At 49.5% G+C, this 40,520-nt stretch carries 47 protein-coding genes and 2 riboswitches; of the genes, 40 read left to right on the plus strand and 7 right to left on the minus strand.

Annotated elements, in window-relative coordinates; translation table 11 throughout:
* The 9 genes from QZV31_RS10495 to QZV31_RS10535 all read left to right on the plus strand — a co-directional run.
* The coding region (locus QZV31_RS10495) for an ATP-binding protein (RefSeq protein WP_295360374.1) at positions 1-456 on the plus strand (456 nt) is incomplete at its 5' end.
* Positions 457-694: 238 nt separating this feature from the next.
* Positions 695-2,335, plus strand: coding sequence for a carboxylesterase family protein (locus QZV31_RS10500; RefSeq protein WP_295360377.1), 1,641 nt, complete (start codon positions 695-697; stop codon positions 2,333-2,335).
* 79 nt (positions 2,336-2,414) lie between these two features.
* Positions 2,415-3,671 (plus strand): STAS domain-containing protein, encoded by a 1,257-nt coding sequence (locus QZV31_RS10505; protein ID WP_295360380.1) that lies wholly within the window; start codon positions 2,415-2,417, stop codon positions 3,669-3,671.
* Between the two features lie 136 nt (positions 3,672-3,807).
* The gene (locus QZV31_RS10510) at positions 3,808-4,080 is read left to right on the plus strand and encodes a hypothetical protein (RefSeq protein ID WP_093730340.1); all 273 of its coding nucleotides are present in this window, start codon (positions 3,808-3,810) and stop codon (positions 4,078-4,080) included.
* 91 nt (positions 4,081-4,171) lie between these two features.
* On the plus strand, positions 4,172-4,297 hold the full coding sequence (locus QZV31_RS10515; RefSeq protein WP_295360383.1) for a hypothetical protein: 126 nt from the start codon (positions 4,172-4,174) through the stop codon (positions 4,295-4,297).
* Complete coding sequence (locus QZV31_RS10520) at positions 4,294-4,752, plus strand: hypothetical protein (protein ID WP_295360386.1); 459 nt, start codon at positions 4,294-4,296, stop codon at positions 4,750-4,752. Before QZV31_RS10515 ends, QZV31_RS10520 begins: the two co-directional genes overlap by 4 nt.
* A 15-nt stretch (positions 4,753-4,767) precedes the next feature.
* Positions 4,768-5,160: a hypothetical protein gene (locus QZV31_RS10525; RefSeq protein ID WP_093730342.1), complete on the plus strand. Its 393-nt coding sequence runs from the start codon at positions 4,768-4,770 to the stop codon at positions 5,158-5,160.
* 189 nt (positions 5,161-5,349) lie between these two features.
* Positions 5,350-6,054: a L,D-transpeptidase family protein gene (locus QZV31_RS10530; RefSeq protein ID WP_295360466.1), complete on the plus strand. Its 705-nt coding sequence runs from the start codon at positions 5,350-5,352 to the stop codon at positions 6,052-6,054.
* Between the two features lie 26 nt (positions 6,055-6,080).
* Positions 6,081-6,302: an RNA-binding S4 domain-containing protein gene (locus QZV31_RS10535; protein WP_295360389.1), complete on the plus strand. Its 222-nt coding sequence runs from the start codon at positions 6,081-6,083 to the stop codon at positions 6,300-6,302.
* Between the two features lie 289 nt (positions 6,303-6,591).
* Here the strand turns inward: QZV31_RS10535 and QZV31_RS10540 are convergent, their stop codons facing one another.
* A complete protein-coding gene (locus QZV31_RS10540) occupies positions 6,592-7,113 on the minus strand; it encodes a methylated-DNA--[protein]-cysteine S-methyltransferase (protein WP_295360391.1) in 522 nt (173 codons plus the stop codon).
* Between the two features lie 110 nt (positions 7,114-7,223).
* Between QZV31_RS10540 and QZV31_RS10545 the strand changes: the two genes are divergently transcribed.
* Positions 7,224-7,712 (plus strand): hypothetical protein, encoded by a 489-nt coding sequence (locus QZV31_RS10545; protein ID WP_295360393.1) that lies wholly within the window; start codon positions 7,224-7,226, stop codon positions 7,710-7,712.
* 100 nt (positions 7,713-7,812) lie between these two features.
* On the opposite strand, the gene QZV31_RS13005 is transcribed toward QZV31_RS10545, so the two are convergent.
* Positions 7,813-7,965, minus strand: a complete 153-nt coding sequence (locus QZV31_RS13005) for a manganese efflux pump (protein WP_366508720.1) — start codon at positions 7,963-7,965, stop codon at positions 7,813-7,815.
* 76 nt (positions 7,966-8,041) lie between these two features.
* On the opposite strand from QZV31_RS13005, the gene QZV31_RS10550 reads away from it, so the two are divergent.
* A complete protein-coding gene (locus tag QZV31_RS10550) occupies positions 8,042-8,446 on the plus strand; it encodes a CGGC domain-containing protein (RefSeq protein ID WP_295360396.1) in 405 nt (134 codons plus the stop codon).
* A gap of 144 nt (positions 8,447-8,590) precedes the next feature.
* On the opposite strand, the gene QZV31_RS10555 is transcribed toward QZV31_RS10550, so the two are convergent.
* From QZV31_RS10555 to QZV31_RS10565, 3 genes are all read right to left on the minus strand, one after another.
* Positions 8,591-9,010: a DUF3842 family protein gene (locus QZV31_RS10555; protein WP_093730350.1), complete on the minus strand. Its 420-nt coding sequence runs from the start codon at positions 9,008-9,010 to the stop codon at positions 8,591-8,593.
* 97 nt (positions 9,011-9,107) lie between these two features.
* Complete coding sequence (locus QZV31_RS10560) at positions 9,108-9,470, minus strand: VOC family protein (protein WP_295360401.1); 363 nt, start codon at positions 9,468-9,470, stop codon at positions 9,108-9,110.
* Between the two features lie 230 nt (positions 9,471-9,700).
* Positions 9,701-10,741, minus strand: a complete 1,041-nt coding sequence (locus QZV31_RS10565) for a beta-eliminating lyase-related protein (RefSeq protein WP_295360404.1) — start codon at positions 10,739-10,741, stop codon at positions 9,701-9,703.
* A gap of 321 nt (positions 10,742-11,062) precedes the next feature.
* Between QZV31_RS10565 and QZV31_RS10570 the strand changes: the two genes are divergently transcribed.
* From QZV31_RS10570 to QZV31_RS10670, 21 genes are all read left to right on the plus strand, one after another.
* Positions 11,063-11,242 carry a hypothetical protein gene (locus tag QZV31_RS10570; RefSeq protein ID WP_093730353.1) on the plus strand — a complete coding sequence of 60 codons (180 nt, stop codon included), beginning with the start codon at positions 11,063-11,065 and terminating at the stop codon, positions 11,240-11,242.
* 2 nt (positions 11,243-11,244) lie between these two features.
* The gene (locus QZV31_RS10575; protein WP_093730354.1) at positions 11,245-11,430 is read left to right on the plus strand and encodes a twin-arginine translocase TatA/TatE family subunit; all 186 of its coding nucleotides are present in this window, start codon (positions 11,245-11,247) and stop codon (positions 11,428-11,430) included.
* A 1-nt stretch (position 11,431) separates the two neighbouring features.
* Positions 11,432-12,310 (plus strand): twin-arginine translocase subunit TatC, encoded by an 879-nt coding sequence (gene tatC, locus QZV31_RS10580; protein ID WP_295360409.1) that lies wholly within the window; start codon positions 11,432-11,434, stop codon positions 12,308-12,310.
* 211 nt (positions 12,311-12,521) lie between these two features.
* Positions 12,522-12,899, plus strand: coding sequence for a 4Fe-4S binding protein (locus QZV31_RS10585; protein WP_295360412.1), 378 nt, complete (start codon positions 12,522-12,524; stop codon positions 12,897-12,899).
* Positions 12,900-13,128: 229 nt separating this feature from the next.
* Positions 13,129-13,191: a hypothetical protein gene (locus QZV31_RS10590; RefSeq protein ID WP_366508721.1), complete on the plus strand. Its 63-nt coding sequence runs from the start codon at positions 13,129-13,131 to the stop codon at positions 13,189-13,191.
* Between the two features lie 208 nt (positions 13,192-13,399).
* Positions 13,400-14,173 carry a dethiobiotin synthase gene (gene bioD, locus QZV31_RS10595; protein ID WP_295360415.1) on the plus strand — a complete coding sequence of 258 codons (774 nt, stop codon included), beginning with the start codon at positions 13,400-13,402 and terminating at the stop codon, positions 14,171-14,173.
* Positions 14,174-14,192: 19 nt separating this feature from the next.
* Positions 14,193-15,584, plus strand: coding sequence for an adenosylmethionine--8-amino-7-oxononanoate transaminase (gene bioA / locus QZV31_RS10600; RefSeq protein ID WP_295360417.1), 1,392 nt, complete (start codon positions 14,193-14,195; stop codon positions 15,582-15,584).
* A 15-nt stretch (positions 15,585-15,599) separates the two neighbouring features.
* Positions 15,600-16,175, plus strand: a complete 576-nt coding sequence (locus QZV31_RS10605; RefSeq protein WP_295360419.1) for a biotin transporter BioY — start codon at positions 15,600-15,602, stop codon at positions 16,173-16,175.
* A gap of 141 nt (positions 16,176-16,316) precedes the next feature.
* Positions 16,317-18,815: an excinuclease ABC subunit UvrA gene (locus QZV31_RS10610; RefSeq protein WP_295360420.1), complete on the plus strand. Its 2,499-nt coding sequence runs from the start codon at positions 16,317-16,319 to the stop codon at positions 18,813-18,815.
* 43 nt (positions 18,816-18,858) lie between these two features.
* A complete protein-coding gene (locus QZV31_RS10615; RefSeq protein ID WP_295360422.1) occupies positions 18,859-19,515 on the plus strand; it encodes a hypothetical protein in 657 nt (218 codons plus the stop codon).
* 88 nt (positions 19,516-19,603) lie between these two features.
* Entirely contained in the window at positions 19,604-20,410 is an 807-nt protein-coding gene (locus QZV31_RS10620) for a 4Fe-4S binding protein (protein ID WP_295360424.1), read from the plus strand.
* A 397-nt stretch (positions 20,411-20,807) separates the two neighbouring features.
* Positions 20,808-21,248 (plus strand): MerR family transcriptional regulator, encoded by a 441-nt coding sequence (locus tag QZV31_RS10625; protein WP_295360426.1) that lies wholly within the window; start codon positions 20,808-20,810, stop codon positions 21,246-21,248.
* Between the two features lie 27 nt (positions 21,249-21,275).
* On the plus strand, positions 21,276-22,385 hold the full coding sequence (locus QZV31_RS10630; RefSeq protein WP_295360428.1) for an MBL fold metallo-hydrolase: 1,110 nt from the start codon (positions 21,276-21,278) through the stop codon (positions 22,383-22,385).
* 314 nt (positions 22,386-22,699) lie between these two features.
* Positions 22,700-23,491, plus strand: a complete 792-nt coding sequence (locus QZV31_RS10635) for a carboxymuconolactone decarboxylase family protein (RefSeq protein ID WP_295360430.1) — start codon at positions 22,700-22,702, stop codon at positions 23,489-23,491.
* A gap of 88 nt (positions 23,492-23,579) precedes the next feature.
* Positions 23,580-24,608: a DUF362 domain-containing protein gene (locus QZV31_RS10640; RefSeq protein ID WP_295360433.1), complete on the plus strand. Its 1,029-nt coding sequence runs from the start codon at positions 23,580-23,582 to the stop codon at positions 24,606-24,608.
* 198 nt (positions 24,609-24,806) lie between these two features.
* Positions 24,807-25,748: a DUF362 domain-containing protein gene (locus QZV31_RS10645; RefSeq protein WP_295360434.1), complete on the plus strand. Its 942-nt coding sequence runs from the start codon at positions 24,807-24,809 to the stop codon at positions 25,746-25,748.
* A 115-nt stretch (positions 25,749-25,863) separates the two neighbouring features.
* Positions 25,864-26,424: a cyclophilin-like fold protein gene (locus tag QZV31_RS10650; RefSeq protein WP_295360436.1), complete on the plus strand. Its 561-nt coding sequence runs from the start codon at positions 25,864-25,866 to the stop codon at positions 26,422-26,424.
* Between the two features lie 100 nt (positions 26,425-26,524).
* Positions 26,525-27,067: a flavodoxin family protein gene (locus QZV31_RS10655; RefSeq protein ID WP_295360438.1), complete on the plus strand. Its 543-nt coding sequence runs from the start codon at positions 26,525-26,527 to the stop codon at positions 27,065-27,067.
* Between the two features lie 23 nt (positions 27,068-27,090).
* Entirely contained in the window at positions 27,091-28,836 is a 1,746-nt protein-coding gene (locus QZV31_RS10660) for an alpha-glucosidase (protein ID WP_295360441.1), read from the plus strand.
* A gap of 62 nt (positions 28,837-28,898) precedes the next feature.
* Positions 28,899-29,774: an EamA family transporter gene (locus QZV31_RS10665; protein WP_295360443.1), complete on the plus strand. Its 876-nt coding sequence runs from the start codon at positions 28,899-28,901 to the stop codon at positions 29,772-29,774.
* Positions 29,775-29,915: 141 nt separating this feature from the next.
* Positions 29,916-29,993, plus strand: a riboswitch (glycine riboswitch).
* Positions 29,994-30,117: riboswitch (glycine riboswitch) on the plus strand.
* 90 nt (positions 30,118-30,207) lie between these two features.
* Complete coding sequence (locus QZV31_RS10670) at positions 30,208-31,620, plus strand: sodium:alanine symporter family protein (RefSeq protein ID WP_295360445.1); 1,413 nt, start codon at positions 30,208-30,210, stop codon at positions 31,618-31,620.
* Between the two features lie 275 nt (positions 31,621-31,895).
* On the opposite strand, the gene QZV31_RS10675 is transcribed toward QZV31_RS10670, so the two are convergent.
* Positions 31,896-32,444: a flavodoxin family protein gene (locus QZV31_RS10675; RefSeq protein ID WP_295360447.1), complete on the minus strand. Its 549-nt coding sequence runs from the start codon at positions 32,442-32,444 to the stop codon at positions 31,896-31,898.
* Positions 32,445-32,553: 109 nt separating this feature from the next.
* Here QZV31_RS10675 and QZV31_RS10680 point away from each other — a divergent pair, with 109 nt between their 5' ends.
* From QZV31_RS10680 to QZV31_RS10695, 4 genes are all read left to right on the plus strand, one after another.
* Positions 32,554-32,892 (plus strand): helix-turn-helix domain-containing protein, encoded by a 339-nt coding sequence (locus QZV31_RS10680; protein WP_295360449.1) that lies wholly within the window; start codon positions 32,554-32,556, stop codon positions 32,890-32,892.
* A gap of 80 nt (positions 32,893-32,972) precedes the next feature.
* Positions 32,973-33,395, plus strand: a complete 423-nt coding sequence (locus QZV31_RS10685; RefSeq protein ID WP_295360451.1) for an ester cyclase — start codon at positions 32,973-32,975, stop codon at positions 33,393-33,395.
* 364 nt (positions 33,396-33,759) lie between these two features.
* Entirely contained in the window at positions 33,760-35,097 is a 1,338-nt protein-coding gene (locus tag QZV31_RS10690) for an AAA family ATPase (protein ID WP_295360453.1), read from the plus strand.
* 58 nt (positions 35,098-35,155) lie between these two features.
* Positions 35,156-35,554 carry a hypothetical protein gene (locus QZV31_RS10695; protein ID WP_295360455.1) on the plus strand — a complete coding sequence of 133 codons (399 nt, stop codon included), beginning with the start codon at positions 35,156-35,158 and terminating at the stop codon, positions 35,552-35,554.
* A gap of 156 nt (positions 35,555-35,710) precedes the next feature.
* Here the strand turns inward: QZV31_RS10695 and QZV31_RS10700 are convergent, their stop codons facing one another.
* Complete coding sequence (locus tag QZV31_RS10700; protein ID WP_093730374.1) at positions 35,711-36,481, minus strand: SDR family NAD(P)-dependent oxidoreductase; 771 nt, start codon at positions 36,479-36,481, stop codon at positions 35,711-35,713.
* Between the two features lie 342 nt (positions 36,482-36,823).
* Between QZV31_RS10700 and QZV31_RS10705 the strand changes: the two genes are divergently transcribed.
* The 4 genes from QZV31_RS10705 to QZV31_RS10720 all read left to right on the plus strand — a co-directional run.
* Positions 36,824-37,729 carry a LysR family transcriptional regulator gene (locus QZV31_RS10705; RefSeq protein ID WP_295360458.1) on the plus strand — a complete coding sequence of 302 codons (906 nt, stop codon included), beginning with the start codon at positions 36,824-36,826 and terminating at the stop codon, positions 37,727-37,729.
* Positions 37,730-37,946: 217 nt separating this feature from the next.
* Positions 37,947-39,125 carry an alpha/beta hydrolase gene (locus QZV31_RS10710; protein ID WP_295360460.1) on the plus strand — a complete coding sequence of 393 codons (1,179 nt, stop codon included), beginning with the start codon at positions 37,947-37,949 and terminating at the stop codon, positions 39,123-39,125.
* Positions 39,126-39,264: 139 nt separating this feature from the next.
* Positions 39,265-40,017 (plus strand): class I SAM-dependent methyltransferase, encoded by a 753-nt coding sequence (locus QZV31_RS10715; protein ID WP_295360462.1) that lies wholly within the window; start codon positions 39,265-39,267, stop codon positions 40,015-40,017.
* Between the two features lie 285 nt (positions 40,018-40,302).
* The coding region (locus tag QZV31_RS10720) for a hypothetical protein (protein ID WP_295360464.1) at positions 40,303-40,520 on the plus strand (218 nt) is incomplete at its 3' end.

The following is a 40,520-nucleotide window of genomic DNA, read 5'->3' on the forward strand; positions in this document are numbered from 1 at the left end:
TTTGGTGACGAGACAAAAGAATGTACCTGCCGTCCTTTTGAGATTGAACGGTATCAGCGCAAGATTTCCGGCCCTTTGTCCGACCGCATTGACCTGCAGGTTCATGTGCCCCGTGTGAAATATGAAGATTTGCGGACCACGGAGGCGGAAGAAACGTCAGCGCAGATCCGTGAACGGGTTTGTGCGGCCCGTACGATTCAGCTGAAACGCTTAAAACGGTACGGTGTTTTCTGTAATGCCGCCATGAATCACCGGCAGGTGGAACGGTTCTGCAAACTGGATGCATCTTGCAATACGTTGATGGAAAACGCATTTTGCAAGCTGGGGCTCAGCGCCCGCAGTTACGACCGGATTCTGAAAGTGGCCCGTACCATTGCGGACCTGGCAGGCAGCGACGATATCCAAGCGGCGCATATTGCAGAGGCGATTCAGTTGCGGACGCAGGTGAATCAGTAAAAGATATCTTCGTAGTGCTTTAGGTTTTAATCTCCTCACCGGGCGTATAAAAGTGTCCGGTGATTTTTTGTGGTTCAAGCCGTAGATTTATCTGCGGTTGTTTTGTTATAATTAATAATAAGGTGTGCGCCAGTTTGGCGTAGGTAATTACATGGCCGATTACGGTATCATAGACTGGGAGCGTACCTGCCCGCTGACAAAGTATTTTACATTATAGGGAAAGAAAGGAATTCGAGCTATGAAAAGGGAATTCAAGGATCTAATCAGATACGAGCCGTACGAGTACTTGAACAGCGAAATCACGGGAGGCTTCGACGAGGCCCATGCCGTGAAGTGCGTGAACGGCACCTTCGTCGGAACCGAGGAGCACGGGGTCGCGTCGTGGCTGGGCATCCCCTACGCGAAGCCGCCTGTGGGCGAGCGCCGCTTCAAGGCGCCGGAGTACGTGGACGCGAGCGACCGGGTCTTCGAGGCCAGGTACTACGGAAAGGGTGCTTTCGGCTCACTAGGCTACCCGGATTGCATACAGAAGCTGGTCTCCGAGGACTGTCTCTACCTGAATATCTGGGTCAATGCCGACGACAAGACCGAGAAGAAGCCGGTGATGGTCTGGATCCACGGCGGGGCTTACGTCACCGGCTCGGGGTCGGAGATATCCTACAGCGGAGCCAATCTCGTCCAAAAGCAAAGTGACATCGTCATGGTGAACATCAACTACCGCCTGAACATGTACGGCTTCATGGACTTCTCGTCGGTGCCCGGCGGCGAAAACTTTAAGACGGCGCCCTGCAACGGCCTGCTGGACCAGGCTATGGCGCTCAGGTGGGTGCACGAGAACATCGCCGCTTTCGGCGGCGACCCTGACAACGTGACCATCTTCGGGCAAAGCGCTGGCGGCGGCTCTGTCTCCATTCTGCCGGTCATGAAGGAGGCGAACCGGTATTTCCAGAAGGTCATAGCCCAGAGCGGCTCGACCACCCTGGCCTTCCCGGTTGACTGCGAAGCAGCGCAGGGCAAAACTAAGGCGCTGCTGGAGTACACCGGCTGCAAGACCATGGACGACATCATGGCGCTGTCCGAAGAGGAGCTTCAGAAGGCGTATGTCGAAGCGGTCGGCAAGTTCACATCCTGTCCCTACTACGGAACGGAGGTGCTCCCCGAGGCGCCCATCGAGCTGTACCGGAAAGGTTACGCAAAGCACATATCCATCATGGCAGGCACCACGGCCGACGAGATGAGGCTGTTCATGGGCGAGGGCCCGTGTCTGAGCCTGGAAGAACAAAAACTATACGCCCGGCGCGCTGCGGGCGACGCAGTTCCCTACCTGAAGGAAGAGGACAAAAAGTATTACGAAGAATTCCGGCGGGTATGCAGGGATCAGGAGCCGGGACTTGTGGAGACGGAGTTCATAAATGAGCTCATGTTCAGGGTTCCCATGCTCCAACAGCTCGACGCCCAGAGCGCGTTCAACAAGACGTTCTGCTACTACTGGTCGTACCCGGGCAGCAACCCGGATATGGGGGCAGCGCATTCCGTGGAGCTCCTGTTCGTGTTCGACTTTCGCGGCGTGGGGACGGACAGCACCTTCAATGGCACCAACATCCCCGAAGAGATCTTCACGGCTGTTCAGCAGATGTGGACCAATTTCGCACGCTGCGGCAACCCGTCCACAGACAAGGTCGAATGGAAGGCGTACTCGGTGGACGACCAGAACGTCCTGGTCATCGCCGGGCCGGATGACATTCATATCGAACAGGGCCTTCTGGCCGATCAGTACAAGGCCGTGCTCCCCTTGCTGGGCTACTACCAGTTCATGGACAAGTTCTTTACGCCCGGCTACCTTTTGGATATCGTCGCCGCGCGCGGGCAGAATTCCTAGACTCTTTTGGCAATATAGATTAGCTTCCATGTCAATTTTGGCAACTTTGTTTTGTATATATTAGCAGGTGTATTCTCTTATGAACACTGAATCTGATTACAGCGCAATGGCACGGACCAATCCCGTATTCGTGACAGCAAAAACAGCGGTTTGCCTGATGGCGCAGGCGGAAATACCGGATGCTGAACGCATTGTCCGTTCCCTGAAAATAGAAAATAAGGAACCGCTTCAGGATTTGTCGGGTTCCACAGTGATCCTTGGCAACGCACTGGTGGTGGAAGCAAAGTACCGCACCATGTGTTCCCTGATTGAAAATTCCGGTTACCGTACCTGTGTAGATCTGCCCTGTGGCTATACGCCGAAGGCATTCCATTTGACGGCTAAGGGGATTCAGTTTATTGGGCTGGATCTTCCCATCGTCGTGCAGGAAATGGAACCGGTTATGCATTCCCTTACAGCGTATCCGGAGCGCATGGCCTTTCATCCGGTCGATGCCACTAATTATGACTCGCTGGACGCGGCGCTGGAAAAAACGGCAGGGCCTCTGTGTATCACAACGGAAGGCATGATGATGTACTTTACCGAAAGCGAGCTGGAGGCTGTTGTAAATAATGTCTGCACGTTGCTGGAAGTGCATGGCGGTGCCTGGTTTACACCGGACCCGGAATTTATGATCCAGTTCTTCCTGACGTTTCAATCCCTCTTTGGGGAAGACTGGATGAAAAAGCTGGAGGCGGCCGGGAACGCTGCCAAGAAACAGTCAGATGTGGCCAACCTCTCCAATTCGTTTATCATTGATGCGGCGGATATTCCCGGTTCAGTCAAGCGGACAGAAGCGTTTCTGGCAAAATTTGGCTTAAAGGCCGAAAAGCTTAATCTGGCGGAGTATATGCCCGAACTCAGTACGTATCGCTTCCTTACGTCGGAACAAATAGTACAGTTCAAGAAGGCGATGGGTAATTGCTATTATTGGGTCATCACCCTGGACGGGGCGCGCAAACTCCGAAGTGATACAACGAATAAGGAACAACCCTTTGCAATGCACTATACCATGGAAAACGGATTGTTCCGTGTTTCGCTTTGCGGCAGGCTCGACAGCATCACGGCGCCGGAGCTGTTGCTGAAATGGGAGAAAGAAAAAACTGCAACAAATATTGAAAGGGCGATTGTGGATTGCGAAAGGCTTACGTATATTTCCTCCGCAGGTGTTCGCGTGCTGCTGACCATGGAGGAAAAAACGAAGTGCGGTGTAACGCTGATTCATGTCAGTCCGCTTGTTAAGAAACTTTTGGAACAAAATGAAAAGCTCAGTTTCACTGAAATCTGTGAACAATAGGAGCTTAGAAAAGTGCGTTGTTTGGGCGTCACTTGCAAATGAATCATATAATTGGAGATGGCTGGCATGGCCACCTCTTTTTTTGGTATAATAATCTTGTAAAAAAGAGAATGCAAAAGGAAGATGAAGAACAAAAATGTTCCGAATATTGCGTTATTGCTATAGTTTTGTGGTTGCCGGCCTGATCGGTATGCTAGCGGGCATGGTGGGACAAATTTACATATACGAGTTTTCAGACAGGAATGCCGTCCTGATGCAGGCTGCCAGCGTCTTTAACGAACTGGACGAGCTGTCATTTATGGTGGTGCTTGTTGCAACGGCAGTACTCCTGTATTTCTGTATTGTGATCGAATACCGGCGGTGGAGCAGGATAAATCAGAACGATGAAAAGATAGTCAGGGAGGATTGATATCATGGCGAATTATACGACAGACATATTTACACAGTTCGACAAGAAATGGGCGTAGCTTTGCGCCGGCAACAAAGAGCGGCACAATACCATGACCATCAGCTGGGGCGGTATGGATACTCTGTGGGGTAAACCGGTGGTAACAGTGTATGTAAAGCTATGCCGTTATACGTACGGTTTTATGAACGAGAAGTCTGATATGAGGGAGGCTGAATGATGTTGAAAGGGAAAAAGGCTATCATTGTTGCAGCAGTACTAGGTTTTATGGCAGGCAATATGGTTTCAGTTCCGAAAGCGGACGCTGGGAGCGTTCTGGGAAACATAGGAAAAGCGGTTAAAACAGGAGGTATCGTTTGGCTGGTAGACAAGTATGGAAACGAACTGAACACCTTTATCAACAAGCTGACAGCAAAATACCCTGTTTCTGATTCATATGCAACCAAGGTCGTGCCGATTATTGCGGTTGGCACCAAAGGTTATGTAGGAGCGGCGCAGATCAGCGGTCCTCGTGCTTTGGTTGACAAGTGCAAAGGTGCGTTGGCGCTGGAAGGGGATTTTCTGAACCGATCATTCCGTGTACAGGCACTGATACCGGTCGATTCGATTGATCCGTCTCATTGTACTCGTGTCCAGGGAGTAGGTGTAAGCGCCAAAATTGATGTGGCAATCTGATGTGAAGGGGATACCATGGCGAAATATTTAGGAGGAATTGAAGATTCAAATATAGAAATCATAGGCATATCACAGCATTTCTTTTCATCGGGTTTCGATATACAATACTACAATTATCAGCTTGATACGTTGGCGGTTCAAAAGTTGGATATCGCTAAATCCCTTGTAAAAGTTGAAGAGGTCAGCGCTGAAATTCATTCTTCTCCGAACCGGTCGGCGACAGGCGCTTTGGTTGGATATCTTGCGGGCGGTCCGGTATGGGGAATCATCGGAGCCGCGTTGAGTGGAACCCCGGCGTATGAAAAGCATGTTGTTCTCTGTGAACTGGCGAATGGCTGGCGGTTTGCAATGGAATTGGATAAGAACGAATACATGGCATGGAAAGAGGCCATGGACAAAAGAAAGTGAAAGATATCACCAAAAACAGGACAGGAAAACGGGTGCGATGACTTTTTATGTTCTATATTGTAGTAGAAATACATCGTGAACCTGACCATGAATCCATATTACAGGGCGTTAAGATGAAAGGCCTTGAAGCCGTCCGGCCTTGCGCGCTAAAATTGTCCTATTAATGCAATATAAGGAGGAAAACAAGTGATGAAACAGATGCGTTCAATTGGTTTGGCGGTGTTGGTTACACTTGTGCTTCTTTCCATGCCGGGGCAAGCCGGACACGCGAAAGAAACGCTGTCTCCGGAATGGGTGACGGCGCTGCCTGCCGCGGCAAAGACAGAGCAGCTCATCGTGGTAGGCGGCGTTGGAAAAACGACAGCCTGGATTTCCATGCATGAGAAAGAAAAAGACGGACGCTGGCACCAGATTATGACTACGCCGGGTTTTATCGGCAGGGAAGGACTGGGAAAAGAAAAAGAGGGGGATTGGAAATCGCCTGCAGGTACCTTCCGTTTTAATAAAGCCTTTGGGATTGCCCCGGATCCCGGCTGCGCCATTCCATACACCCAGGTTGATAAAAACACCTACTGGTCGGGCGATCAGCGGCCGGGCATGGAGTATGACCGCATGGTGGACATTCGGAACTATCCCTCTTTGGACAAAGAAAACAGCGAACATATTATTGATTACAAAGAGCATTATCAGTACTGCCTGAACATCAATTATAACCGTCTTCACATACCCGGAAAAGGATCGGCGCTCTTTATGCACTGCTTCGGGCCGAACAAACCCTTTACCGGCGGCTGTATTGCCGTGCCGAAAGACAAGATGCGTTATGTGATGAAACATGTGCGGCCGAACTGCCTGATCGTGATCGATTCGCTGGAGAATCTGGGGGGAAAACTATAAATAGAGCGTGATTGGAGAGAGAACCTATGAAAAAAATAACAGTAACAATAGACACAGAATATATTCCTGCTTCGTCGCTGTTGAAACTGGCCGGCGTTGTGGAAAGCGGCGGACAGGCCTCGTATGAAATTGAGCAGGGACACGTAACCATGGACGGGGTCGTGTTAAAAGAAAAACGGAAAAAGGTACGGCCGGGAAGCACGGTAGTCCTGAACCGTGAATATGCAATTTATGTAACGGAAGAGTGAGTTAATCGGCATAGAACGAGGTTAGCAGAATAGAAGGAATGACTTTCGCGTTTTTTGACTGATTTTACTGCACATGATAAAAAAATATCACAAGAGTGAGACGCTTCGCCGGAGTGGAGCATGGAAGGAAGTATAAAACGAAAAGCCGCTTTACGTTCGGCTGCAGGATTTATAAAAAGAAAACGCACCATTCAAACGCAACCAAAGAGTGTATAAATGAAAACGCTGCACCCAAACCGTGCAGCGTTTTGTGTTGCTCTCCAGAGAAAGCTCCTTATAATCCTGTGCCTTATCGTTTAGTGCCGCGTTTGGGGATGAAAAGACGGCTCATATCAACCTGTTCCAGCCTGAGCAGCTGTTCTTTTTTGTCTATGCCGCCGGCGTAACCCGTGAGACTGCCGTTGGCTCCCACTACCCGATGACAGGGGATAATCAGTGCAATCGGATTGTGGCCGACAGCGCCGCCTACCGCCTGAGCGGACATGCGGGGAATGCCTCTTTGCTTTGCAATACGGCTGGCGATTTCCCCATAGGTTATCGTCTGGCCGAACGGAATCGTGAGCAGGATATCCCATACCATTCTCCGGAAACCTGTTACTTTCAAACTCAGTTTCGGGGTAAAGTCGGGATTCTTTCCACTGAAATAGATATCCAACCAGCGGTCCGTTTCCGTAAAAATGGGAAGCGGCTTTTCTATGAAATAAGGCAACAGCATTTTCGGGAAGTCATACGATAGGCCGGTGAGGGACTTGCCGTCGCTGGTCAGAATGATTTCCCCCAGCGGCGACTGGTAGTAGTGTATATAGTCCATGTTTGTTCCTCCTTAATGTATTTGATGTTTTTTTGTTTTTGGAGTAAAATCAGGAAAAAGGCTTTAGGTAGACAAATTAATCAGTGTTTCCTTAGGATTGGAGAGTCAAAATGAAAAAACTAATTGCCCTTTGCCTGCTTTTGCTTACCCTTTTATGCTGCCCGTCGGTTTTTGCCGACCGGCCCGTTCAGACAGGCAGAAAAGACTATGAAATGATTGCGCCGGAAAGCTACGAAGGTTACTGGGAAGAAAAGGCGGGCGGTCGTCTGCTTATATCCGTTACGCCGGCGGATGAACCGGAATGGTATGATGTGACTGTCGCTGTACGCGACAAGCTTCCCAAAATGGACGTGTATATCATGCGGGCGCACTACCAGAAAGATGGCAGTCTGTATTATGAAAATGGCCTCTTTGTATTGCGAAAGGTGAAACGTGACGGCACCGTGAAAGATAAGGTGAGGTATCGTAACGGGTCGGGACTTTTATATTACAGTTTCGATGAAAATGTACTGTATTGGACCGACTACACCTTGAAGCCGGAAAAGCGCGTTCGTTCTTTTATAAAAACAGCTTCGCCTGATGCAGACGAAGCCATGTGAAAAACAGACTTTGGTTTTACTAGTAAGAAAAATTGTGGCCCGCTTTCTTTCATTCAGCACGAGCGGGTGAGGCCGTCATGCTGCTGGCATAAGCAGTGTGTTACAGATACCCTGTGTGTTCCAGCAGTACTTTCAGCCCGATGAGGCAGAGAACCAAACCGCCGGCCCGGGTGGAGTGACTACGGAACTGTTCCCCCAGTTTAAAACCGATGGTGCCTCCCGCAAAGGAAATGAAAAAAGTGACGATGCCGATCTCCTGTTCAGAATACTATCTGCTATCCTTTCTTTTTTACAATTTTTCATTATACCATAGTTGAGGAGGAATGACCATGTCAAAATTAGTGGTAATTGTGCAGTGCGAGCTGGTGACCCGGCGCTGTTCCGGATATAATTGCATGAAAGCGTTTACCCGGCGCAGCGGGAAAATGGAAGGATATCCGGAGGACACCCGGTACATGGCTGTCAGCTGCGGCGGCTGCTGCGGAGCCGGAATTGATGTAAAAATTGAAAATCTGGAAAAACGGCTGCTGGCCAACGAAGAAAAGAAAGAGGACGTGGTGATTCATCTGTCTACCTGTATTTGCTCGGAGAACCATCACCGTCTGCCCTGTCCTTTTAAGAATTATCTGAAGAAGACCATTGCGCGCCGGGGTTTTCCTGTGATTGAAGGAACCTACCTTTCCAAAACGGCAAGCCGCAAAAGGGCAGAGGGGATTTATCAGCCGTTTGAATGAAGAGGAACCGAAAAACGCGTCGGGCTGACAAACCTGATTTTTTCAGAATTGCGATTAACAAAATGGCATTGGTTTGACAAACCTGTTTTTCAAATACGAATGCCGTCGGTCATCCTTGCAGAGATGGCTGACGGCATAGCTTTTTTACTTTTCTTCTTCTTTCATAATTCGCCGGATAATGTCTATTGCGTCCTGCAGGTATTCCGCTACTTTTTTCTCTTCCACTCCGGCGATGTATGCACGGCAGTGGTTCATGGGAATGAGCACGACCTTTGCTTTGCTGGAGGAAACTGCCATGGCGATGGCCGGGCTGATTTCCCCGTGAAGGGCGTTGGCCATGATGATGCCTGCAGGCCCGATAATCACATCCGCTTCTGCAGCGTTAAACAAGATTGCGTTTTCACCGGTAGCTGCAAAGGACGGTCCTCCTTTCAGCATAGTTTCCGTTGCGATGGAATTGGTTCCTGTCGCTCCGATTTCCGCGTCCGGGAAATTTTTAACAAGTAATTCTACCAAAGAGCGGCCGATGCCGCCGCCCTGTCCGTCAATCACAATGATACGCATGTTCTTCTTCTCCATGTTTTTAGAATAGTTGGAACGGCTGATTCACTTGTATGCGCGGTTTGGTGACGCCACAAACGTATTGAATCAGCTTTTTACCTTACCGTACCGGCAGGATTTCCAGCCAGTAGCCGTCCGGGTCATTGATGAAATAAATGCCCATCATGGGATTTTCATAACAGATACAGCCCATCTTTTTATGCTTTTCGTGGAGGGCCTCGTAGTCATCGGTGACAAAAGCCAGATGGAATTCATTCTCGCCCAGGTTATAGGGCTCTTTACGATCTTTCAGCCAGGTCAGTTCCAGCGTGTGGGGCGTCTCGCCGTTATCGCCTAAATATACCAATGTGAAGTCCGGCTTTTCTGTCCGGCGGACTTCTTTCAGGTTCAACGCTTCCTGATAAAACTGCAGGCTTTTTTCCAAATCCAGCACGTTGAAATTGTTGTGGGCAAACTTGATCATAGTGTACAGCTCCTTCCCATAAATTTCCGTATTAAGTTTCGCAGATTTGCTTTTTTATTATATCATATGCTTATAGTATTTGCGATTGAAATGCAGGCTGGGGTATGGATTATCTTTGCTGACATACCCCGGTATTTTTTGTTTGCAATCTGCAGGCCCCGTTTTGCAATAGTAAAAGAATAGATTATAGGAAACGTTGGCTGGAACGGCCGGCGTTTTCTGCTTTTAACTTATAGTATTTCTTTCAGTATCTTGATTAGTTCCCGGACGGTTTCTTCTTTTGTGGCCCAGCTGGTGACAAAGCGGATGACCGTTTTGTCCGGTGCTGTTTTTTCCCAGAAACTGTACACGACACCCCGTTCGTCCAGTCTTTTGATTACCGTATCCGACAGTTCCACGAATTGCTGGTTGGTAGGGGAGTTAATATAGAGCGGCAGCCCCGCGGTCCGTAAACCGTTCTGCAAAAGCTGCGCCAGGCGGATGGCGTGGGCGCCGATTTCACAGTACAGGTTGTCTGTGAAGAGGGTGTCAAACTGAATGCCCAACATATGTCCCTTGGCCAGCAACGCGCCGTGCTGCTTGACCCGGGTCAGAAAGTGAGCGGGTAGGTTGTGTCTGGTAAATACCACGGCTTCTCCGAAGAAGGCGCCGCATTTGGTGCCGCCGATATAAAATACGTCGCAGAAACGGGCAATGTCTGCCAGTGTAACATCTGTTCCGGGAGCTGTCAGCCCGTATGCCAGGCGGGCTCCGTCCATATATAACGGCATCTTATGTTCGTGGCAGACCCGGGCAATGGCTTCCAGTTCTCTTTTACTGTACAGCGTACCGTATTCAGTAGGGTGGGAGATATAGACCATACCGGGAAACACCATGTGCTCATGATTACCGTCCTGCCAGAAACGGCTGACTAATTCTTGTAATTCTGCCGCTTCAATCTTCCCTTCATGATGCGGAAGTTCCAGCACTTTGTGGCCGGTGAATTCAATGGCGCCGGCTTCATGCATGCTTACGTGTCCGGTGCAGGCCGCAACAACGCCCTCATAGGGCGCCAGCATTGTATCGATAACGACCTGGTTGGTCTGGGTTCCGCCTACTAAAAAGAAAATATCTGCTTCCGGACAGGCGCAGGCCTGTCTGATTTTTTCTGCCGCGCTGGCGCAATAGCTGTCCGTACAGTAACCTGGGTTCTGTTCCAGATTGATTTCCGCCAGACGTTTCAGAATTTGCGGGTGAGCGCCTTCGCTGTAATCGTTTTGCAAACTGATCATGATATGGTTCCTCTTTCTTATCACAAAATGCTTTGCGATCCGATTCCGTCGCATGTTGCGATTCTCTTACTTCAACTAACTGTATCCTGCTGTATTTCTAATTATAACATATCTAGTACTGTGCGCGTTACTATTCACAGCCAATAAGTAACAAAACGTTCTGTGTGCAGGAGAGAAATGAAAACAGTCGTGGTATTTCTACTGATATTTTGTTATAATAAAATAATATAGAAATCACGTTTTTAACTGATGCATGAAGATAACGGGGGAGAGTAAGGCTTGCCACAACCGTGGAAAGCGTTCAGGTGAAAGGGCTTCGAAATGGAAATCGGATTTGGCGAGTTACTGGTTATTGTGGTGCTGGCGGTTTTGCTGCTGGAGCCGAAAGATTTGCCGCGCATAGCAAAGAAATCCGCAAAGATGTATCTGGGCGTGCGCAGCTTTCTGAAAACGAACTGGCTTGCGCTGGCTGAAGACGCGGAAGAGAACAAGGAGGAATAAGCATGGGACGTATCGGGACAACAGAATTGCTGGTTATTTTAATGATTGCGCTGGTACTGTTTGGCGGAAGCCGGGTGGCCGGACTGGGCAAAGCGCTGGGCACAAGCCTGAGGGAATTCCGGTCAGAGGTGAATAAAGGGTCTGAGAAAAAGGAAGAAGAACCGACGGCTGTCAAGGCGGAAAAATAGAATGCAGTGCAAAGAAGAGACGGCGGAAAGGGAAACACAGCGGAAAAACGTTCACGCTGAAACGTTGCACGCTGACGAAACGCCGCCGTTGAAGGACTTTGAACAAAAAAACGAACGAGCGGATCATCTGCAGGAGCCGGCGAAAGATGACAGCAATGGCGAGGCGCCCATCTGGGAACATATCGGCGAATTGCGTCAGCGGCTGCTGAAATGCGTGGCGGCTGTTGTGGTATGTTTTGCATGCCTGATGTATGTGGGGCCGCAGCGGATTATGGACCTGGTAACGGCGCCGGTGAAAAAAGAAGGCGTACAGTTCATTTATCTCGGGCTTGCGGACGTGCTTTACGTACAGATGAAAGTGGTGTTTCTCTGTGCCGTGATTCTGGCATCGCCGGTGTTGTTATGGCAGCTGTGGGCATTCGTGCGCCCGGCACTTTATCCGGAAGAAAAGAAGCTGGCGCTGGGATGGACGTTTCTGTCCCTGTTCCTTTTTGTTTTGGGTGTAACCTTTGGTTATGTTGCGGTGTTTTCTTCCGCTCTCAGCTTTTTTGTATATGTGGGAGCCGATACGGCGCTGCCATTGCTGGCCCTCGACCGTTATGTTTCCTTTCTGATAGGCTTTGTGCTTCCCTTTGGTATTATCTTTGAGATGCCGCTGGCCTGCTCCATTTTGGCCAAAGCGGGTGTGCTGCATTCCGCTACCCTGAAAAAGGGCCGACGCTTTGCCATCTTATTGAGTTTTGTGATTGGGGCGTTGCTGACGCCGCCGGATGTAATCAGTCAGATCATGATGGCGCTGCCGGCGGTGCTGCTGTTTGAAATCAGCATTGCCTGTGTGAAATGGCAGGAACGCAGCCGGGCCCGGGAACTTTCTTTGTGATAGCGTTTTAAACTTAAGTAAACGATGATTAATACGTCTGCACGCTGACCGGTGCTTTTTGTGACTGACTGCGTCAATGTTCCTCAACGCAGCTACTGCTGCACCTTCGGGCCATTTCCTTGTCAGTCGTAAAAAGCCCTCGGTCATCGTACAAACTCATTTAATCAGCGTATCCTTAAAGAATAAAACAGTAAAGGAGAAATGGGCCATCATGGTTACCCGCCGTCTGCTGCAACTCTGTTCGGCCATTTTGTACAACTGTAATTTAATCAGCGATATCCCTGCGAAATATATCAACAGTGAATTCTGTGTGCCGGGGCTGAACTGCCGTTACTGTCCGACGTCGGTGGCGGGCTGCCCGCTGAATTTCATGCAGAGGCTGTTTGCGGACGAGCTGGCCTATCTTCCCCTGCGGGTTTTATGCTGGCTGCTGTTGCTGGCATTGGCCTTCTGCCGGTTTATCTGCCCGTTCGGGGCATTCTACGGTCTGTTTAACAAAATCGCGCTGCTTTCCGTCAAGCTGGACGAAAATAAGTGTGTGCACTGCAACGGCTGCCTGCGAACCGTAAAATGGACATCAGAAAAGTGAGAGACTGCGAGTGCATTTCCTACGGCGACTGCAAGGCAGCCTGTAAGTTTGGGGCCATCCGGTTCGGTTGGGAGAAAAAAACAAATTGAAAACTAGAAAATCATATGGGCAAAAGCAGAAGCAATGATAAGGCTGATGATGGAACGCTCTAAAAAGCGAATGAACAGTTCTGCCAGGTTGACCGGTATCTTGGAACCAAGAATCAGGCCTCAATAAAGCGCTCGCGGAACTGAATAACAGCGGGGAGTACGACAAGATTTACGAAAAATGGTTTGGGAAAGAAAGCAAGTAATAGAAAACTGATTCTCCCGGCATTCATAAATAAACAGGACGCTTTCAACTTGGTTTGAGTTGAAACGCGTCCTGTTTTTATTACCCGGTGTTTTTGCTATTCTAAAAAAATGTCAACCTATGCAAAAATGAAGTTGACGTATTTGCGATTCCGCCTTATAATTTTAACGTAAACCAATGCCTGAAGCGTGGTTAACGTTGCAGGGCAAATGGTGAAGGCATCTATTAAACCAAAGAAAGAGGGTATGGGTTTGCTTGCAATAGGCATTACAGCAACGGATACGGAAATGGGAAAAACCGTGGTGACAGGGGCGTTGGCAGCCGCATTGCGTTTTCGTGGAATTACACCGGGCATTTTCAAACCGGTTGCTTCCGGATGTGTGCGGCGGCAGGATGGGGAACTGATTTCAACAGATGCGGAGTTCCAGATGAAATGTGCGGGTTATCCTGACGCATTGCGCAAGGAAGTGATTCCTGTAATATTAGAAGCTGCTTTGGCTCCGGCAGAAGCCAGCAGACTGGAAGGCGTAACACTTCAGCCGGAAAGAATGATTGAAGGCGCGAAGGCCTGTATGACCGGTCATGAGGTCTCCGTGCTGGAAGGTATTGGAGGTATCACGGCGCCGATTACGGAAGAGTTTCTGGTGAAGGACTATTTTAAAGCACTGGGCATTCCGGTTTTAATTGTAGTAAAACCGATATTGGGAAATGTTAATCACGCGGTGCTGACTTCCTATTACTGTCAGCAGCACGGTATTCCGGTTTTGGGATTTATAGTGAACGAATGGAATGAAGAAACAGCGGGAGATTTGGAGAAAGGTAATCTGTATTACTACGAAAAGCTGACGGGGCTTCCGGTTTTGGGAAAGCTTCCCAGGATGACAGAAGAAGAAATGAACGATCCACGGAAGCTGGCCCTGACTACGGAGCAAACTGTTGAACTGGACAAAATTCTGGAACTGGCGAAAGAAATGCGTAATTAAAGAACAAGGAGACGCTTAGATGAACAAATGGGAAGAATTGGACAAAAAATATATCTGGCATCCTTTTACCCAGATGAAAGGATGGTTGGAGAATCCCCAGCTAGTAATTGACCATGGGGAAGGCGTGAAACTGTATGATACGGAAGGGAAAGAGTATCTGGATGCAATCAGCAGTCTGTGGGTCAATATCCACGGGCACCGGCGGAAAGAAATTAATGAAGCAATCATTGCGGAATTAAACAAAGTGGAACACAGCACGCTGCTGGGACTGATTAACGAACCCTCTGCCGAACTGGCGGAAAAGCTGGTGGAAGTTACGCCGGATGGATTAAATAAAGTCTTCTATTCCGACGACGGTTCCACGGCCGTGGAAGCTGCTATCAAGATAGCATTCCAATACTGGAATTACGCCGGACATCCGGAGAAGAAAGATTTCATTAATTTAGGCGATTCCTATCACGGCGATACGGTAGGCGCAGTTTCCGTTGGTAATGTGGAAGTGTTCCACAAGGCCTATAAACCGCTGCTGTTTTCGACTCACCGTGTCAGCTGTCCCTCGTTCTACCATACCAGGATGGACGTACATTCGGAAAAGGAATTCCTGGATGCTTTATTAAAGGAACTGGAAGCGTATCTGAAAGAGCACGCGTCCCATACGGCGGCCATGATTATCGAACCGTTGTGCCAATGTGCCGCAGGCATGCTGATGCAGCCGAAAGGTTACATCAAAGGCGTCAGGGACCTGACGAAAAAATACAATGTGCTGCTGATTGTGGATGAAGTAGCGGTGGGGTTTGGGCGAACCGGATTGATGTTCGCCTGCAATCATGAAAATGTGTTGCCGGACATGATGTGTCTTTCCAAAGGCATCAGCGCCGGTTATCTGCCGTTAGGAGCGACGCTGGTGACGGACGAAATTTACAACGCGTTTTTGGGCGAGCCGACAGAATATAAGACGTTTTATCACGGACATTCCTATACGGGGAATAACCTTGCCTGCGCAGCGGGACTGGCCAGCCTTCGCATTTTTAAGGAGGATGATGTGATTGCCGGCCTGCCGCCTAAAATGGAAATGATCCGTCAGCATTTTAATCGTATCAATGAAATGGAATATGTGGGAGAGGCGCGTCAGTGCGGCATGCTGGGTGGCATTGAACTGATGCGTGACAAAGCGAACCGGATTCCCTTTGATCCCGGTCTCTTAATGGCGGGCGGTATCTGTCAGAATGCGCGGAAGTACGGACTCATTATTCGTAACATCGGTGATGTAATCGTCTTTATGCCGCCTTTGTGTTCCACACCGGCAGAAATGGATGAAATGCTGTCGCGCTTGACAAAATCTATGGAAGAAATCTTTGACAGAGTACGTAAACAGGACGTGAATTCGTTTTCCGATCCCTGCGCGTTTTGATAGGAGGCCTCTGCTGTGCGCAATTCAAAATTACGAAACCAGATCCTGTGTGCGATTTTTACCGCGCTGATTGCCATTGGCGCCTTCATTCGCATTCCGGTTCCCGTAGTGCCGTTTACCCTGCAGTTTCTGTTCACTACCTTGGCAGGCGTGCTGTTGGGATCACGCCTGGGAGCAACCAGCGTGATCCTGTATATCGTGCTGGGGCTGCTGGGAGTGCCTGTCTTTGCGGAAGGCGGTGGGCCCGGCTATATCCTTAAACCAAGCTTCGGTTATCTGCCGGGTTTTGCCATCGGCGCCTATATTTCCGGATACTTTGCGGAAAAAACCGGAGGCTCCTCATTCAAAAATCTGCTGCTGGGCAATGCATTGAACCTGGCCGTTGTGTATTTGTGCGGTATGGTTTACTGTTATATGATCAGCAATTATTACCTGGGAACACCTATTGCAATCTGGCCGCTGGTGTTGTACTGTTTCATTCTGGCAGTGCCGGGGGATGCCGTGTTATGCGTGGTCGCTGCCATTTTAGGTTCCCGGCTTGTGCCGGTGATCGGTGTGAAAGCGTGTCATACGACCGGAAGCCACGTATAACTATTTTGAAAAATCAGGGCTCTTCATTTTTGTGAAGTCGTCCTGATTCTTTTTTTGTAAAATCAGGTAACATTATGTTATAGTAACAGTAAGCAGTAGTAATATATTTCCATAAAAGTGAAAAGGAAAAGCAAAATCAGTATGAAAGATAGCAGAACCGCACCGCGGCACATCATCGTCCGCGGGGCAAAGGTACATAACCTGAAAAACATTGACGTGGACATTCCTCTCGGCAAGCTGGTGGCTATTGCGGGCGTTTCCGGATCCGGAAAATCTTCGCTGGCGCTGGGCACGTTGTACGCGGAAGGGTCGCGACGGTACCTGGAAGCACTTTCCACCTATACCCGGCGCCGCATCACCCAGGCCGGCCGGGCCGAGGTAGACGAAATCAAACATGTTCCGGCTGCGCTGGCCCTGCACCAACGTCCGGGTATTCCCGGCATCCGCAGTACTTTCGGAACCGCTTCAGAACTGCTGAACAGCCTGCGCCTGCTGTTCTCCCGGCTGGGCAGTCATTGCTGTCCCAACGGGCACCCCTGCCCACCGGACATGAATGTGGCGTTGATGCTGCCTACAAAATGTCCCGTCTGCGGTGAAGAGTTTTACGGCCCCGGCGCGGAAGCGATGGCCTTTAATTCAGAAGGCGCCTGCCCCTCCTGTTCCGGCACGGGTGTGATCCGCACCGTGAACGAGGATTCGCTGGTGCCTGACGACTCCCTGACCATCGACGAAGGCGCTGTGGCGCCCTGGCAGACCCTGATGTGGTCCCTGATGAAGGATATCGCCCGTGACCTGGGCGTGCGCACCGATGTCCCATTCCGCGATCTGACGCCGAAAGAAAAAGAAATCGTGTTCCACGGCCCGGCCAAAAAACACCATCTTCTCTACATGAACGAGAAGACGAACATGGCGGGGGAGATGGATTTTACTTATTATAATGCTGTCTATACGGTGGAGAACGCGCTGGCCAAAGTCAAAGACGAAAAGGGCATGAAACGGGTGGAAAAATTCCTGCACGAATCTGCTTGTCCCGATTGCGGCGGTACCAGGCTTTCGGCGAAAGTTCGCTCCACAACGCTGGCCGGAAAAAATCTGGCGGAAGCGACAGCCATGACACTGGCGGACCTGATTCCGTGGGTGCAGGCTGTACCGGGAACGCTGCCGGAAGAGATGCGTCCCATGGCGGATAGTATCATCCAGTCATTTTTGGACAATGCAAAACGACTAATTGACCTGGGCCTCGGGTATCTTACCCTCGACCGGGCCAGCAATACGCTGTCTACCGGTGAACGGCAGCGGGTGCAGCTGGCCCGCGCCGTCCGCAACGAAACAACGGGCGTTTTATATGTACTGGACGAGCCCAGCATCGGGCTTCATCCGTCTAATATTGACGGTCTGATGAACGTGGTGGACAGTCTGATTGCCGATGGCAACTCTGTGGTGCTGGTGGACCATGATGTCCGGGTGCTGAAACAGGCAGACCACATGATCGAACTGGGACCGTTGGCAGGAACCCATGGAGGAACCGTTCTGGCCCAAGGCAGCATGAAAGAGATTCTGGCAGCCGGGGCATCCAAAATAGCGCCCTTCCTGACGGATACAGGGCATATGAAGATACGCAGACGCGCCAAAGCGGCGGAGGTGTTCCGCCTGGGAACGATTCGCATGGAGACGTGCCCGATCCACACCGTGCACGCGCTGAACGTTGTTATTCCCAAAGGCAGGCTGACGGCGGTGACGGGCGTGTCCGGTTCCGGAAAAACGACGCTGGTGCTGGAAAGTCTGATTCCCGGACTGGCGGCGCACTGTGCGGGGGAGAAGCTGCCTTTCCCGGTGAAAACGGTAGAGGCGGAGGGCATACGTCGTGCCAACTTAATCGACGCATCGCCCATCGGCATCAATATACGTTCCACGGTGGCAACCTACAGCGGAATTCTGGATGAGCTTCGCAAGCTGTACGCAGGAATGGAAGTTGCGAAAGCCGGAAAACTGAAAGCCGGCGATTTCTCTTACAACACCGGGTCTCTGCGGTGCCCTGTCTGTGACGGTACCGGACAGATATCCCTTGACGTACAGTTTTTGCCGGATGTAACCATAACCTGTCCGGAGTGTAACGGAAAACGATACAGTGGGGAAGCGGAGAAAATCCTCTGGAAGCCGAAAACAGCAGAGAAGGCTTTTTCTCTTCCCGAACTGATGGCGATGACTGTGGACGACACGTTGGAACTGTTTAAGGACAAGAAGAAAATATACGAAAAACTGCGGGTGCTGCATGATCTCGGCCTGGGCTATCTAACTCTTGGAGAAGACACGCCCGCTTTGTCCGGCGGCGAGGCGCAGCGGCTGAAACTGGCCAGCGAAATGGGACGGACCCAGGAGGATTCTGTGTTCGTATTTGATGAACCCACCATCGGCCTTCATCCGCTGGATGTGCAGGTACTGCTGGGCGTGTTTGACCGTCTGGTGGAAGCAGGCGCCACCGTCCTTGTGATTGAACACGATTTGGATGTGATTGCCAACGCGGACTATGTTATTGACATGGGACCGGGCGGCGGGGAACTGGGCGGTCGTATCGTAGCCTGCGGAACACCGGAACAGATCCGCCAGACCAAAGAAAGCATTACCGGCCGGTATTTGTAAAGAAACGCCGATCATTAAGTCAGGGAAAACAGGAGGGAAGACCATGAGTTCTATTCTGGATAAGTATAAGGTATTTTATAATGACAAGGTAATCGGTTACTACTATATCTACAGCAACCACAAGGCAACGTATTACACAGAATGGGGCTGCCCCTGGGATATGGAAGACAAGTTGAAGGAACTGGGGCTCGAAAAGGAATTACAGGAAACAACCCCCCTGAAGGTGTTCGCCGATTTGATCAATGACGCAAACCGGGTGCCGGGAAGAAGGCGTATCCTGTATCGGAAGGGACCCTTGCTGTTGGAACGTTACCCCATGGATACAGGGGAACGGTTTACAGTCTACCGGCGCGGCGCAAAGAAAGGGACGCCGGAGTATTCGCCGCTTTCTCACGATGCGCCGCATTACGAAGGACCAAAAACCCCGGAAGGAATGCGCGAATGGGCTTCCTGGTATGCTTTCAACAAGATGGATGACGGAACGTATGAAGCGGAACTGGACGAAGCCTGGTGGTGGGGCGGCGGCCACAATGACGGCGGCACCATCCGCCGTGAAATACCGGAGGAATGGCTTGAGTTGCCCTACGAAGATTTTCTGGAGAAAGTAGTGACTATTGCGGCGGCATCTCATTATGGTTTTACTGCTGAAATATTATTGGAGAAAAAAGGTCTGAAAGAGTTCTTCGGATTCGGCAAATGATGAGGCGGTTTTGGAATCTCACTTGACTTAGAGCAGGCTTTAACGTATATGATTAAAATACAAAACAGCAAAGGAGAAACGGATTACCATGGTTACCCGACGTCTGCTGCAAATCTGCTCGGCTATTTTATACAACTGTAATTTAATCAGCGATCTTCCCGCAAAGTATATCAACAGCGACTTCTGCGTGCCGGGACTGAACTGCCGTTACTGTCCGGCATCGGTGGCAGGCTGCCCGCTGAACTTTATGCAGCGGCTGTTTGCGGACGGCCTGGCCCGTCTGCCCCTGCGTGTTTTATGTTGGTTACTGCTGCTGGCGTTGGCCTTTGGTCGGTTCATCTGCGGCTGGCTTTGTCCCTTCGGGCTGGTGCAGGACATTCTGGATAAAATCCCGGCGCCAAAAATCAAAAAGAACGAATGGACGCGGAGGCTCAGTTATCTGAAATACGTATTCCTTGCGGTTTTCGTCGTGGCGGTTCCACTCGGTTACCATCTCGCGGGAAAACGGTTTATGGCTTTTTGCCACTGGGTTTGTCCCAACCTGCCTTTTTCCAATTTCCTTATGACGTTGTCAACAGGAGGCAGTATCCGTCCGTATATGTTTCTCAATTACCGTTTCGCCATTCTGGCGGCGGTAATCATATTATCTGTTTTTCTGTTCCGGCCTTTCTGCCGGTTCATCTGCCCATTGGGCGCATTTTATGGTCTTTTTAATAAAATCGCGCTGCTCTCTGTTAAGTTGGATGAAAGCAAGTGCGTACATTGTAATGCCTGCCTGCGGACCTGCAAGATGGATATCAGAAAGGTAGGGGACCACGAGTGCATCTCCTGCGGCGACTGCAAGGCAGCCTGCAAGTTTGGCGCTATCCGTTTCGGATGGGAAAAGAAAAAGTAATACAACAAAAGCCTGAAATGGAGGGCTGGCGCAATGGCAGCTTGCACGAACAAAGCGATATGAATATACGAATGAAAAGCTATATCGAGACATACAAATAACCTGTCTATATTTATAACAGCAAGCAGGCTGAAAAACCGCGCCACAACTGGAGTTGTAAAAAAATCCCGGTCACTAAAGTGACCGGGATCCGTTTTTGTGTTGCTTTTAACACGAAATTGTACAGTCAATAATCCCTGTGGAAGAACCAGCAAATGTGAATTAACTATGAATTCTCACTTTTAACCTTGACTTAAAGTGAACTTTAACAAATAACATATAGTTAACAAATGCCACATATAAAAGTCAATTGCTGTCAAGCCTTTCTTTTATATATCAACAAAAGGAGTGGTACATCATGTCTTACACTATTTCCGAAGCTGCCCAAAAAACCGGCCTGCCGCCGTCCACCATCCGTTATTACGATAAGGAAGGGCTGCTGCCCAACATCAAACGGAAAAACGGCATCCGTGTGTTTGAAGACATGGACCTGCGGCTGATGGGTCTTCTGACCTGCCTGAAAAACACGGGCATGCCCATTAAGCGTATCCGTGATTATGTGGAGCTGACCTCCAAAGGCGACGACACCCTGCGGGAACGTTATGAAATTATCAAGGCCCAGCGTCAGTTCGTGCTGGATCAGATCGAACAACTGCAATATTATCTGGAAGAGCTGGATTTCAAAGACTGGTACTATAACAAAGCGCTGGCCGCCGGTTCGGAAAGTGCGATCAATTTAGATGATTACGAAAAGGAAACGGGGAAGAAAGCTCCGGACGATCCCAACCGGCAGGACTAAACGCAATCCGTGTGGATGAAGAAAACCATGAAAATTGTGTTGAAAATTATATTGGTATTCGTGCTGGTTCTTACGGCCGGCGTATATTTTTACAGTCAGCGCCCGGAGTTCGGACGGACGCCTACGGGCAAACGATTGGCCCGTATTCAACAGTCGCCCCATTATTATAACGGACGGTTTTGGTCCATAACCCCGGTGGAAAAACCGGTGGAGACCAGCCAGTTTCAGGCAACCATGCGCTTTTTATTCGGCGGAACGCCGGAGCGGCTGGTTCCTGCGGAACCCATGGTGTCCCGGAAAACGGATCTGCGTAAACTGGATCTGCAGCAGGACACGGTGGTCTGGATGGGACATTCCACGTTTTATCTGCAGCTCAACGGAATCAGGATTCTGATTGATCCGGTTTTCAGCAGCTGGGCCTCACCGCTGCCATTCATCAATAAGGCCTTTGCTGGAAGCAATGTCTACACGGCGGAGGATATCCCCGACATCGACCTGCTGGTGATTTCCCATGACCACTGGGATCATCTGGATTATCCCACCCTGATGGCGCTGAAACCGAAAATCAAAAAAATCGTGGTGCCTCTGGGCATCGGGGAACATTTTGAGTATTGGGGATTTGACCTGGATAAAATCACGGAAGAAGACTGGTACACGCCGGTTAAACTTTCGGAGCAGCTTACCGTTCACATCCTTCCGGCCCAGCATTTCACCGGGCGTTTCCTGAACGCGAACCAGTCGGAAGCCTGTGCCTTTGCCTTCATTACGCCCCGGCGCAAGGTGTTTTACAGTGGCGACGGCGGTTACACCAAAGAGTTTAAAGAGTTTGGCAATACCTTTGGCGGGTTTGACCTTGCCATTCTGGAAAACGGACAGTATAACAAAGACTGGCCGAAGATTCACATGAACCCGAAGGAAACCGCCCAGGCAGGGGAAGATTTAAAAGCAAAAGCGGTGCTGCCCTGTCACGGAGGCAAATTCGCGATGGCCCGTCATCCCTGGGATGAACCCTATATCCGGCTGACGGAGGAAAGCAAAACCAAACCGTACCGATTGCTGACGCCACGAATCGGGGAAGCGGCGGTTATCGGGGATAGGAATGAAACGTTCGGCCCCTGGTGGAAAGAAATGAAATAAGTCGGTAAGCGATGTATCGTTGCTTACTGATGGAATTTGTGAAACCATTATAGAAAACTTAATGTGTGGAAATTACATGACCCCGCAGAATACAGATTCTGCGGGCATTTTCTATTCATGCCTGAAAAGCATTTCCTGCAATTGTTAACAGGTATTTGTTCTGTACATCCATATTACTTATAATAAAAATGTAATACCAAGCTTTGAGGGGAGCGTGTATGTTTATGAAAAACAGTTGGAAAAAAGCGTTGGCGGCCTTTGCAGGCGCGTCGATCCTTATGTCAGTGAGTTTAAGTTATGTGGAGGCAGCAGCAATGACAAATTCGAATCAGAGAGTTGCGAAGAAAATTGTACAGACAGCAGGCAGGGACAGGCTGGGGGATTTTGCCCCGGACTTTGCCCGTTACAATGATGACATCTTATTTGGGGAAGTCTGGTCGAAGAACGACGTGCTTTCCCTGCACGACCGCAGTATCGTTACCATTTCCGGCCTGGTAGGCAGCGGTGTTATTGACAGTTCGCTGAAGTATCATATCCAGTCGGCGAAGAATAACGGGGTTACCAAAGCGGAGATGGCGGAAATCATTACCCAGCTGGGATTCTACACCGGTTGGCCGAAAGCCTGGGCCGCGTTCAACATGGCGAAAGAAGTGTATGCGGAACCGGCGGCTGCGGCAGCGGCTGTGACAGACAAAGAAAAGTTCCAGCAGGAGATTATGTTCCCCATTGGCGAACCGAACACGGCATATGCAAAGTATTTTATCGGACAAAGTTATCTGTACCCGGTTTCCACGCAGCAGGTTGCCATGTATAACGTGACCTTCGAGCCGGGCTGCCGCAACAACTGGCATATCCATCACGCCAAATCCGGCGGCGGCCAGATGCTGATTTGCGTAGGCGGCCAGGGCTGGTATCAGGAATACGGCAAACCGGCGGTGAAACTTCTGCCCGGAACCGTGGTCAACATTCCTGCCAATGTGAAGCACTGGCACGGCGCCGCGGCAGACTCCTGGATGTCTCATCTGGCCATTGAAGTGGCCGGCGAAGAAACCAGTAACGAATGGTGCGAACCGGTAACGGATGCGGAATACAGCAAACTGAAATAATAGCGAATCAATAATAATGCTCGTCGAACTGTGCCTGAGATTTGCCTTTGGCACGGCTTTACGGGCATTCGTAATAATGGAGGGTCCTATGTTAAAAAAACTTGCGATTGCACTGACTGCCATTACATTTACGCTGGCTTTAACCGGTTGCGGCGGCGAAAAGAAGACCGCAGAAGCGAAAGATGTGAAACCGGCTGCCACGGCCGCAGTTGTGAACTCTTTCAAACCGGAAGTCAACCATAAACCGCTGCGCTTTCTGACGGAAGATAAGAACGCGCCCATTGTCTATTTCACCAAAGACGTTTCGGCCGGCGGCCTGATGAAAGTGTACAAGGCGCTGGGACAGGAAAAGAAAGGCAAGGTCGCCGTTAAGGTCTCTTTTGGCGCCGAAGGGGAACAGTATCTGGATCCGATTCTGATGGCGGAACTGATGAAGGAGACGCAGGGCACGTTTGTGGATACCAACGGTTTCACTGCGCCCCGCAATACAACGAAAGGAAATTACGCCATGGCGGAAAAGCACGGCTTTACCAAAGTCGGGCCGGTAGACGTGCTGGATGCGGACGGGGATATTGACATGCCGGTACAGAACGGGCATCACCTTAAGTTTACCCGTACCGGATCCCATATTCAGAACTACGATACCTTCGTGGCGGTGCACCGTTTTAAGACCCATTACATTGCTCAGTTAGGCGGTAATATCAAGAATATTTCCCTGTCCCTCGGTTCCCTTTCCGGAAAAGCGCTGATCCACAGCGCGGGCAAAAACGACAAAACCTATCAGTGGGCCGACGACGACACCACGGCCCGGTGCTTCGCGGACGCAGCCAAAGCGGCGATGGATTATAAGAAAGGGCGCTGGGTGTTTATCAATGTGCTGGATGCCTTTAAAGCGGAAGACAAATGTGTGAACGTGCAAGACCGTAAAAGCGTCGGCATTCTTGCCTCCGCTGATCCGGTCGCGTTAGACCAGGCCTGTGTGGATTTTGAATTCGGCGCGGCCAAGGATGATGCCACAAGAGCTGCGTGGGAAAAACACCACAGCGTCAACGTGCTGGAGTTTGCAGAAAAGATAAATGTAGGGAAACGTCATTACCGTATGGTTTCCGTGGATTAAAAACATTTCGTAAAAAACCACAGAATGTCCCTTTACATTGCTATGCTTTTTTGTTATAGCAGTGCTGCAAAACAGGCATTGTACATTCTGGCGAAGATAGGTTATAACTATATTATAGAAGTTTGTATTCTTTTTTAAACACGCCACGAAGGCAGGTTGCGGGACGCAGGAGCGTCCGGCGTAAGAAAGGAGACCGTCATGACAGAATTCAAACAGGCACCGGTTGTAGGAAGCAAACGTGTGGACGCAGGAGCGCCCGGAACGAAAGCAAAGGTTTATTTTACCCGTTCGATTGACGCGGAACATTTAATTAAGCTTTACAATTTAGTGAATGAAAATATTTACGGCAAAGTAGCTATCAAGCTGCACACCGGCGAAAAGCATGGTCCCAACATCTTGCCCCGGGATATGGTGCAGGCGTTCCAGGCTACGGTTCCCGACAGCGCTATCGTGGAAACGAACACGTTGTATCCGGGTGACCGCTACACCACGGAAGAGCATCGGGACACGCTGAAAGTAAATGGCTGGACCTTCTGCCCGGTGGATATTCTGGATGAAGAAGGAGATGTGGCCCTGCCGGTGCGCAATGGATTACGGTTGAAGGAAGTGCATATGGGCGGTCATCTCACCAACTACGATTCCCTGATCGTGCTGACTCATTTTAAAGGACATGCCATGGGCGGCTTTGGCGGTTCCATGAAAAATATCGCCATCGGCTGCGCTTCGGGCCAGGTCGGCAAACGGGAAGTGCATCTGGTAGTGGACGACATGCCGGCCAATTTTGAAGAATGGCCTATGAAAGAACAGTTTATGGAAACCATGGCGGATTCCGCTAAGGCGACCTGTGATTATTTCGGCAAACACATCGTGTTCCTGAATGTAATGCGCCGTATGTCGGTGGACTGCGACTGCGCCGGCGTGGCAGCGGAAGAACCTACCATTGCGGATATCGGCATCTGCGCTTCCACAGATATTCTGGCCATTGATCAGGCCTGCTGCGACATGGTCTTCACCAAACCGGAAGGCGACCAGAAGGACCTGGTGGAACGCATCACCAGCCGTCACGGTCTGCATCAGCTCACTGCCATGCAGAAACAGAAGATGGGCAACCCCCAATACGAACTGATTGAAGTAGAATGAATGGCGTTGCAAAGATTTGCCGGGCCGTATGTCCCAGGACGATCCGAAAGCGGTGAAGTCCGAAGTGGATAAATGGCTGAAGGAGATTGGCTACGGAAAATAAGGAAGTAAAAAAATGAAACACAGAAAAATCTGGCAGTTGCTGCTCACAATATTGTTGATGGGCGTGATGTTTGCAGGCTGCGCGTCTGCAGGCACAAAAACGGCGAACAACAATGGAAGCGCATCTGCACCGCAAAAAACGGAAGAAACGTCCGGGGCGGTGAAAAAAGAAGCTGCGGAAACGAAAGAGAATAGAGAAAAAGGAACTGCTATGCCTGCTACAAACATGAAAATTAAAGTGGTTGCAAACGGTAAAGAAATTGTATTTGCGCTGAACGATACTTCCGTGTCCCGGTCATTCTATGCGCAGCTGCCGTTAACTGTTGCTGTGGAGAATTACAGCAACAACGAAAAAATCTTCCAGCCTCCCAAAAAGCTGGACTGTAGCAAGGTGCAGGAAGGGGCGTGTCCTGTGGGGACGATTGCCTATTTCTCGCCCTGGAACAACGTGTGCCTGTATTACGGCGATATGTCACGCTACCCCGGCTTATATGTGATGGGCAAAGCGGTAAGCGGAACGGAACAGATTAGGAACATAAAGGGAAAAGTGAAAATAGAAGCAGTCGGGCAGTAACGGCATACCTCTTGACTTAGAGAAGGCTTTAACGAATATAATCAGAACATATCACGCATAGAATCAGAGTACAGAGATGAAAACAAACGGAGGAATCACTATGGCTAAAAAAGTATTGGTTATCAGCACAAGCATAAGAAGCAACAGCAACTCGGAAAAGCTGGCGGAAGCGTTTGCGGACGGTGCGAAAGCGGCGGGCAACGAAGTGGAACTGATCTCCCTGAAAAATAAAACGATTGCGTTTTGCAAAGGTTGCCTTGCCTGCCAGCAGACCGGTCATTGCGTAATCAAAGACGATGCGAATGCCATTACGGACAAAATGCTGGAGGCGGACGTGGTGGTTTGGGCGACGCCCATTTACTACTACGAGATGAGCGGACAGATGAAGACCATGATCGACCGTGCCAATTCCTTGTTCCCGAAAGATTACAAATTCCGGGACGTGTATCTTCTGACCGCCGCGGCGGAAGATGAGCCGGATGTGGATGAAGGCGCTGTCCACGGATTAAAAGGCTGGATCGCCTGCTTTGAAAAAGCGCGCTTTGCAGGCAAAGTCTGCGCATGCGGCGTAGGCGCTCCCGGCGAAATCAAAGGGAACGCAAAGTTGGCGGAAGCCTATGAAATGGGCAAAGGGATTGCGTGAGAATAACACCAGGGGTTCATCATATGTTATCAGCAAAAAAAATAGTGTCCGTAGTGGCCGGCCTGCTGCTTTGCCTGGCGGTTTCCACCGCGTGGGCAGAAGCGTCCGGCGCCCCGTTGAAATGGTGGCAGAAGACTACGGTGTACCAGATTTATCCGAAAAGTTTTGCGGATACTTTCGGAAACGGAATCGGTGATTTACGCGGCATTACGGGGAACCTGGATCACATCCGGGATCTTTCCTGTGGCGCTATATGGCTCACGCCGGTGTATCCGTCGCCTATGGTAGACAACGGGTATGACATTTCGGACTACAAGGGCATCGACCCATCCTACGGGACCATGGAGGATTTCGATACCCTTGTAAAAGAAGCGGGAAAACGCAACATCCGTATTGTTATGGACCTCGTCTTTAACCACAGTTCCGACCAGCACAGCTGGTTTAAGGAATCCAGGAAAAACCGCGTGAATCCGAAGGCGGACTGGTATATCTGGCGGGACACCAAACCGGATGGCAGCGCGCCTACAAACTGGCGCAGCATTTTCGGCGGCTCGGCCTGGACCTGGTGTGAAGAACGACAGCAGTATTATCTGCATACTTTTGCACCGCAGCAGCCGGACCTTAACTGGGAAAACCCGGAAGTGAGAAAAGCCCTTTACGACGCGGCCCGCTTCTGGCTGGACAAAGGCGTGGGCGGGTTCCGTATTGACGCGATCACCTACATAAAGAAACCGGAATTCCGGGACGGCGCGCCGGACGGGGAGGACGGTCTGTCCGCGATTCATACAATGACGGCCAATACGCCGGGCATTCTGGATTTTCTCCATGAGTTCAAGCGGGAAGTGTTTGCAGGCCGGGATATTTTTACCGTAGGCGAAGCGAACGGCGTCGCGCCGGAAGATTTACCCAAATGGGTAGGCGCGCAGGGCGTGTTTGACATGGTGTTTGAATTCAGCCACGTAAACCTTCATCTCAAAAACGGGGAACTCTGGTGCCGTCCTACCGAGTGGAAACTTACGGAACTGAAAAGTGCCCTGACTGCCAGCCAGAAAATGACGGCGGCAAACGGCTGGTGCCCGGTTTTTTTTGAAAATCATGACCAGCCCCGCTGTGTGGACCACTTTTTCCCGAAAGGAGCGGACCCGAAAAAGGCGGCAAAAGTCATGGCAACGGTCCTGCTGACGTTACGGGGCACTCCCTTTATTTATGAAGGACAGGAGCTTGGCTATACCAATGTGGCCTGGCCGTCCATTGACCACTACAACGACATTTCTTCCCACGGCCAGCATCGTACAGCTCTGGAAGAAGGATTTACTCCGGAAGAGGCCCTGGCGTTTGTACACTTTTTCAGCCGGGATAATGCCCGCACTCCCATGCAGTGGAACACCGGCGAGAATGCTGGATTCACTACGGGCAAGCCGTGGCTGCCGATTCACAGTAATTACCTTACGGTGAATGCATTGACGGAAGCCAATGACCCCGATTCCGTTTTGTCCTGGTACCGGAAACTGGGCAAGTTCCGCAGTTCACACAGGGAACTGACGGCAGGCACTTATGAGGAACTGCTTCCGGAAAACGAGCAGATTTTTTCCTTTGCCCGTACGCTGGGGAACCGGCGGCTTGTTACAGTAGCGAATTTTTCCCTCAGGGAAGCGGCGCTGCCCCGGAACTTCGCAGACAACATGACACGGGTCATAAGCAGCGAGCCGGGCGGGGATGACGGAAGCCTTCGCCCGCTGGAAGCGCGTATCTACCGTGAAAAGCGGTAATGGGTAGTTAAGATAGTTTGCCTGCCAAACTAAATCTATAATCGTAATGGACGACAATGACAATGGGCACTCTTATGGTGATGTTGAGCGCTGCGATGTGGGGGCTCAGCGGGGTGTGCGGACAGTTTCTGTTTGAAAATTATCATCCGTACCCGGTCTGGCTGATTGCAGTGCGGGAGGTGGCAGCGGGGATATTATTCCTGCTGTTCATGCGTATAAAAGGAGAACCGCTTTTAGCTTTATGGCGGAGCGGGCGCAAAAATATTACAGAAATGCTTTGGTTCACCCTGGGGCTTTTGGGCGCGCAGTTTATGTATTATTACACGATCAGCGTTTCCAACGCGCCCACCTCGACCATCCTGCAGTATCAGGCGCCGATATTTATTATTTTGTGGCAGGCTTTTGTCCGGAGGCGCATGCCGGAAGGGCGGGAAATGCTGGGCGTCGTGCTGGCCCTGACCGGCGTGTTCCTCATCAGCACCCATGGCGATCCGTCCCATCTGGTCATTTCACCCGTGGCGCTGGTATCAGGAGAACTGTCCGCCATTGCGCTTTGCATTTATATGATTGCGCCGGAAAACATCCTGAAACAGTTTCCGACCATGCTGATTATGGGCTGGGGGCAACTAATCTCTTCGTTGTTTCTCTTGCCGTTCTGTAGTCTCACTGATTCCGGTGTAAGCGCCTGGACGCCTGCGTCCGCGGGCGCGGTAGCGTTTATTATTCTGGGGGGAACGATCATTCCCTTTACCCTGTTTCTGGCAGGGGTGAAACTTATCGGGCCGACGAAAGCGTCGCTTATCAGCTGTTTTGAACCCCTCGCCACAATCCTCTTTACCGTTTTCTTTTTGGGAACCGTGTTGCTTCCCGTTGATTACGCAGGGATGGCACTCATTATGATTACGGTGTTCATGTTAAGCATGAAGAAGAATACGTGAAAACTGTAAAACCTGTAATTAAAAATGCCCTCACTCTGATGTGTTTCAGGGTGAGGGCATTTACTATTCTTTTCTATTTCCACTTGCATTTTCTGAAAAAACGTATATAATAAGTGCTGTCGTACAACTGAACAAAGGTGGATGAATCTTGTGGGAGAACGGCGCAAGCCTGCCGAAGGAGCTAAACTCTCAGGCGCTGTAAAAAGCGGAACCATAAGGGGACACGACTCTGGAGAGTCCCGGTACGGATGCGGCTTCGCCGTTTTTCCGGTACGGGCGCCGAAGGTGCACGGAAGCTTACGCGGCTTTCTTATCTCTCAGGCAAAAGGACAGAGAAAGATTTCAGGATGTTTCCTGTTATTTTGATTTGCAAACTTATCTCCGGAGCAGTTGGAGGTAAGTTTTTTATTTTTGTACCCTTGGAGGAGAAACTATGGATCTGGAGTTGTTGAACGAAATTGACGGTTTTGTCTGGGGACCGCCGCTGCTTGTGCTGCTGGTGGGGACCGGTGTTTTTCTGAGCCTGCGTCTGGGATTTTTGCAGGTTGCGCGTCTGCCCAAAGCGTTAGGGCTTATTTTTAAAGCAAAGAGCCAGGGCGAAGGGGACACCTCGTCGTTCCGGGCGTTGTGCACGGCCCTTGCCGCTACCATCGGCACTGGTAACATTGTCGGCGTGGCTACGGCTGTGAAAGCCGGCGGACCCGGTGCGCTGTTCTGGATGTGGGTGGCTGCGTTTTTCGGCATGGCGACCAAATATGCGGAAGGATTGCTGGCTGTGAAATACCGCGGCGTAGACGAACACGGCGAAATTGCCGGCGGCCCCATGTTTTATATTGAAAACGGCATGGGCAGGCAGTGGAAACCGCTGGCTGTGTTTTTCGCGGCAGCGGGCGTGCTGGTTGCCTATTTCGGCATCGGCACCTTTGCCCAGGTGAATTCCATTGTGGATATTACAAAACTTTCTATCGGGCTCGATCCCATGTATACAGCCGTGATTCTCACGCTGGCGGTTGCCGCGGTAACCATCGGCGGGCTGCAGTCCATCGCCTCCGTTGCCAGCAAAATCGTTCCGGCAATGGCTGTGATTTATTTTGTCGCGACGGTCGGCTTTCTGCTCATGTTCATTGACAAAGTGCCCGGCGCGGTGATGGAAGTGCTGCGCAGCGCGTTTACGCCGACGGCGGCGGCCGGAGGCTTTGCCGGGGCGAGCGTCATGCTGGCCATGCGTTCCGGAGTGGCCCGCGGCGTATTTTCCAACGAGTCCGGCCTGGGCTCTGCGCCTATTGTGGCTGCTGCGGCTAAGACAAAATGGCCGGCGGAGCAGGGGCTGGTTTCCATGACCGGCACGTTCATCGATACTATTATCATCTGTACCCTTACCGGCCTCACCTTGGTGGTATCCGGGCTGTGGAAGGGCGACCTGAACGGGGCGGCGCTGACCCAGGCGGCCTTCATGCAGGGCTATCCGGAAGCAGGGAAAATCGTGCTGATGGTGGGCCTGGTGCTGTTTGCCTTCACCACCATTTTGGGCTGGAATTATTACGGGGAACGCTGCATCGTGTATCTGGCCGGCGTGAAGGCCATTCTTCCGTACCGCATCATTTTTATTGTACTGGTAGCCGTGGGCGCTTTCCTGAAGTTAGAGGCAATCTGGGTGCTGGCGGATATTGTCAACGGCCTCATGGCGATTCCGAACCTGATTGCCCTGCTGGCGCTCAGCGGTGTGGTGGCTGCAGAGACGAAACTGTATTTCAAACATGTTGAAATAGGGGATGTTGACGAAGTGAACGGGCTTCTGCCGGACGGACCGGAAGAAGTGATTGAACAGAAACTGGAAGGCAGATGAGAGTGTCATAGGTAAAAATAAAAAGCCCGCACGGTCCAGATGCGGGCTTTTTTCCTGCCTTTATATAATAATCCTGATTTTAACGCGTCAGCGCAGTGGCAGCTTTCCCGAACAAAGCAATAAAATGAACGAAAGATATACTATCTGAAGACAGACAAATAAAACTGTCTATATTTATTAACAGAAAGCAGGATGGAAAACCGCACCATGACTGGCTTCGCAAAAAAAGTCCGGTCACTAAAGTGACCGGAAAGAGGGTTTTGATTATACTCTTTTTACTTAATTGATTTTCCAAGATTATATGCTTCGACAAGTTCCGGTTTCCCGTTCGTGTCCCCGGGCTGCGCTACATAGCCGCATAATACTTTTCCGATGCTTTTCCAGCCGATGTGGCGTTCCAGATGGTCATACCAGAATTCGCTTTCCTGGAATTCGTCGCCTTCTGCCGCCATGATCAGCGCGGTTAATTTTTTGGGATTTTCATAGTTCGGATCGGCTTCTGCAATGGCAAACAGCCGGTCAAACGTGTTTTTCAAAAATCCGGAAATGAACCAGTAATAAAGCGGGGACGCAAGCACGACAATGTCCGCTTCCTTGTAAAGAGGATAGATTTTTTCCATGTCGTCGCGCTGTACACAGGGATGCGCCGCGTCTTTTCCACCGTTCCAGCAGCCGAGGCATCCGTTGATTTTCATATGCGCCGGGAAAAATTCCGTCACGATATGGCCGGCTTCTTCCGCACCCCGTTTAAAAGCGGCGGTCAGCGAAGCGGTATTGCCGTTTTTCCGGGGACTGCCATTTAAGATTACGATTTTTTTTGGCATTTCAATCAGCTCCTTTGTGTATTGCTTTTTCCTGTCCGGTATGATACCATGAAACCAGAAATGTAACAAGTACCTACTTCTAAGTTAGGTACTTACCGGGAGGTAAGAAATGGAAGGAAAACGGATTGAAGATGCTGACTTCAACGAAACCGGATACAGCTACACCCTTTCCCTGATTTCAGGTAAGTATAAACCGGTCATCCTGTACTGCCTGATGGAGTATGAACCGGTCCGGTTTAACGAAATGCAGCGCTATCTGCAAAAGGTGGCGGATAAGACCCTCAGCCAGAACCTGAAAGAACTGGAAGCCGATGACCTGATCATGCGTAAAGTGTATCCACAGATTCCTCCTAAGGTTGAGTATTCGCTGACCGAGCGGGGGCATTCTCTTGTCAAAGTGCTGGATAAACTTTGTGATTGGGGAAATGAAAACCGGAAGTGGAAATGAAAGACCTGTTTTTAAGATAACGATGTTTGCACATACAAGTCGTGGTAAATTTAACCCGTCTGCAAGAATAAGGAGGACACATGAACAGGGCAGAAAGCAATGAAACAATCATGAAACAGTTTGAGATTATGATTAACACAGCGGATGAAGCGTTATCCCAGAGACTGATATCCGAAAAGGCTTCGTTTTTTACACCGGCAAGCCCGGTTCCGCTATATGGAGGCAAAGGCTATTTATCTGTTGTGCATTGGATGCGCCAGGGGTTTTCTGATGTGCAGTGGAAATTAGAGGAAATGGTCGCCGCCGAGGATAAAGTTGCGGTTCGTTGGACTTTGACGGGAACACATGACGGTGACTTTTTAGGCATAAAAGCTACCGGAAAGAAGATTTCTGTCTGTGTCATGAACTTTTATTATTTTGACGAAGACGGGAAAATTATAAACGACATTGCGGCGGAAGGTATGATTGGAATCCTGCGCGGTATAGGGGCTTTAACACTATGAAAGCAAAAGCAAAAGTTAAATCCTTGACTTAGGGTATCACAGGAATCCGGATTTTGAAGTACAGGAACTGTTATCGTTAGCCGAGGATATGAACAAAAGGACTGATTTGTTTTAAATACTGAAAATCAATACAACAGATTATTCTGTAACTCCAGATTAACTTTCACAGCCGTGGATTTTTCCACGGCTGTTTTGATAAAAACAACGATAAACGGTTAGCGATTTTTATCTCGAAACGCAGGCAGTGTTGTCAAAATTTCCATCCGATATAAGCGTGGATACGAACATTATTCGGTCGAATTTTGCAAAACAGTCTTGTTTATTCGGTTGAAAAATGTTATTATATCTGTGGAGGGAGCTGCACATGGAAAGAACAGCATCTGAGCAGTTTAAGGCATGGAAAAACAAAAAAATCAGGAAACCCCTGCTGGTTACCGGTGTACGCCAATGCGGAAAAACCTATCTGATAAAGAAATTCGGGCAGAGTGAATTTGAAGATATGGCTTACTTCAACTTTGAAGGGAACACAGGGCTTCAGTCAGTTTTTGCCTATGATTTTGATACAGACAGGATTCTGGACGAGCTTGGCAGCATTATCTTGGGGAAAAAGATTATACCGGGTTCGACACTTGTGGTTTTTGATGAAATACAGGATTGCCCGAGAGCCATACAGGCGCTTAAGTATTTCTGTGAGAATTTGCCGGAACTTCATATCATAGCGGCCGGATCTCTTTTGGGCGTGGCGTTGCGGGAAGAAGGAATTTCTTTTCCCGTTGGAAAAGTTGAGCGGATCCATATGTATCCCATGAGCTTTGAGGAGTTTGTCCGGGCCGACGGCGGCGGGAAATATATTGACGGAGTCAGGAAAGTTGCTTTTGAACGGGAATTGACAGAGCTCTACACGGTTCCTCTTGAAAAATATCTGAAGAATTATTATATTGTCGGCGGAATGCCGGAAGCGGTGCGAACGTGGATCGATACGCATGACTACAAAGCCGTGGAAGAGGTACAGGACCGGATCTTAAAAGATTATGCGGATGACTTTGGCAAACATACCATGCCCGATACGGCGATAAAGATTAAAATGATATGGGACGCCATCCCTTTGCAGATAGCAAGGGATAATAATAAATTTATCTTTTCCCATGTAAAGCAGGGAGCAAGGGCAAAAGATCTGGAAGACGCGCTGGCGTGGCTGGTGAATGCCGGTATCGCACGCAAGCTCAATCTGGTGAAAACGCCGGAGATTCCGTTATCCGGGATGGCGGATCATACATATTTTAAAGTTTATATGTCTGATGTGGGGCTTCTGAGAAAAAAATCCAATATAAACTACAGAACCATTTTGGAAGGCGATGCTGCATATATCCACTATAAAGGAGCGCTGACGGAAAACTATGTTTATACGCAACTGGAATGTATGGGCATAGACTGTTATTTCTGGAGAACGAAAGCCGATGCAGAGCTGGATTTTATCACCGATTATGAAGGTGTGCTTTTGCCGGTTGAGGTAAAGTCGGCAGATAATACAAAAGCCAAGAGCCTGCATTTATTTTGCAGCAGATATAAACCAAAGATGGCGATCAAGACCTCCCTGAAAAACGTAGGGGACAATATGGACGGAGATACACATGTATGGTCTGTCCCGTTATATGTTTTGTTCCGGTTTAAGGACTACGTATTTAACGAGATGGGATGGTAGCGTCTCCTTAAATATAAACGTGACTGTAGATACAAGTTTGGAGTTTTGAGGCTTAATTATGTTTGGTATTTTGAAATGGGAATGCATTGTACATGGGAAAGAACTTGAAAACGTAAAACAAGACCGCAAACATAGCAAGCGGATTGAACGTTATGAAGTTTCAGAAAACGCAATTTATTTTGATGGGAAGTATCTTCCGGTTTCACTGATTAAGAGCATGCGAAGCCAGCCATCTGCGTATCGTCCGCATGGATGCTGCGGTATCGGTATTCCTGTTTTTAAAATCAGAGTGGAGTATGGTGCGGAAAAGCCTTTGGTTTTGGTTATCGAGCAGGAAGAAAAGGTGGAAGAACTGATTGAAAGGGTTCTTAAAGCAAATCCGGACATTACCCTGGAATACTATTTGAGCCCCCATACCGGACTGAAACCGGAGAAGATTTCACCGCCATTATACTGAGCGGAGAAGAATTATTTATTTTTTTAACAATACAAAATCCCTGTCTGTCGCTGAAGTTCATCAGCGCAGGCAGGGATTGATTTTTTCTCAACGCAAACGTTTTCTCAATGCATACTCTTACATACTCGTCTCATGCAGCATTACGTTGCCGCAAAATTACAGGAATGCACCGTTGCAGACCTGGATGACCTGTCCTTTTACATGTTTGCCCATGTCGGAAGCGAGGAAAAGGCAGGCGTTTGCCTGATCCATGGGATCGCATTCCGGGCCGGGAAAATATACAAAGTGTTTGCTGAACTCCAGCATCTTTGCGCCACCGGGTTGTTCGCCTGCTTTATTAGCCAGATGGGCAGGCGTTACGGTAGCGCCCGGAGCCACGGCGTTGATGCGGATATTGGTATTGATCAGACGCATAGCTACGTTTTTGGTCAGTGTGTTGATAGCGCCTTTAGAGGAGGTATAGGATGCCCCGCAGAAAGGACGGTCTCCATTGACGGAAGAAATGTTGATGATACAGCCTTCGTTTTTGGGCAGGAATACTTTCAATGCTTCCCGGATAAAACGGAATGGTCCGAACACATTGGTCTGATACACATGCTCCAGCCATTCGTCGTCCGTTTCGTCGATCATTTTCTGTTCACCGATGGCCGCATTGTTGATGACAATATCAAGATCGCCGTAAACAGTCAGAGCAGTCCGGATTACATTTTTAACGTCTTCCAGATTTTTATTGTCCGCTACCACGCCGGTAACTTCCAGTCCCTGTTCTTTCAACCGGTTGACCGCTGCCTCTAATTTCTCTTTGCCCCGCGCGGTCATAACAACTTTTGCGCCTTCTTTTGCAAAAAGTTCGGCCATGGTTTCTCCCATTCCATAGCTTGCGCCGGATACGATGGCAACTTTTCCTTCTAACATTTTTTCTTTCATATTATCTTGTCTCCTGTTGTTTAATTTTTGGAATTTGAATGTTGTTCCTGCTTTGTATTATAAAAAAACAGCTTCAGAAATGTCTAATACTTATTATTTATTTCCAGATATGCTTTTCGTCTATTTTTATGTTATACTGAAAAATAAAACAAGGCCGTCTGTCTGAATTTAAAAGGTCAAAACAAAAATTGCCAAATAACGGTCAGGAAGAAACTGAATCTAATTCGGTGGATCAACAATTAAAATATGAGAAGACACCAATATTAATTCAGGAACTTACCAAACTATAATTCAAAAAGTTACTATATTCATTTCAATGAATTTACCCAAGGAGGCGTCATCATGGAAATCCGGGTGCTGCGTTATTTTCTGGAAACCGCTCGGGAAGGGAACATCACCCGCGCCGCCGAACGACTGCACGTTACCCAGCCCACCATGTCCAGGCAGTTAAAGGATCTGGAAGAGGAACTGGGAAAAAAGCTGTTTGTCCGTACCAATTATGCCTTGCGGTTAACGGAAGCAGGCTTGCTTCTGCGCAAGCGGGCGGAAGACATTCTGGATCTGGTGGACAAAACGGAAACGGAATTTAAGATGCTGGACGATACCATGGGCGGCGAGATTTTTATCGGCTGCCCCGAATCCGATTCCCTGAAGTATTTTGCCAGGGCGCTGAAACGGGTGCAAGAGCTGCACCCCGGTATCCGCTGCAACATCACCAGCGGAAACAGTGAAGACATCACGGAAAAACTGGATAAAGGCATTTTGGACTTTGCACTGGTCATGGAGTATGTGAATCCCCTGAAATACAACCATCTGGAGATTCCGGCACAGGATACCTGGGGCGTCTTCATGCGGAAAGATTCGCCGCTGGCAAAGAAAAATGCATTGCGCCTTGCGGATTTATACGATCTGCCTTTAATCTGCTCAAGGCAAAATATGGAACAGAATTTTCCATCCTGGTTCGGGGAAAAACTGGACCGCCTGAACATTGTAGCTACCTACAATCTGTTTTTTAATGCTTCCATTTTTGTAAAGGAAGGGTTGGGCTACGCGATTGGCTATGATAAACTGGCGCATACCGGGAAAGGCAGCGATATGACCTTTGTGCCGCTGGCTGACGTACCTGCTTCGGAAATGAAGATCATATGGAAAAAGTACCAGGTGTTTAGTCCCGTGGCATCGCTGCTTCTGGCTGAACTGCAAAAAGAATATGGGGAAAAAACAGATATAGACAAAGAGCATAACTGAAAATGATTATTAAGTATTAGACATTTCTGCGCGACTCCTTTACAATGAACATGCAAGAAGCAAACAGCTTCCGATGAAATCAAAATGCGTGATGATGCAGGCTGCTTTGAGAAGACTGCAAACACGTTGTGCAAAGCTGACAGATGAAATGTGTAGTGTGAAACTGCAGCAGAACGGTCAGCGAAACATTCAGGTTTATGAAAAAGGAGAAACGCAAATGAAAAAAACTTCCCGTACCCGCAAACTGATGAAATCCGTTGTCCTGAGCCTGGCGTTGGCCGCTGTAAGCTTTGCAGGCGCAGCTTTTGCCGCTCCGGCGGATGCAAATGCTGCGGCCGTCATGGCAAGCCAGATGAAGAACTCTTCCATTACCGAACTGACCAACGATTCCCGCGTGTTCAAAGTGGATAAAAAAATCCAGACCAAGATGGTCCGTTTCCAAAACCGGTACGGCATCGAAGTGGCCGGTCACCTGTACCTGCCGGAACATTTTGACGCGAACAAAAAATACAGCGCCATCGTGTTCAGCGGTCCCTTTGGCGCAGTGAAAGAACAGTCTTCCGGTCTGTATGCCCAGGAGATGGCAAAACGGGGCTTTGTGACCGTAGCCTTTGACTGCTCCTTTACAGGAGAAAGCGGCGGCAACGTACACGACGTGGCGTCCCCCGATATTTTTACGGAAGACTTCCATGCAGCGGTTGACTTTGTGGGCCTGCTGCCCTTCGTTGACAAAGAGCGCGTCGGCGCCATGGGCATCTGCGGGTTAGGCGGCATGGCTGTTACCGCGGCGATCAACGATGTGCGTATTAAAGCGGTGGCAACCTCTGCCCTGTACAATATGAACGACAGCATCCGGAACCACTATAAGGGAGATTACTATACTCCGGCCCAGCGGGAAACCGTGAAAGGATATCTGGCCGAGATGCGGTGGAAAGAGGCGGAACTGGGCAAAACACTGCCCGGTTATCATGAAGTAGCCATCGGGGCTGACGGAAAAGCCGTTCACGCTACCGGCGAAGGCGTAACGCTGCTTCCCAACAAACTGCCGGAAGGTGCAGACCCTGTGACCACCGATTTCTTCAACTACTATAAAGGCCGGGCGTTCCATCCCCGTGCCATCAACTCCAACGGGATCTGGTCTTCAACCACGCCGTACGGATTCTTTGACTTCGACCTGATGGCCCATGTGGAAGAACTGAGTCCCCGTCCGTTGCTGCTGATCACCGGCGACAAGGCCCATTCCCGTTATCATTCCGAAAACGTTTACGAGCGTGCGAAGGAGCCGAAGGAACTGATCGTGATGCCGGGCGCGACCCATTGCGACCTGTACGATATTTATGAAAAGATTCCCTTCGAAAGACTGGACGGGTTCTTTACCAAACACTTGGGAAAATAAAAAATAAAAAATTAGGAAACCGGTAAACTGCGTGAATCGCATAACCTGAAGCTGATCAGGCAGCCGTGGATTTATAATCTGCGGCTGTTTTGTTATAATTATAGATAAAAGCTAAGATCAGGAAAGCGGGGTACATCTCATGACACAAATCAGCGAAAAGAGCATAATCCACAGGCAAGATGCAAAAGAATTTATAGAAGATTACTGGACGAAACGCGCGCCGGGTTTCAAAAGCCTGCGCCGGGAAGAGCTGCAAAGCGAAAAGATGCGGCAATGGCAGGAGGAAATCTGCCGTCACCTGCCGGTGGAGAAACCGCTGAAAATATTGGATATCGGCTGCGGCGCCGGTTTCTTTTCCATACTGCTGGCCGCGAAAGGCTATGACGTCACAGGCATTGATTTAACGGAATCCATGATTGAAGAGGCCGTCTCGTTAGCTGCGGAAGAAAAATCCAACGCGCGCTTTCAGGTAATGGACGCGGAAAAACTGGCCTTTCCTGACGAAACCTTTGACGTTGTTGTTTCCCGCAACGTGACATGGAACCTGCCTCATCCGGAAAAAGCTTACGTGGAATGGCTGCGCGTCCTGAAAACCGGCGGACTGCTTCTGAATTACGACGCGGAACACGGCAAGTATCATCACGGCGATTTTGAAAAAGAAGCGGTTTACGCTCACAAGGACATAACCAAAGAAATGGTGGAACAGTGCCACCAAATCTATCACATGCTGGATATCAGCATCTTTGACCGCCCCCGCTGGGACCTGGATATATTGCGGAAACTGGGGGTAAGCGCCTGTTCTGCCGATACAACGGTAGGCCGGCGGCTGTATCCGAAAAAGGATAAGTTTTACGATCCGGCTCCGCTGTTTGGCATTGTTGCAGTAAAGTAAAGGAAACACGGATTAAATGTCATTAAGTTAAGCTAATTCCAATTCTTAATATATGAGTAAGCATCATTGAAAATACAAATAAAAGAGTAACTCCCTCTGCTAAACGTAAGCAGAAGGAGTAATTTTTTCCTGAAGAAACCTTAACTTGATGATATTGCTGGCACGACTACCTGCTTTTTTGGTATAATAACATTGAAGAGGGGCGAAACAAAAAGATCTTTTTTGTTTTGTATAAAAAGTCTGTAGGAAAGAGTTATAGATATATAATAATTGGGGTAAATGGTTATGATAAACTGGTTGGGTAACTATAACTATGATTATGTCCTGGCTTCCATACCGATTCAGCTAATTCTCCTTATTCTTTACTGTTTGCGGCGCAATCTTCCCGTCCGTTCCAGCTACTACTTTCTGTGGGTTATGATTGCCAACCTGGTAATGACGGTTTTCGACGTGGCAGCATGTGAAATGAACGCTGTGTGGGAGACCTATCCGCTATGGGCCAT

It is taken from the genome of uncultured Succiniclasticum sp., from assembly GCF_902793885.1.
Taxonomy (GTDB): Bacteria; Bacillota; Negativicutes; order Acidaminococcales; family Acidaminococcaceae; genus Succiniclasticum.

Bases quoted from the DNA above. Each gene is read 5' to 3' on its own strand.
- QZV31_RS10500 (WP_295360377.1), top strand. From the start codon at position 695: ATGAAAAGGGAATTCAAGGATCTAATCAGATACGAGCCGTACGAGTAC.
- QZV31_RS10505 (WP_295360380.1), top strand. From the start codon at position 2,415: ATGAACACTGAATCTGATTACAGCGCAATGGCACGGACCAATCCCGTA.
- QZV31_RS10510 (WP_093730340.1), top strand. From the start codon at position 3,808: ATGTTCCGAATATTGCGTTATTGCTATAGTTTTGTGGTTGCCGGCCTG.
- QZV31_RS10515 (WP_295360383.1), top strand. From the start codon at position 4,172: ATGACCATCAGCTGGGGCGGTATGGATACTCTGTGGGGTAAACCGGTG.
- QZV31_RS10520 (WP_295360386.1), top strand. From the start codon at position 4,294: ATGATGTTGAAAGGGAAAAAGGCTATCATTGTTGCAGCAGTACTAGGT.
- QZV31_RS10525 (WP_093730342.1), top strand. From the start codon at position 4,768: ATGGCGAAATATTTAGGAGGAATTGAAGATTCAAATATAGAAATCATA.
- QZV31_RS10530 (WP_295360466.1), top strand. From the start codon at position 5,350: ATGAAACAGATGCGTTCAATTGGTTTGGCGGTGTTGGTTACACTTGTG.
- QZV31_RS10535 (WP_295360389.1), top strand. From the start codon at position 6,081: ATGAAAAAAATAACAGTAACAATAGACACAGAATATATTCCTGCTTCG.
- QZV31_RS10540 (WP_295360391.1), bottom strand. From the start codon at position 7,113: ATGGACTATATACACTACTACCAGTCGCCGCTGGGGGAAATCATTCTG.
- QZV31_RS10545 (WP_295360393.1), top strand. From the start codon at position 7,224: ATGAAAAAACTAATTGCCCTTTGCCTGCTTTTGCTTACCCTTTTATGC.
- QZV31_RS10550 (WP_295360396.1), top strand. From the start codon at position 8,042: ATGTCAAAATTAGTGGTAATTGTGCAGTGCGAGCTGGTGACCCGGCGC.
- QZV31_RS10555 (WP_093730350.1), bottom strand. From the start codon at position 9,010: ATGCGTATCATTGTGATTGACGGACAGGGCGGCGGCATCGGCCGCTCT.
- QZV31_RS10560 (WP_295360401.1), bottom strand. From the start codon at position 9,470: ATGATCAAGTTTGCCCACAACAATTTCAACGTGCTGGATTTGGAAAAA.
- QZV31_RS10565 (WP_295360404.1), bottom strand. From the start codon at position 10,741: ATGATCAGTTTGCAAAACGATTACAGCGAAGGCGCTCACCCGCAAATT.
- QZV31_RS10570 (WP_093730353.1), top strand. From the start codon at position 11,063: ATGGAAATCGGATTTGGCGAGTTACTGGTTATTGTGGTGCTGGCGGTT.
- QZV31_RS10575 (WP_093730354.1), top strand. From the start codon at position 11,245: ATGGGACGTATCGGGACAACAGAATTGCTGGTTATTTTAATGATTGCG.
- tatC (WP_295360409.1), top strand. From the start codon at position 11,432: ATGCAGTGCAAAGAAGAGACGGCGGAAAGGGAAACACAGCGGAAAAAC.
- QZV31_RS10585 (WP_295360412.1), top strand. From the start codon at position 12,522: ATGGTTACCCGCCGTCTGCTGCAACTCTGTTCGGCCATTTTGTACAAC.
- bioD (WP_295360415.1), top strand. From the start codon at position 13,400: ATGGTGAAGGCATCTATTAAACCAAAGAAAGAGGGTATGGGTTTGCTT.
- bioA (WP_295360417.1), top strand. From the start codon at position 14,193: ATGAACAAATGGGAAGAATTGGACAAAAAATATATCTGGCATCCTTTT.
- QZV31_RS10610 (WP_295360420.1), top strand. From the start codon at position 16,317: ATGAAAGATAGCAGAACCGCACCGCGGCACATCATCGTCCGCGGGGCA.
- QZV31_RS10615 (WP_295360422.1), top strand. From the start codon at position 18,859: ATGAGTTCTATTCTGGATAAGTATAAGGTATTTTATAATGACAAGGTA.
- QZV31_RS10620 (WP_295360424.1), top strand. From the start codon at position 19,604: ATGGTTACCCGACGTCTGCTGCAAATCTGCTCGGCTATTTTATACAAC.
- QZV31_RS10625 (WP_295360426.1), top strand. From the start codon at position 20,808: ATGTCTTACACTATTTCCGAAGCTGCCCAAAAAACCGGCCTGCCGCCG.
- QZV31_RS10630 (WP_295360428.1), top strand. From the start codon at position 21,276: ATGAAAATTGTGTTGAAAATTATATTGGTATTCGTGCTGGTTCTTACG.
- QZV31_RS10635 (WP_295360430.1), top strand. From the start codon at position 22,700: ATGACAAATTCGAATCAGAGAGTTGCGAAGAAAATTGTACAGACAGCA.
- QZV31_RS10640 (WP_295360433.1), top strand. From the start codon at position 23,580: ATGTTAAAAAAACTTGCGATTGCACTGACTGCCATTACATTTACGCTG.
- QZV31_RS10645 (WP_295360434.1), top strand. From the start codon at position 24,807: ATGACAGAATTCAAACAGGCACCGGTTGTAGGAAGCAAACGTGTGGAC.
- QZV31_RS10650 (WP_295360436.1), top strand. From the start codon at position 25,864: ATGAAACACAGAAAAATCTGGCAGTTGCTGCTCACAATATTGTTGATG.
- QZV31_RS10655 (WP_295360438.1), top strand. From the start codon at position 26,525: ATGGCTAAAAAAGTATTGGTTATCAGCACAAGCATAAGAAGCAACAGC.
- QZV31_RS10660 (WP_295360441.1), top strand. From the start codon at position 27,091: ATGTTATCAGCAAAAAAAATAGTGTCCGTAGTGGCCGGCCTGCTGCTT.
- QZV31_RS10665 (WP_295360443.1), top strand. From the start codon at position 28,899: ATGGGCACTCTTATGGTGATGTTGAGCGCTGCGATGTGGGGGCTCAGC.
- QZV31_RS10670 (WP_295360445.1), top strand. From the start codon at position 30,208: ATGGATCTGGAGTTGTTGAACGAAATTGACGGTTTTGTCTGGGGACCG.
- QZV31_RS10675 (WP_295360447.1), bottom strand. From the start codon at position 32,444: ATGCCAAAAAAAATCGTAATCTTAAATGGCAGTCCCCGGAAAAACGGC.
- QZV31_RS10680 (WP_295360449.1), top strand. From the start codon at position 32,554: ATGGAAGGAAAACGGATTGAAGATGCTGACTTCAACGAAACCGGATAC.
- QZV31_RS10685 (WP_295360451.1), top strand. From the start codon at position 32,973: ATGAACAGGGCAGAAAGCAATGAAACAATCATGAAACAGTTTGAGATT.
- QZV31_RS10690 (WP_295360453.1), top strand. From the start codon at position 33,760: ATGGAAAGAACAGCATCTGAGCAGTTTAAGGCATGGAAAAACAAAAAA.
- QZV31_RS10695 (WP_295360455.1), top strand. From the start codon at position 35,156: ATGTTTGGTATTTTGAAATGGGAATGCATTGTACATGGGAAAGAACTT.
- QZV31_RS10700 (WP_093730374.1), bottom strand. From the start codon at position 36,481: ATGAAAGAAAAAATGTTAGAAGGAAAAGTTGCCATCGTATCCGGCGCA.
- QZV31_RS10705 (WP_295360458.1), top strand. From the start codon at position 36,824: ATGGAAATCCGGGTGCTGCGTTATTTTCTGGAAACCGCTCGGGAAGGG.
- QZV31_RS10710 (WP_295360460.1), top strand. From the start codon at position 37,947: ATGAAAAAAACTTCCCGTACCCGCAAACTGATGAAATCCGTTGTCCTG.
- QZV31_RS10715 (WP_295360462.1), top strand. From the start codon at position 39,265: ATGACACAAATCAGCGAAAAGAGCATAATCCACAGGCAAGATGCAAAA.